Raw genomic sequence first — 57671 nt, forward strand, 5'->3', positions numbered from 1 at the left:
TCCGCGAAATCTATTGAGGTAGAGCGTCGGATGATTGCCGTTGGGGGTAGAGCACTGGATGGTTGCGGGGGTCGCGAGATCTACCAATACTAACCAAACTCCGAATACCAACGAGTCTAGTCCGGCAGACAGACGGCGGGTGCTAAGGTCCGTCGTCAAAAGGGAAACAGCCCTAACCTACAGCTAAGGTCCCCAAGTCACGTCTAAGTGGGAAAGCATGTGGGATTTCCAAAACAACCAGGAGGTTGGCTTAGAAGCAGCCATCCTTTAAAGAAAGCGTAACAGCTCACTGGTCTAAATAAGAGATCCTGCGGCGAAGATGTAACGGGGCTCAAGACGTGCACCGAAGCTTAGGGTGTGATCGTTTACGATCACGCGGTAGCGGAGCGTTCCGTAGGCCGTTGAAGCGATCTGGTAATGGGTCGTGGAGGTATCGGAAGTGCGAATGCAGACATGAGTAGCGATTAACAGTGTGAGATGCACTGTCGCCGAAATTCCAAGGGTTCCTGCTTAAAGCTAATCTGAGCAGGGTAAGCCGGCCCCTAAGACGAGCCCGAAGGGGGTAGTCGATGGGAACCACGTTAATATTCGTGGGCCTGGAGGTGTGTGACGGATGGCGTAAATTGTTCGGCCTTATTGGATTGGTCCGGGCAGTGAAGTTGTCCCAGGAAATAGCCCCTCCGTATAGACCGTACCCTAAACCGACACAGGTGGAATGGTAGAGTATACCAAGGCGTTTGAGAGAAGTATCCTGAAGGAACTCGGCAAATTGCCTCCGTACCTTCGGAAGAAGGAGGCCCCACATTAAGGCAACTTTTTGTGGGGGGCACAGGCCAGGGGGTAGCGACTGTTTAGCAAAAACACAGGGCTCTGCTAAGTCGGCTTCAAGACGACGTATAGGGCCTGACGCCTGCCCGGTGCCTGAAGGTTAAGAGGAGGAGTGCAAGCTCTGAATTGAAGCCCAGGTAAACGGCGGCCGTAACTATAACGGTCCTAAGGTAGCGAAATTCCTTGTCGGGTAAGTTCCGACCTGCACGAATGGCGTAACGACTTCCCCACTGTCTCCAGGATATGCTCAGCGAAATTGAATTCTCCGTGAAGATGCGGAGTACCCGCGGTTAGACGGAAAGACCCCGTGCACCTTTACTGCAGCTTCAGAGTGGCATTAGGAAAGAACTGTGTAGCATAGGTGGGAGGCTTTGAAGCGATGACGCCAGTTGTCGTGGAGCCATAGGTGAAATACCACCCTGTTGTTTTCTGATGTCTAACCTCGCACCGTTATCCGGTGCAGGGACCCTCTGTGGCGGGTAGTTTGACTGGGGCGGTCGCCTCCTAAAGAGTAACGGAGGCGCGCGATGGTGGGCTCAGGACGGTTGGAAACCGTCTGTTAGAGTGCAATGGCATAAGCCCGCCTGACTGCGAGACTGACAAGTCGAGCAGAGACGAAAGTCGGTCATAGTGATCCGGTGGTCCCTCGTGGAAGGGCCATCGCTCAACGGATAAAAGGTACGCCGGGGATAACAGGCTGATGATTCCCAAGAGCTCATATCGACGGAATCGTTTGGCACCTCGATGTCGGCTCATCACATCCTGGGGCTGGAGCAGGTCCCAAGGGTTTGGCTGTTCGCCAATTAAAGTGGTACGTGAGCTGGGTTCAGAACGTCGCGAGACAGTTTGGTCCCTATCTGCCGTGGGCGTCGAAATTTGAGAGGAGTTGACCCTAGTACGAGAGGACCGGGTTGAACATACCTCTGGTGTACCTGTCGTCGTGCCAACGGCGCAGCAGGGTAGCTATGTATGGACGGGATAACCGCTGAAAGCATCTAAGCGGGAAGCCTCCCTCAAGATAAGATTTCTTCGAGCGGTCGTAGACCACGACCTTGATAGGCCGGATGTAGAAGTGTGGTAACATATGGAGCTAACCGGTCCTAATTGCTCTGATCGCGCCTGAGAGTCCCACCATCAATGACAACACTGGACACAAACCAGCGTCAGCCATTGAATGTGGTGATCAACCTCATGCCAGATATATCTACCGTAAAATGCACGGCACCGATTAAAACCCAAAGCGCAAGCTCTATTGCTTGGTGACCATAGCGTCTGTGACCCACCCGATCCCATCCCGAACTCGGCCGTGAAACCAGTCTGCGCCGATGGTACTGTGGCTCAAGCCCCGGAAGAGTAGGGCGTCGCCAGGCATTACAGCTCGCGCTTTGATAAAAACCCATTCACTTTGTTTGTTGGCCTCAGGCGCCGGCGGTCCCATCCGGGACCTTGGCTACCACGCCATAAGGCGTGACGGCCGTTCGGCCTTGCGGAGGCTGAAGCCTCCGTTATCCCTGAGCCAACATCTATGGTGTCGCGGGATGGAGCAGCCCGGTAGCTCGTCAGGCTCATAACCTGAAGGTCGTAGGTTCAAATCCTACTCCCGCAACCAAACTTTGGTCCAGATGGACCAACAACGTCCCAAATGGATGTCATAAAATCCGCTTCTTTCATGCGGTTACCTCATGCAATATGGTCTCATATCGGATCATAACCGCCCAGGGTGGTTTGCATGGGATTTGTTGGTAAATGTGTTGGTTCGAAAGGCAGGATTTTAAGTCCTGCGCACGGTTTTCAGGAGTCCTGATCCGTGCTGACCGGCACCCTTATCCAGTCGATTCTTCCCTCCGATCGTCCCATCAAAAAAGCCGATGGCGGAGGCCTCAATATCTGCGTCTTGCCCAATGGGCGACGTGAATGGCGACTCTCCTGTTGAGTTGTTTTGGAGGTCGACGAGCCGGATGCGCTGGGATCCGACCTTGGCCAACCGCCCCTTCATCCGGCCGCGCCGGACCCAGCGTAAACGGTTTGTCGGTGCGCTCAGATTTGATCGGCATATTCCTGAAGAGTCATTTGGCTCTTGTGCCGCCGGGGGATATTATTCGACCAGATAGGACATGTCGTGCCAAGCCCACGCCGCTGGAGCAGGCGATGGATCATGCGGCCAGCGGCATAGCTGGAGCCAATGCCGACCGTGCGCCAGCGGCGCATATCGCGTAACAACAATCTCCTCTTCCCGGGCCGATTCAATGGCGGCTTTGGGGCCGAAGGCTGGGACGTTGCCGAGAGTCCGGTTCGCGGAATCGATCTGGAAATTACGACGGTCCTAACTTTAGGTTGAAAGGGCCGATCATAGCACGCTCGCTGCGACGCCCAAAGGTGTATGCCGATCCCGAATTATCGCTTGCAAACGCTGAATTAGTCCGGACAAATACTCAAGGTCGGAGGGGTTGGGATACTGGCGACAGCCCGCTGCGATCAGGTGAGGGCGAGAACAGGAAATGGAAATCAGGCAGTTGCGCCATTTTCTGGCGCTCATGGAGACGGCAAGCTACTGGCGCGCGGCCGAGCAGTGCAATTTGACTCCCCAGGCGCTGAGCAAAAGTATCCGGCGCTTTGAGGAAAGCTTGGGCGTCCGCCTGTTCGATCGGGACAGCAGATCGGTCAAGCCGACGCTCTTTGCCGATCGCATCGCGCCGTGGGCCGCCAATATCGACGCGGAAGCGCGAAGCCTTCGCCGGGAACTCGATCAATTGCTCGGCACGGGCACGAACCAGCTTGCGATAGGGGCGGGGGCTGCGGCCGCGATGGAAATCGCCGCAGCCGCCATTCTCGCCGTGCGCGAGCATAATCCCAAACTTTCGGTCACCGTCATGGAAGGCACGATCGAATCCCTGATACCGCAGCTTTGCAGCGGCAAACTCGATGTCGTGGTCGGCATTCTGACGACCGATACAATCGAGCCGATTGTCGGCCATCAGATCTTGAAGGTGGAGCGCTATCATGTGTTCGGGCGCGCGGATCATCCGCTTGCCGGTCGCGCTGCGGTTCCCTTGTCCGAGCTTGCGGCTTATCCTTGGATCACCGGCGCGGACGATGACAGGGCCATGGACGAGGTTCGTGAAAGCTTCGACAGGCATGGTCTCAATCTGCCCGCCGCGCAGTTCAGGACCGATTCCGTGACGTTCGCGGTAAGCCTCGTCCAGCAATCCGATGCCTTGTTCCTTTTGCCACTCGAGATGGTTCGCCGGGACGTGGAAGCCGGAAAGCTTGCTGTCCTCGATGTTGATGCCGAGCCCTGGACACGCCCCACTGCAGTTTTCTATCGCAAGAACAGCACGCGTTCGCCGGATTCGGTCCGCTTCCTGCAGAAAGTGCGCGCGCTGGTTGAGGCGCGCGGGCTCGCCCCTACGCCGGAGGCAACCGCCGGTTGCCTATAAAGACAAACAGTTGATGGCATTCAACACTTCACCCGCCGCAACATCATCCCCTGGCCGAAGCATTCGAAAACCGGGCCGGCCGGCGCTAAACAATGCGAAAGGGTGGAAACATGGGGGCCAAATTTCGTAGTTTGACTTTGCTCAGCCTGTCTGCGGGGTCCGCGCTTGCAGCCTATGCGCCTGCATGTGCCCAGACTCTGGACAGCCAGAATTCCACGCTGGGCGACATCGTCGTCACCGCGCAGCGGCGCGAGGAGAAGCTTCAGGAAGTGCCGATCGCGGTAACGGCTTTCGATGCGGCGAGCATCGATCGCAACCAGATCGCCACTGTGCAGAATATCGCCAGCCAAGTACCCAATCTCTGGATGGAGAGCAACACCGGCCTGCAAAACGGCGCCCGGGCGGCGCTGCGCGGTATCGGCGAGGATGAGAGCTTCTTCACGGCGGATGCGCCGGTCGGCATCTATGTCGATGACATCTATATTCCGCGCCAGAACGGCGCTTTGTTCGACCTGTACGATATCGAGCGCATCGAGGTTCTGCGTGGCCCGCAGGGCACGCTTTACGGCCGCAACACCTCCGCGGGTGCGATCAAGCTCGTCAGCCGCAAGCCGGACGCCGATACGCGGGCGATGCTCGAAGTGACCGGTGGCAATTATGACCGGATCGACGTGAAGGCCAGCCTTTCGGGTGAGATCGCATCCGGGCTGAGCGGCCAGGTCGCGTTTCTTTCGCGCAATCGCGACGGTGTCGATCTCAACCTCGTCAACAACAAGCGCGTGAATGATCAGGATGTCCTTGCGGGTCGCGCAAGCCTGAGATGGCAACCGTCGGATTCAACCGACATCCTTCTCTCCTATGATCAGCTGCGCGATCGCTCGACGCCTGGCTATGCAGTCGGCGTATCGCTGCAGCCGCCAAATGACCTCGGCCCGTGGGACAAGAAGGATCAGTATGACGGGGATACCAATGTCCATACGTTGCGTTCCGACCTCACCGATCCTATCAGCAAGCTCGATCAGCGCGGTGTTTCGCTGACGGCGAGTTTCGATCTCGGTGGTGCGACGCTCAAATCGATCAGCGCATGGCGTGAGATGACTTATGAAATCTCGCTTGACGCCGATGGTCAGGACACTTGCTTCGGGGCGAACCTCCCCTGCCTTCATCTCTATCAGGATCAGAAGCAGGATCAGCTGAGCCAGGAGCTTCAACTGAGCGGCCGTACGCTCGGCAGCATGCTCGATTATGTGGTCGGCGGCTACTGGTTCAAGGAAAAGAACAGTCAGATCACCGAAAACGCCATCTTCGTGCCGCTCGGCCAGAACCCGTACAGCGACGTTTCGCTCGATGCCCACAGTATTGCCCTCTACGGATCGGGAAGCTGGCATTTCAGCGATCGGCTGACCGTCACCACGGGCCTGCGCTGGACGCGCGACACGAAGGATTTCGATGCGGCGGTGTTCAGTGCCTCGGGCATCCAGCAGCAGGTCTGCGTCGCGCCGACTGGTCGCACCGTCTATTCCTCGGGCGCTTGCACGGTCGCATCGCCCGCGGGCGCGATCACCGCACCGCTGGAGCGGCAGATCAAGAAGAGCTGGTCGTCCTTCACCCCGCGCATTGCGGTCGATTATACGCTTGCTCCCGGGGTGATGCTCTACGGCTCGGTCTCGAAGGGCTTCAAATCGGGCGGCTTCGACGGGCGTGAATCCAGCTCGCAACTCTACGCGCTGGAAGCGATCGCGCCGGAGAAGGTGCTGGCCTACGAGGCCGGCGTAAAGGCCGATTGGTTCGACCGCCGCCTGCGTACCAACCTCGCCTTGTTCACCAATAAGATCGATGATCTTCAGGGCACGGGTACGAACCAGCAGACTGGTGCGCTGACCCGCTTCTCGGTCGGTGACGTTCGGACGAAGGGCGCCGAACTTGAGGTGACGGCGGTTCCCGCACCCGGCGTTGAGCTGTTCGGCTCGCTCGGCCTGCTCGACACCAAATATACCAAGATCAACTTCGATCAGGTCGCGGATTGCGGCCCCGTCGGCACCGGAACCAAGAGCCTGAAGCAGAAGTTCGCGCCGAAATTCTCCAGCAATGTCGGCATAAACTACAATATCCGCTCGGTTTTAGGCGGCGCCGTGACAATGGGCGGCAACTGGACACACAAGAGCAGCTTCTATCATAGCTCCTGTAACGCGATTGCCGCGATGGAGAATGGCTACGATATGGTCGATGCCCAGATAGCCTGGGAGACCGACGATACCCGTTGGCGCCTGGCATTCGCAGTGAAGAACCTGACCAACGAATCCTATGCGACCGGTAACTTTTTCATCCCGTCGCTCGGGTTCAACGCGATGTACTTCAACGCGCCGCGCACATGGACGCTTTCCGCGCGCTATTCTTTCAACTGACGCAAGGAATGAGAAGACAAGGCCCATTCACGACATCCGAGAGGGAGAAACCATAAGATGACTTCATCAGATGCAGCGCAGGGGCGGCGGTACTATTCCGGTATTGTCGAATCTATCAGCGACACCGTCGGGCTTCGCGGGGTCGAGCGATTTTCCGTCAGCGTTGCACCGGATGGCAGCAGGACCCTCCACGCAACCTGCGAGATTTTCGACCGCTCGGTTTCGAAGGACGTGGTCTACTCGGTCGACAAGGATTTCAATCCGATCGATTCCTATGTCCGGCTGATCAAGAATGGATCGCTGCTCGGAACCGGCTGGTTTCGGTTCGATGGCTCGGACGGCGAGGTGCAGGCATGGAATCGCGATCTCGGGCGGGTCGAGCAGCGGATCACGCTCGATGCGCCGATCGAAACCTTCGGTCCGCACCCCTTATCCTGCGATTGCTGGCATCTGGCCGCCTACGATCATCAGAGCGGCGAAAAGATGCAGCCGATGGGGCGCAGCTTCCTCAGCTCGCTGGAGCATGATGGCTGCTCCGGCCCGATGCTGCATCCGATTGCATTTGGTATTGAATATGTCGGCCGAACGACCATCACGGTCCGGGCCGGTACGTTCGAGGTCGATCATTATCTCTTCCGGCTGGAAGGCTCGCTGCCCGTGGAGCATCCCACCGAAGAGTTGTGGGTCATGCCCGACGATTTCATCATCGTGAAGATCCGCGTCGGTGGCTATCTGGCCACCACGTATGAACTTGTCGAGTTTAATCAATGAGGAAGTGGCGATGACGGTCCAGACCGCGCTGATCATCATTCATCTGCTGCTTTTCGCCTATTGGCTGGGCGCGGACTGGGGCGTGTTCGTGACCTCGCGCTATGTCGCGAACCCGGAACTGTCGCTGGATGAGCGCCGCCGCTTCCTGATGGCGGCATTCGGCATCGATCTGATGCCGCGCATCGCCTTTACGCTACTTCTGCCGGTTGGCCTTCAGCTTGCGTCCTTTTACGGAACTGCCTGGTTGCAGGATGGCCCCTTCATGATCGCAGTCTGGATTGGGTCGGTTGCGTGGCTTGCCCTGAACATTCAGGGCTATCGCCTGACGGGCACAGCGAAAGGTGATCTGCTCCGGATCATCGATACGCGCATCCGCTACGTCCTCGCGCCTGCGCTGATCGGCGCAGGTGGACTGTCGCTTTTGACGGGCAATCCCGTCCCGCAGACGTTCATTGCCCTCAAGCTGATCGTGTTCGGAGCGATGGTGATAGTGGGCCTCGTACTACGCCATATCATGCGTGCCTGGGCGATCGGCTTCCGGCGTCTCGCCGCCGAAGGCCGCAGTCCTGAGGTGGACGCCCTGTTCGCAGACTCATTGGCCAAGGCCAAGATCATCGCGCCGTTCATGTGGGGGCTCTCCGGGGTCATGGTTGTGCTCGGTGTCGCCCGTTTCGGCTGAGACCGCACGGCGCGGTCAGCTTTCCTGGGCGCTTGCCGATTTCGCGCGCGAGCCCTTCTTCTCTTTCGTGCTGTCGCTCGCGTTCCCGCCCTTCTTCGTGGGCACCCTGGCGGCGGACCCGATCCAGGGTACGACGTTATGGGGTTACAGTCTTTCGGCGACGAGCTTCGCGCTGATTCTGCTCGCTCCGCTAGCCGGCGCGCTCGCTGACGCGACCGGCACCCGCCGCCCTTGGATCATCGCGATGCTGATAATCGTGCTGGCCGCCGTCGCCAGCCTCTGGTTTGCGACCGCGCGACCGGGATTTATCGTCTGGACCCTGCTCTCCGTCGCGGTCGCGCAACTCGCGATCGAGCTTTCGCGCATCTACACCGACAGTCTGATCCCCTCGGTCGCTCGCCCGGACGAGACGGGCCGCCTGAGCGCGCTTGGAGTCGGGCTCGGCTTTGCGGCCAGCATCCTTTTTCTCGGACTCGGCTATCTCGCCAGCACCTCGGGTTGCGAGGATGCCACCGTCGCGCGGGCGCTGTCGTCGGGGAGCGGCATCTGGCTCGCCCTATTCATGCTGCCGTGCCTCTTCTTCTGTCCGCAGCCTCCCACGCGTTTTCCGTCGATGCGGGTGGCGTTGCGCGAAGGCGCCGGCGAGTTTTCGCGTATCCTGCCACGGCTCATGGATCAGATGCGCCTGCGCCGCTTCCTGATCGCCCGGATGTTTTATTGGGACGGGACAATGTGCCTGTTCTCCTTCATCGCGATCGTCGCGGCGACGCAGTTGAAATGGGGCACGGCGCAGGTTTCCATCTTGGGCCTGGGCGGGCTGTTCATGGGCGCATTGTTCGGGGCGGCGGCGGGTCGGATCGAAGCCCGGCTTGGTACCTATCGGACGCTCTTCATAGCGCTGCTCGCGATGCTGCTGCTAACGATCATGATCGCGATGGTGCTGGTTCTGGAGCCGCCGCCGCCGATCGAAGCCCCGGCCGGCTTGCCGAGAGCCGTCGACCGGATATTCCTTGCCCTCGCTGTGACGGCCTGCGGTGCGCTAGCGATCATCATGGCATCGAGTCGATCGCTGCTCGTGGCGGTAGCGGACCCGGCGAAACTCGGTGAGGCGTTTGGCCTTTATGTCATGATCGGCCGCGCATCGAGTTTCGTTGCGCCGTTGCTTGTCGCGGTCTCGACATTCGTGACCCGCGAGCAGAAATTCGGCGTGTTCGGCGTCGCGACCCTGCTGCTTGTCGTCGGGCTGGTCCTGCTGGCGCGGCTCAGGAATGATGCGGTCCGAAGGGAAGCGGCTTTATGACCATCTCATGGCCCTCGGCGCGTCAGGCATGGACGATGACGGCGGTGCTGACCTTTGCTTACACCATCGCCTTTCTTCATCGTATCGGGCTCAGCCTGTTCGTCGAGCCGATCCGCGCCGATTTCCATCTTACCGATACGCAGGTGGGGTTGCTGACCGGCGCGTGCTTCGCGCTCCCCTATACGCTGTTCGCGCCGCTTTCGGGGTGGCTGGTCGATCGTTTCAACCGTTGCTCGCTGCTCGCGGGCGCGGGGTTGATCTGGAGCGCGGCGACCGGCTTCGGCATTTTCTCATACGCCATCCTGATGATCGGCCGTATCGTTACCGGCGCTGTTCAATCGATCGTCCAGCCGGGGTCCGCTTCGCTGATCGCCGACATGTTCCATCCCGACAAGCGCGCGGCGGGCTATGGCGTCTTCGCGGCAGGTACCGCGTTCGGGACGGCCGGGGCCTATTTCGCGGGCGCTCTGGCTGTCTCGCTCAGCGCGCGCTGGGCGGACGGCCTCGGCCTTCACGAATGGCAGGTGGCCATGCTGTTGTTTGGGTCACTCGGCCTCTTCATCCCGCTCGCCTTGCTTTGCGTTCGCGAACCGGTCCGGCAGGAGCTGAGCGAGGAAGCGGTCACGCGCGGAGCGGTGATTCATTTCGTGCGCGGCCGGATCTGGACCTTGGCGACGCTGTTCGGCGGTGTCGCGATCGCCTTTCTGGCGATGTACGGCCAGCTGGCTTTCATGCCTTCGCTGTTCATCCGCAAATATGGCTGGACGGCCGACGATGTCGCCGTGACCTTTGGTGGGATCGCCGCAGTGGTCGGCGCGCTGGGTTCGTTCAGCGTAGGGCCGTTGACGACCTGGCTCGCGGGGCGCGGCAATAACCACGCATCCTGGACCATATGCCTGTTCGGCACCTTCGCCTGCCTGGCGCCCGGCGCGCTTGCTCCCATAATGCCGACCGGGGCGCTCTGCATGACTATGTTCGCCATTTCCGGCGCGTTCGCGAATTTTCCCGCCGTTGCCGTTCTCGCGGTCATATCGGAAATTACGCCCAATGAGCTGCGGGGGCAGCTCACCGCGCTTTATACCGCGCTGGTGGGCCTGTGCTCGGCTGCGCTTGGGCCGTTGGTGGTGGGCCTGCTCAACGACAATCTGCCGGGTTCGTCGCCCATCGATCTGTCGTTGTCGTGGACTTTTGCGGGATGCGCCATCCTGTCGGCCGGCTTGCTGATCGCGGGAATGCCCGGCTTCCGCAGGCTGAAGCTAGGGGTGCTGGCAGGATGATCGGCGGACAATCGGTTGTTGATAAAGACCGGAAGTTGATGGCCTCGTTGCCTTCGAACTTCCGATAAGGGCGGCATTGATCGCAGCCCATGGCGTGTTCTGCCTGCGGCTTCCAGAGGGGCTTGTTTGATGACGGATGGTGTAGGCGTAGCGCGGCCGGGAGCGGATAGACTGACGGCCAAAGGCCCCGAAGTGATCCTGACCGATGCGATGGTGCTTACCATGGACGATCAGCGCCGTGCCTTCAGGAACGGGTATGTCTGGATGAAGGACGGCCGCATCCAGGCCGTTGGCCCGGCGTCGGAACTGGCGAGCATTGCGGCCGAAATCTCCCGGCGATCATGCCAGGGCCGTATCGTCATGCCCGGCCTCGTCAATTGCCATACCCATCTGGGCAACGGACTGATGCGCGGCATCTATGACGAGATGCCGCTTGAGGTCTGGTTCGCCAAGGGAATGTGGTCGGTCCTGAACGCCATGAGCGCGGGGGCGGGTGAAGCGGGCGCTTATCTTTCGGCACTCGAACTGCTCTCCACCGGCGTTACCACCACGGCCAGCGGCGAGATTTGCACCCCGCATCGAGAATCGATGGACGGCGTGATTACCGCTGTCCGGGAGGTCGGCATCCGCTCGATCATATCGCGGATCGTCATGGACAATCCCGACGAGAGTAGTGCGTCACAATCCATCCCCGCGCTTTTTCGGGAAACACCGGCGCAGGCCGCCGATGAAATCCATCGTCTACAAAAGGCCTATAATTCGGATCGGATTTCGATTGTGCCCGAGGCGCTGGGTGTCCTGCGCTGCACGCCCGAGATGGTTCAGGCGATGCACAGGCTTGCGATCGACACCAATTCGCACTTCACCATGCATGTGGCGAGCTCACAGGACGAACGGGACGAAAGCCGCCAGCGATTCGGCCATGGCAGCGTCGCGGAACTGGAGCATCTGGGAGTCCTTGGCCCGCGCACGCTGATCGCCCACGCGGTCTGGCTCGACGATTACGAAATCGATTGCGTGGCCGCCCGTCAAACGGGCATCTCGCACAATCCAGTGGCGAATGCTTATTACGCCGCCGGTGTGGCGCGTCTGGCGGACATGATGGCCAAGGGCGTGCGCGTCGGTCTCGGCGTCGATGGCGCATCGACCAACAACAGCCAGAACGTCTGGGAAACCATGAAGATGGCCATGCTGTTCCAGAAGCAGAAGCTGGAAAGCGCTAATTTCGGCGGTGCCGAAACAGCGCTTGAACTGATGACGCGCGGTGGTGCTGCGGCGCTGCACATGGAAGATGAGATCGGATCGCTTGAGGCCGGAAAAAGGGCCGACGTGATCGTTATTGATCCGCGCAGCCTGCCCCTGGCGCCTATCCAGACCGCACTGTCCAACCTGATCTATTCGAACGATCCCAACGCCGTGAGGGACGTTTACGTCGACGGGGAACTGCTTGTTTCAAACGGTGTGCATCGTTCGATCGAAACCGGCCGCGTCCTCGACAATGCCGAGCGGGAACTAGGCGGCATATTGAAGGTGACAGGACTGGATGAGTATATCGAGACACGCAGCAAATGGAGTTGGCAGTAAATCGGCGGAAACTAGGGTCAAGCTGTGCCACTTCACTGATGGCGTATCATATCCCACATTGAGTTTGCTGGATGGATGATGTTTATATTCGTTCGCATTGTTGGCCAGGTGCCACCATTCTTCCTCGGTGAACGGCGGCACTTTGCAATATAGCCGAAACCTGCGGCGCTGTTGAGGGGCTGAGAGCCCGATTCATAATTATTCGATGAGAATTCATAGCCTTGCGATGCGACAGGCAAATAGCTGGATGGAAGCTATGAACAGCCATGCGGTTGCCGATACGCCGGAGTGCTTCCCTTCATTGTCACGGCAGGCCAGGTGGGCAACATCACCGATGACACCATCCTGCGTTATCTCGATAGGTATGGCCACAAGAACGGCTTCAAGCCCCCCGCCATGATCCTACCGGCGTCAGCCGGTCAGTCATTCAGTCAGCAAATGCCGTGGATTTCGCGACTTGGCGGGCGGATTCAAACTGATGCTGCTCAACCCCTGAAAGCGGGATCATTTCATCCGTACGATCCGCGATCTCGTCCAGCCTGACAAGAATGTCGTTCGCCACATCATCGCTTTCTGCAAGGAAGAGGCCTTGAGTCATGGTGATGTTGGCCTGTTCGAAACTGCCGCCACCTGCCAGCAAGATGCGACGGTTAGGCGCGTTCTCCGCAACCAGGGCTACGACCGCAGGGCTGACGATTTCTGCCCCCAGGGTGGACAAGACTTCCTGCGAATACAGCCCGTTCGTCATCTGGGTGGCCGCGCTTGGGGCAAGGCAGTTGACCTTAATATTGCTGCGCTCCCCTTCAATCGAGAGCGTTTGCATCAGGCCGACAAGCGCCATTTTGGCCGCGCCATAATTGGCCTGCCCGAAATTGCCGTAGAGGCCCGACGAAGAGGTCGTGAAAACGATCCTGCCATAGCCGTGATCACGCATATGGTTCCAGACCGCCTTGGTGCAATTGACCGAGCCCATCAGATGGACATCCAGCACCAGCCGGAAATCGTCCAGATTCATTTTTGCGAAACTCTTGTCGCGCAGAATGCCTGCATTATTCACCAATATGTCGACTTTGCTCCAACGGGCGATGACTGCTTCAACCATCGCGGTCACCGCCGCCAGATCGGTGACGCTTGCCGCGAAAGCGATAGCTTCCCCGCCAGAGGCTTTGATTTCCTCTGCAACAGCATCCGCCTGATCGGCATTCATGTCATTGACTACAACACGGGCGCCGTGTTTCGCCAGCGCAAGCGCGTGCGTGCGGCCAGCGATGCGCCGGAGGCGGAGGAAGCCATCAATCTGTTCATCTGGCGCGCCGCACGCGAAGCCGGCGCCCTCGCTGCGTCCCTGGGCGGTCTCGACGGCTTCGTTTTCACGGCGGGCATCGGGGAGAATAACGCCGATGTCCGAAGCCGGATCTGCCGACGGCTCGAATGGCTTGGGCTGGAAATCGACGAGCTTGCCAATGCAGGCAATGGCCCCGTCATCAATCTGCCGGACAGCCGGGTGAAAATTCTGGTCGTCCCCACCGATGAGGAACGGATGATTGCCCTGCACAGCCTGAACATCGTAGGAACCAGCACATGACCCCCCGGATCGACGATACCCAGCATCTTCTTGCGCGAGTGCGTATATGAACTTCTGGATGTTCGCGGCGGTCATGGGCATTCCCATGGCCGCGTCCCATGCCGTATCATCGGTCGATTAGAGCGGATTCCGTCTGATTGAATCAGATCGGCCGCTATAAGTCTTTTATTTGCCGCGATTCCTTAACCGTCAGATGATGCCATCTGACTGGAAATCGCTCTATAACCGGCGGATGACTCGATTCAGGTTCGGGCTCGCGTTCGTGCGATGAAAGGAGGCCGACTGCTTGATCGCGCGGAATCCTGGATTTTTTCGCTCAGCTAAACGGCCGCTTTGTCAATTTACCAATGGGCTACCGGTCGGGCCTCAGTCGGCCAGTTTCGGAGTGCGTGGTCTGAATAGCGGACCAGACCGACATCGGAATATAAATTTGAGTTCTGGATGGCCACATAGGGTCGGGCATGCCCATCAGTTGAAATCGGGAACCAACCATTTTGCCGCGCCTTTGAACGGCATGGATTCACTGTCAAGTCCTCTTCCGATCCGCGGCGAGCAGCGCAAAGATCTGTCTGCCCATGCTGGCAACGGCCTTATCCGACTGCCCACAGGTGCAGGCCTGACGATCCAGTTCCGCCATAAGGATCTAAGGATGATTTCGATGAGCGAGGGGCCAGCCACAGAAAGGGCCGGTAAACCCCTTGCGTTATGTATCACGAAATGATACGTATCAGTTCATGATACAGAGCGCCAAAGGGAAGTTGGTTGAACAGGTGTTGGTGGGCAAGCCGGGCAAGGGCTTCCCGAACGACATCTTCCGGGCTGCTGTGCGGAAGTTCGCTATGCTTGAGGCGGCGATGAATCTGGAAGACTTGCGGTCGCCTCCGGGTAACAGGCTGGAAGCCCTGTCCGATGACCGTGAGGGCCAGCATTCGATCCGGATCAACGACCAATGGCGTATCTGTTTCGTCTGGACCGACAAAGGCCCGGAAGGCGTAGAGATCGTGGATTATCATTGAAGGGAGTCGTCATGACCATGTTGAAAACCCCGGTTCATCCCGGCGAAATCCTCAAGCATGAGTTCCTTGAGGAGATGGGCATTTCCGCTGGCAAGCTGGCGAAGCATATCCATGTCCCTCGCACCCGCATCGAGCGGCTGTGCGAGGAGAGGACTTCGGTCACGCCGGACACGGCCAAGCGCCTGTCCAAGGCACTTGGTACGACGCCGGAGTTCTGGCTCAACCTCCAGACGCATTATGATTTGCTGGTGGATCAGGCCGCCGACATCGAAGAAATCAAGCCGCTGCTGGCGGCTTGATTCTCCCCGTGCGGTCGCAACGCCAGCCTTTTCCTGCAAAGCATCGCGGAACCAGTCGGCGTCGTAGCCACGATCGGTGAGCAGCCATTGGGCTTTGGGAAATTCGTCCAACAGAGCGGCGGCACCGATGCCGTGCGGTGCGCCTTGAGATAGGTCGCGTCGATCATCACCGTCTTACGCTCGGAAGACTGGGGCGCAGCCAGACCTTCCATCATCCGCAGGAACACGCCCCTTATCGCCCCACCGCTTCCAGCGGTTGTACAGCGTCTTGTGCGGCCCATAGCCCTTCGGCGCGGCCCGCCAGCGCGGCCCGTTGCGATTGACGAAGATGATCCCGCTCAACACTCGCCGGTCGTGGCCGCCCTCTTTCACCATTACGTGGTCAGGGACGATACGCTGCGCCGGATGCTGCCGGGCCGGGGTAGAGCAGCGGAATTCCCGGAAGCATGACGGAAGATCGGGAAATATACTTATGGGCCCTCTCCAACGCGCCGACTATTCCCTGTCGTGTAACCACAAACGGAGCGAGACATGTCGAACACCCCGCACACCTTGGGCGAAGAGTTTCCGGGCCAGATGGACAAGATTCATGCGCTGAAGGTTTCGAACCCGGTTTTTGCGCAGTTGCTCGCCTCCTATGATGCAGTCAACGACGAGATCCATGTGGCCGAAACGAATGTTCAGCCAACATCGCAGGATCACGAAACCGAACTCCGCAAGCGCCGCTTGGCGATCAAGGACCAGATCACCCACGCGCTCTCGCAGCTGGCCTGATCTTCCGAAAAAGGGCCGGATGCCATGCGTTCGGTCCGCCGGGTGCTGCGAGCATAAGGGGACAGGTGGAGAGCCCAGCTGGGCTGTCGACTGGATTGGACAGCGGCCGACTTCGGATTTATTCAGACTTCCTGTCGTCGGGGTGAAAGAACCATGTGGAAGGCCGCCATTGCAATCAGCCTCTCGCTGGCGGGTGTCGCAACCATGACCGCGGCCGGGAATGCTGGAGATGTATCTCGAGGGCGCGAACTGGCGGAGCGGTGTTGCGCGAGTTGCCATGCCATCGGCGAAGCCGACAAAAGCCCCGACCCGCTCGCGCCGCCCTTCCGAAATCTTTATCGGCAATATCCGGTCGACGCCTTGCAGCCGGCATTCCTCAAAGGGCTTGAGGTCGGTCACCGGAATATGCCCCGTTTTGTCCTGTCGCCCCAGGAAGTGACGGACATCATCGCATTCCTCCATGACCTCAACCCATGCGGCAAGCCGTCGTCGGATGACGAAGCCATGGCGCGATGTTTCGCGCCCGTAAAGTGAAGGGAAGCGTGGATAAACGCGCCATCGGGACGGGAGCCGCATGCGCGGCACGGCCGATGAAGGCGGCGTGCGGTGCTGTTCCGGGTTGCGGGATCAGGACCTGATATTTTTCTGCAAGCCTTTCACGCCTTCACACAGCAGAAGCAGCAGGACAGGCAGCAAGATCAGGAACGGAAAATCTGCCGGTTCTGGCTGAGCGAAGTGGAGTATGCGGCGCAGCGGCTCCACGGTGAGGATCAATCCACATGCTGTCAGCACGGCGGCCGCCACATAGCGCAGCGACGCGTTGTTGCGCCAGAGCGCCCGCGTCAGCGATGTGCTGAAGGATCGGTTCACCAGCGCCAGCGCCATGATGGAAGCGACCAGTGCGAAGAACAGGACCGCCCTCACGCGATCGGGCGCGAGGCCCCAATATGTCGTCGCGATATGAAGGCCGATGAGCAGCGCCAGGGCGATGCCGCCGTACAGGATGCTGGGGACCACCAGCGCCGCGGAAAACAGGCGTTCGGCAGGGCTGCGGGGCGGTCTGTGCATGATGCGGCTTTCCTCCCGTTCGGCTTCGAAGACGAGCGCGCAGACGGGATCGATGATCATTTCCAGCAATGCGATCTGGATCGGCCCCAACACCAGCGGCAGGCCCAGCAGCAGGGGCGATAGGGCAAGGCCCGCGATCGGGACGTGCACGGCGAAGATGAAGCCGATGGCCTTGCGGATATTGTCGTAGATGCGGCGGCCGAGGCGAATGGCGACGACGATGGCGCCGAAATCATCCTCCACCAGCACGATGGCCGACGCCTCGCGCGCCACATCGGTGCCCCGCTTGCCCATGGCGATGCCGATATGCGCCGCCTTGAGCGCGGGCGCGTCGTTCACCCCGTCGCCGGTCATCGCGACGACCTCTCCCGCGGCCTTGAGCGCGGAGACGATGCGCAGCTTCTGTTCGGGCATGGTGCGGGCGAAGACGGTCACATCCTTCACTCGCGCGGCGAGGTCAGCGTCCGAAAGCGCGCCGACCTGATCGCCGGTCATGACCTCGCCCGAAGCGATCCCTGCCTGCGCCGCGATCGCCTGGGCCGTGGCCGGATAGTCTCCGGTGATCATCACCACCCGGATTCCGGCCGAGCCGCATTGGGCGATCGCTTCGGGAACCCCCGCACGCAGCGGATCGGACAGGCCAATCAGCCCGAGCAGCGAGAAGTCGTGCGCCTCGTGCCCCTTGTCCCGATCGTCCGGCGCGATGGTCGCAGTGGCCACTCCCAGCACGCGAATGCCCCGCGCCGCCATGGCACGGACGGCCCGATCGAGCGCCCGATGGGCTTCCCCATCCAGCCGGCAAAGCCGCGCTATCGCTTCCGGCGCGCCCTTGGCGGCCACGGTCAGCCCTTCCCCCATCAGCTCTGTCTGCCACACATTGGACATCGCCAGCAGATCGGGGCGAAGGCCGTTAGTGTGGGTCAGTTGCCAGCCCTTCCGCGCAGGAAGCCGTACATCCTTCACTATATTGTGAAAGGCGACCTCCATCGGATCGACCGGCACCGGGGCGCTCGCCAGCGCAGCGGTTTCGATCAGCGCATGAAATTCAGGTCCGGGCGATCCGTCACCCGGCACCGCCATGTCGCCTGTCGGAAGCCACAACTCCGTCACCGTCATGCGGTTCTGGGTCAGCGTCCCGGTCTTGTCCGTGCACAGCACCGTCGCGGCGCCCAGCGCCTCTATGGCGGAGGCACGCCGGGTCAGCACCCCGACCTGCGCGATGCGCCATGCGCCCATGGCGAGGAAGATGGTGAGGACCACCGGAAACTCCTCGGGCAGCAGGGACATGGCTGTCGCGATGCCCGCGAGGAAGGCTGCCATCCAGTCGCCGCGCAGCCAGCCATCGAGAAGGACCACCAGCAGCGCGATCGTCACCCCGCCGACGGCGCACAGGCTGACCATGCGGGCGGTTTCCTTCTGGAGATGGGGGACTTCCGTTTCCAACGTCTCCAGAAAACGGCCGATCTGCCCGATGCGGCTGCGCAGGCCGGTGGCGCTGACCCGCGCAATGCCGCCCCCATGGGTGATGACGGCGCCTGAAAAGAGATAGGGCGTGTCGTCGCCGCCCGGTTCCGCCCGATCCGGGTCGCCGGCCTGCGCGGCGCGCTTGCGGACCGGAACCGCTTCCCCGGTCAGCAGGGATTCGTCCGCTTCCAGTTCCCGCGCCTCGATCAGCAGCGCATCGGCCGCGACGCGGTCGCCCGCCTCCAGCACCAGCATGTCGCCATGCACGACCTCCCGACCGGGGATGCGTACGGTCTCGCCGTCGCGGATGACCAGCGCGCGGGGCGCCGACAGGTCGCGCAGCGCCTCCAGCGTCCGTTCCGTGCGCGCCTCCTGCACGATCGTGATGAGGATGGAGAGGCCGGCAAAGCCCAGCAGGACCAGCGCCTCCGTCCCGTCGCCGAGCAGCAGATAGATGAGGCCCGCCGCCAGCAGCATGGCGAACATGGGTTCTTTCAGCACTTCCGCCGCGATCCGCAGCGGTGTCCGCCGGGTCGGGCGGGGCAGTTCGTTGGGCCCCTGTTCGGCCAGCCGGTCCCGCGCCTGCGAAGCGGAAAGGCCGAGATGATCAGCCTGTTTCCCTATTGTCGCCACGCCTTGTCTTCCCCCCGCAAATTGTCTCCCCCCGCAAATATGGCCCGTCAACGACACGGGCGCCGGAAAATCGATGAGACCCCCATTGTCGTCCATCAGGATATCTACGGACTGTTCCTGCCGTGTTATCATCTAATGAGCTTGGAGAGGCTGCAAGAGGGGAGGAGTTCCGATGGACAGGTCATCGCTCACACTGACATTCCATGGTGCGGCAGGCACGGTCACGGGATCCTGCATGGAATTGCGGCTGAATGATCGCAGCCTGTTGGTGGATTGCGGCCTGTTCCAGGGATCGCGCAGCCTGGAAACGCTGAACCATGGCGGTTTCGGCTTCGAGCCGGGAAAGATCGACGCGGTCGTGCTGACCCATGCGCATATCGACCATTGCGGCCTGCTGCCGAAACTGTCGGCGGAAGGGTTCGACCGGCCGATCTGGTGCACGCCCGCAACATCGGACCTGCTGGAATATATGCTGGCGGACGCCGGGCGCATCCAGGAAAGCGAGGCGGACCGCCGCAACCGGCGGCGCGACCGTGCGGGCGAGAGCCAATTCGTGCCCCTCTATACCGAGGAGGATGCCCTGCGCGCATGGCGGCTGAGCCGCCCCGTGCCGCTGTCGGACTGGTTCGATCCCGCTCCCGGCTTCCGGGCCCGTTTCTGGAATGCCGGTCACATATTGGGCGCGGCGTCGGTGGAGATCGAGGCGGCAGGCACGCGGCTGCTCTTCTCCGGCGATCTTGGTCCCGACAACAAGGCGTTCCATCCCGATCCGCAGGCGCCGTCGGGCATCGACCATGTCGTCTGCGAATCGACCTATGGCGACCGCGCGCGAGAGAAGTTCACGATCGAGCAGCGCCGCAGCCAACTGGAGCATGAGATCAAGGACGCGCTGGTGCGCGGCGGCAACCTCATCATCCCCAGTTTCGCGCTGGAAAGGACGCAGGAACTGCTGCTCGACCTGGCGCGGCTCGCGGACGCCAACCGCATCCCCAATGTCCCGATCTTCGTCGACTCCCCGCTCGCCAGCCGCGCGACCAAGGTTTTTGCCGCCCATGCCGCGGAGATGGAGGATATGGACGGGCAGGACATCTTCCGCCATCCGTCCATCCATTATGTCGAGGATGTCGCGGAATCGATCCGGCTCAACACCATGTCGGGTGCGATCATCATGGCCGCTTCGGGCATGTGCGAAGCGGGACGCATCCGGCATCATCTGAAGCATAATCTCTTCCGGCGGGACTCCACCGTGCTGTTCGTGGGCTTCCAGGCCAGGGGCACGCTGGGCCGGGTGTTGCTGGACGGGGCGCAGCGCGTGCGCATTTCGGGAGAGGATGTGAACGTCCGCGCGCGCATCCGGCGCATCGACAGCTATTCCGCCCATGCCGACCGTGACGAACTGCATCGCTGGATCGCCGCCCGCCGCCCCATAGCGGGCAGCCTTTTCCTCGACCATGGGGAGGTCGAAGCGGTCGCGGCGCTGCGCGCGCTCGTCCAGGCCGACGATCCGGCCGCCAGCATCATCGCGCCGCAGATCGGCGAAAGCTACGCGTTGGAACCGGGCGTGCCCGCGCGCCGAATCCAGACGGGCCGCGTCGACATGGACCTGCTGGCCGGGCCGGACTGGCAGAATGACTATGCCGATTTCGTCACCCATCTGAAACAGCATCTGGGCCGGATCAGGAGCGAGCGCGCCCGCCGCGAGGCGCTCGCCCAGATGCGCCGGGTGCTCGACGCCTATGAGGAAGCACGGCAACGCCGCTCAACCGCAAAATGATGGAGGTTCCCATGAACAACCCCTCGCCTTCAGCCATCCGTCATATCGTGGTGCTTGCTCATCCGGATGCCAGCAGTTTCAATGCCGCGATCGCCGCGACCTATTGCGAGGCCGTTCGCGAGGCCGGTCAGAAAGCCGTGCTGCGCGACCTCTATCGCATGCAATTCGATCCTGTCCTCAGGAATGAGGAGCGGCCTGACAGGAAGGGATACCGCATGGCGCCCGATGTGAGCGAGGAATGGGAGCTGCTGGCGGGCGCACGGGTCTTCACCTTCATCTTCCCGATCTGGTTCGGCATGCCGCCGGCCATGATGACGGGCTATGTCGATCGCGTCCTGGGGGCCGGCGTCACGTCCCGGGAGATTCAGCAGAGGTCGAGCGGAAACCTCCTAGGTGACGGCCATCTCTGTACCATCACCACCTCCGGCGCTTCGGAGGACTGGCTCGACGCGCAGGGGCAGAGCCAGGCATTGCGGGAACTGACCGGCACCTATCTGTTCCGCGGTTTTGCCATGCGCTCGAACGCGGCCCTGCACATCGGCGATGTCGTCGAAGGCGTGGACGCCGCGTTCATCCGGGACAATCTCGACCGGGTTCGCAGCCGGGTGCAAAGCCTCTGCGCGCGGGTGGCGCAGGACATCCAGGGAACGCCCGCTCCTTCGCCAGCCGGCAACGACAGTTGATGCAAGCATTTCGAGGAAGCCCGCAGAAAGCCATGCTGACGATCAAGCGCCTCGCCATCGACACCTACCCGGAAAACACGGCTTTCCTCCTGCGCCGCAGCAACGGCTATTCGGCCGAGCAATTCCAGGCGCTGCGCAAGATCAGGGTGAGCGGCGAGGGAGCCGAAATCCTGGCATCTCTGGCGCTGGTCGATGAATCTCTGCTGCTCAAGCCCGGTGAAATCGGTCTGGGCGAGCAGGCTTTCAGGCGGCTGGGACTGCCCGAGGGTGCACAAGTGGCGATCGAGCAGGCAAGGCCGCCCGCCAGCCTGGAATATGTCCGCCGCAAGATCGACGGCGACACGCTGGAGGATGACGAGATCGCCGCCATCATCCGCGACATCGCCGCGCATCGTTATTCGCCCATGGAGATCGGCGCCTTTCTGGTCGCCTGCGCGGGTTTCATGACCACGCAGGAAACGCTGGCGATGACCCGTGCCATGGCGGGCCTTGGCAACCGCTTCGACTGGAAGGCGCCTCTGGTCGTGGACAAGCATTGCATCGGCGGCATTCCGGGCAACCGCACGTCGATGATCGTCGTGCCCATCGTCGCGGCGCACGGCCTTATCATGCCCAAGACATCGTCGCGGGCCATCACCTCGCCCTCCGGCACGGCAGACACGATGGAAGTGCTGGCCAATGTCGACCTGTCCGAGGACAATATGCGGGCCATCGTCGCACGGGAAAAGGCCGTGCTGGCATGGGGCGGCCGGGTCAACCTGTCGCCCGCCGACGATGTGCTGATCTCCGTCGAGCGGCCGCTGCGCATCGACACGTTCGACCAGATGGTGGCCTCCATCCTGTCCAAGAAGCTGGCGGCGGGCTCCACCCATCTGGTGCTCGACATTCCGGTGGGCCCCACGGCCAAGGTTCGCTCTCAGGAGGAGGCGGTGCGGCTGCGCAAGCTGTTCGAGCATATCGCCGACAAGCTGGGCCTCGTCACCGACATCGTGATCACGGACGGGTCGCAGCCGGTCGGCAACGGCATCGGACCGGTGCTGGAGGCCCGCGACGTCATGGCCGTGCTGCGCAACGACGCCGACGCGCCGCAGGATCTGCGCGACCATGCGCTGTTTCTGGCAGGGCGGGTGCTCGACTTCGATCCGGCCCTGCGTGGCGGCAGGGGCTATGCACGGGCCATGGAACTGCTGGCGTCGGGCGAGGCGCTGGCCGCGATGGAGCGGCTGATCGAGGCGCAGGGACGGCAGGAAATCCGCCATGATCCCGGCGCGCATGTGCATGAGGTCCGCGCCGGGGAGGACGGGCGCGTGACCGCCATCAATTGCCAGCGCGTCGCGCGCATTGCCCGGCTGGCCGGGGCGCCCATGGACAAGGGGGCGGGTATCGACCTGCTGCACAAGGTCGGGGCGCAGGTGCGCAAGGGCCAGTCACTCTACCGCATCCATGCCCAGTCCGCGACGGGCCTTGGCTTTGCCCGCGATCTGGCCGCGGAAGATTCAGGCTATGAGGTGACGCGGTGAGCGCGGTTGTCTTCGGCTTCGGCGAAAGCATGGGAGCGGCGAAGAGGCTGGGGGCGCTGCTCGACCTGCCCGTCCTTCAGGTCGCGACCCGCCGCTTTCCCGATCGGGAATCACTGGTCAGGATGCCTGCCCCGGCTCGCACGGCTATTCTCTATCGCTCCCTCGATGACCCGGACGGGAAGATCGTCGAACTGCTGCTGGCGGCTTCCGCCGCGCGGGATCTGGGGGCTGAGCGCGTCGTGCTGGTTGCGCCCTATCTTGCCTATATGCGTCAGGACATGGCCTTCCATCCGGGGGAGGCGGTCAGCCAGCGGGTGATCGGCCGGCTCATCGCGGATCATTTCGACGCCTTGCTGACCATTGATCCGCATCTGCATCGCATCGCCAGTCTGGGTGAGGCGGTGCCCGGCATCCCGGCGATCAGCCTTTCGGCCGCGCCCTTGCTCGCCAGCCTGATCGATCCTGCGGGCCATCCCGTCATTATCGGGCCGGACGGCGAATCCCGGCAATGGACGCAGAGCATCGCCGCCCCGCTCGGCCTCGACATGCTGGTGGCGTCGAAGGAACGGAGCGGCGACCGCGATGTCCGCCTGACCCTGCCGGAGGTCGAGCGGGTGCGCGGGCGTCCGGCCATATTGGTGGACGACATGATTTCCAGCGGCCGGACATTGATCGAGGCGGCAAGACTGCTGCGCGCGGCCGGGGCGGCATCGGTCGAGGCCCATGTGACCCATTGCCTCGCCCGGCCCGACGATCTCGCGCTGATGCAGGCGGAAGGGATAGGGCGGATATCCAGCAGCGACAGCGTCGAGGGGCCCACCAACCGGGCCTATGCCGCGCCGTTGCTCGCCTCCTGCCTCAAGGAAGCGGGCCTGGTTTGACCGACCCTGGGGAGGAAGCCCATGAAACAGATGATCGCCATGCAGATCAAGGCTCCGGGCATGCCCCTGGAGAGGATCGAACGCCCTGTCCCGACGCCGGGAACGGGCGAATTGCTGGTCGAAGTCAGCGCCTGCGGTGTGTGCCGCACGGACCTTCATGTGCTGGACGGCGAAATTCCGGCCCATTATCCCATCATACCCGGCCATGAGATCGTCGGCCATGTCGCCGCCATCGGGCCGGATGTGACGGGCTTCCTCATCGGGCAAAGGGTCGGCGTGCCCTGGCTGGGGCATACGTGCGGGCAGTGCCCCTATTGCCGGAGCGATCGGGAAAATCTCTGCGACGCGCCGCTGTTTACCGGCGCGACGCGCGATGGCGGCTATGCCAGCCACGCGATAGCCGATGCACGCTATTGTTTCGCGCTGCCGGATCGCTTTTCGGATGTGGAGGCCGCGCCGTTGCTGTGCGCCGGGCTGATCGGGTGGCGGGCGTTGCGGCTGGCAGGCCCGGCACCGGCGATCGGCCTGTACGGCTTTGGCGCGGCGGCCCATATCCTCACGCAGATCGCGGCGGCGCAGGGACGCAGCGTCCATGCCTTCACCAAGGATGGGGACGAGGAAGGTCAGGCGTTCGCCCGCTCGCTTGGATGCGTCTGGGCGGGCGGTTCATCGCAGGCGCCGCCCGCGATGCTCGATGCCGCCCTGATTTTCGCGCCGGTGGGAGACCTCGTTCCCCGTGCCCTGCAAGCTGTGCGAAAGGGAGGTCGGGTCGTCTGCGCGGGCATTTACATGAGCGATATTCCCTCTTTCCCCTATGCGCATCTGTGGGAGGAAAGGGAATTGCTCTCTGTCGCCAACCTGACCAGGGAGGATGGCACGTCCTTCTTCCAGCTTCTGGATCAGATTCCGGTTCGGACCGTCACGGAAAGCTTTCGCCTGGAGGATTGCAATGAGGCTCTTGCCAGGTTGAGAAACGGCCAGGTCAAGGGCGCGGCGGTGATCTTGCCCTAATTGCGGGAGTCTCTTTCTTCTATCCATCCGGAAGTAGGAGAATGGATCGACCATCGGTTGGGACGGATCAGCTATCGCCGACAATGGCATTTGCAAGACAGGGGGATCGCGGTCGCCCGCCCAGCGCATCGGACGATGCGACGAAAACCGTCACTGCATCCGATCAGTCATCGGTGCAGTCGCAGCGTCACGCCGATGGTCCGGGGATCGCTGGGCGTGCCGACGATCAGGCCGCTATTTCCGGCCTGGACGGTGAGGTTCTGCATATAGTCCTTGTCGAACAGATTGCGGGCAAAGGCCGCGACTTCCCAATGCGGCGTGCGATAGCCAATGCTGGCATTGACCAGCGTATAGCCCCGAATGATCGTATAAGCGGAACCAGTGGCGTCGCCGAGTATCCTGGTCTTGGCATTGGCGTCGGCGCGGAGGAACAGGCTGCCGTCCAGCGACCCGATCGGCATGGGCAGAACATATTCGCCGCCCGCGCTGCCCGACCATTTCGGCAGGCCCGGCAGGCCGTTGCCCGACAGGTTGCAGCTGGTGGTGGCGCTGCCGGTCAGCTCGATGGGGCAGGGACCGTTGGGATAGCTGGCATATCGGCCATCGGCATAGGCGCCCGCCGCGCGCAGCGTCAGATGGTTGCCGATGACGAGGGCCGCATCGAACTCCACCCCCTTGACCGTAACCTTCGGAATATTGGCGAGATAGCTGCGCAGAGCGATCACCGCCGCATTGTCGACGACATTGGCCTGGAAATCAGTGACGCGGGTGTAATAGGCGTCGATGGTGAAGGTCAGGCGCTTCTCGAACCAGCGGGTCTTGAGGCCCGCTTCCCATGTGCTGTTCTTCTCCGGACGGACCGTCACCGTGCTCAGGATCGGATCGTTGGCGGCGTGGCCCGGCACGCCGGCCGGATAGACCGGCAGGCCGGACATATTGATGCCGCCCGATTTCTGTCCCCGCGCGAAGCTGGCATAGGCCATCAGATCATCGTTCAGGCTATAGGAGATGTTGGCCCGGCCCGACGCGCTGCCGTCGCCCAGATGGGCGCTGTAGGATTGGGCGCGCAATATACCCTGCGCTTGGGCAGAGGCCGGTGCGCTGCCGCCGAAGGTGCGCAGATCATAGGCGCCGTCCTTCTCCTCATAGGTATAGCGGATGCCGCCGGTGATCGCGAGGCGCGGCAGCGGATGCCAGGTCACTTCGCCGAACACGCCATAGCTTTCGGTGCGGAAATCGGTGGTGCCATTGCTCTGATAACCGTTCAACAGCGCGGCATTGGTCGAATTGAGCAGCCAATAACTGGCCAACGGACCATAGATGCTGATCGGATGGCCGACGATCTCCTGGTTGAAATAATAAAGCCCGGCCACATAGTCGATCGGCCCCGGCGCGTTGGAGGCGATGCGGAATTCCTGGCTATACTGGTCCTGACGAGAGGGGATATGCTGCGTCGTCTGGATGTGCAGGCCGGTATAGTCGCGGTCGTTCGCCGCATCCCATTTCCAGAAGCGCCAGGCGCTGACCGAGGTGATGGTCGCGCTGCCCACCGTCCAGTCGGCGATGGCCGACGCGCCGCCCTCGCTGGTGTCGACGCCCAGCGGCGCATCATTGTCGGTCACGCGGTCATAGGGATGGGTGCTGGGCGGCGCATAGGCGCCGCCGGGTGCGTTGGTGGCGAGCGCCGCATATTGCTGGGCGGCGGGCTTCAGCGTCGGCGCGACGCGCACATGGACCTGCGCGCAGCAATCATTCCTGAACCGAGCCCAGTCCCCGATCAGTCTCAGCGAGAAGTCGGGCGAGGGCTGGAACAGCAATTGCCCCCGGAGCGCATCGTTGTGGACATCATTCTGCATCTCGTTGCGGCGTATATTTTCGATATAGCCGTCCTGCCGGGTGATCGATCCGGACAGGCGGAAGGCCAGCACATCGCCCACCAGCGGCCCCGTGACCGCGGCTTTAGCCTGAAGGAAATCACGGCTGCCATAGGAAAGCTCGGCATTCGCACCGAAATCGAAGCTGGGCTGCCTTGTCGTGATGTTGATGGCGCCGGCGGTCGTGTTCTTCCCGAAAAGCGTTCCCTGCGGCCCGCGCAGCACTTCGACCTGGTCGATGTCGGTAAAGTCGAACGCCGCCGTCGCGGGACGGGCGTGATAGACCTGATCGACATAGACGCCGACGCCCGGTTCCAGCCCGTCATTGGCCTGGCTGACCGCGACGACACTCGACCCCAGGCCACGAATGGTGAAGGCGGTGTTACGCGGATTGGCGGAGGAATAGTTGAGCGAGGGGACGAGTTGGCTCAACTGGTTGGTGTTGACGGTATAGGTTCGATCCAAAAGATCTTTGCCCACTACGGTAAGGGACACTGGAACGGACTGGGCATCCTCGGTTCGGCGGCGGGCAGTGACGACGATGCGGTTCGGGCCGGAATCCCGCGATTCAACCGAAGCTTCGGCCGGCTCCTGATTGGCATAAGCCGGCAATGCGGCCGCCAATGCAGCCGGCAGTGCAGCCGCCAATGCCGAGATCAGCGACGTTGCGCGGACCATATTGGACTTCCCCATTCGATTCCCCCTCTGATTTTTCTGAAATGCGGCTTTGCGTGAGGCCAGGTGCCATCCATCAACCCATGATCGGGCAACCGACCTCTTCGCCAGTGTCCAAAGGCTTCCGCGTCGAAGCCGACCGTTGCGGCACATTTCGTGGGAGATCGTTCCCACGAGTGCCTCAGGATCGCCGCCACCTATATACAGCGGAATATAGCGTCAACCAAAAAAAAGCGGCGGCGTTCGAGCGCAGCGTTTCGGTGGCTGTTCTGCCTGGAACGGGAAAGCCATCGGCCCGCAGGCGAGAGGGAGAAAATCAGGCGTTGGCCGGCCGGGATTGGTCGCAACCCATATGGCGGCAAGAACCAGAGCCAACCAGAACAATATATTTCTGGAATCACTATGTCTTTTCAGGCATGTCAGCAGTAGTAATGGAGGGGGTCATGCAACTGAAATATCTTGTGTTCGTCTCAGTCGCTGCTCTGATCTCGCAACAACCACTTTTCGCTCAAACATCATCAACGCCGACCGCGCAGGGTGATGTTTCGGTCACCATCTACTATAATGATCTGGCGTTGGTGCAGGACGTCCGCCGGATCAGCTTGCCTTCGGGCCGGTCGCGGCAGGAATTCCCCGATGTGTCGGCACAAATCCGGCCGGAGACGGTGACGTTGTCGGGCGATGGGATCGGCATTGTCGAGCAGAATTTCGATTATGACCTGCTCTCGCCGGCATCGCTGATGGAAAAGGCGGTGGGTCAGACCATCACCCTGCTGCGTACCAATCCCGCCACGGGCGCGGAGACGCGGGAGCAGGCGACGGTGCTGGCCGCCAACGGTGGCGTCGTGCTGAAGATCGGCGAGCGGATCGAGGTGCTGCGCGACGACGGACTGCCTGTGCGGGTCATCTTCTCCTCCATTCCACCCAATCTGCGCGCGCGGCCGACGTTGAGCGTCACGATGGACGCGGCGCAGGCGGGGCCCCGGCCGGTGACGCTCAGCTATCTGACGCCGGCTATGGGATGGAAATCCGACTATGTCGCGCTGTTCGACGAGAAGGCGAGCAAGCTCGACATGCAGGGATGGATCACGCTCAACAACAGCACCGGCACGACCTTCACCAATGTGCGAGCCTTGCTGGTGGCGGGAGAAGTGGGGCAGGTGCAGCAGCGTTATAACGGTTATGACGGCGGCCGGCCTCAGCCGCTGGGCAACATCGCGGGGACGGAAAGCGGCGGTGGCGAGCAATTGGGCGACTTCCACGCCTATCCGATCGAGGGGCGGACCACGATCGCCAACGCCCAGACCAAGCAGGTGAGCTTCCTTGATGCGTCGGGCGTTCCGGCCATGCGCGGTTATGAATATCGCAACGATTGGATGGAGAGCAAGAATCAGGCCGAAAGCGCCGCGTCCGTGCTCAAATTCTCCAACGCGAAGGCAGCCGGCATCGGCGAGGCGCTGCCCGCGGGTACGGTTCGCGTCTATATGCGCGACACGCGCGGACAGGCGCAGTTCGTGGGCGAAAGCGCCATCCCCCACACGCCGGGCGGATCGACGCTGGCACTGCGCACCGGCGACGCGTTCGACGTGAAGGTGCAGCCGGTTGTGGAGAAGCGTGACGTCATCACCGCCGATGAATGGACGAAGACGGATCGCTGGCGTGTCACCTATTCCGACGGTCGCAAGCTGGAAGGCTATAGCGAGCGGCCCGTCAAATATTATCGCACCCAGATGCGCTACATCGTCACCAATGCAAAGCCGACGCCCGTGAATGTCGATGTGGTCCAGTCCGGCCTCGCTCGCTGGTGGTGGTGGCGCGACCTGCGCATACCGGAAGAGAGCATCAAGGGCGTGCAGGAAACGGCGGACATGCGGCGCTGGGTCGTGCCGGTTCCCGCCAATGGCAAGGTCGAGCTGACCGCCACTTTCCTGACCCCCTGGTAAGCGCGCGGTGATCCGCCTTCCGCGATTGCTGTCGGTCCTCCTGCTGGGGGTGTGCGGCGGCGCGCGGGCGCAATTGCCGGTGGTGATCTCTGCCGCGCCGGACAAGCTGGCGGTGACGCTCTATCGCGATCCCGAACGGAGCGGGCATGCGATCGATCGCGAGAGCCCCGGCTCCTTCGCGCTGGTGGCCGAGACGCGCACGGTGATATTGCCGCCCGGCCCGGCGGTGATCCGGTTCGAGGGGGTGGCGAGCGGCATCGTGCCGCAATCCGCGATCCTGTTCGGCGCGCCCCCGCGCGAGCGCAACCGTGATGCCGCCCTGCTGTCGCAAAAAGGGCTGGTGGATGCCTTCACCGGCCAAAGGGTGATATTGCGCCGCACCGATCCGGCGACTGGCAGGACGGTGGAGGAGAGTGCGACCGTCCGCTCCGCTGCCGATCGGCTGGTGGTGACGACGCCGCGCGGCGTGGAAGCGCTCTATTGCTCCGGCCTGCGCCAGACGCTGCTTTATCCCGAGGCGCCGCCGACCCTTTCCGCCAAGCCGGTGCTGACGATGACGACCAAGGACCAGCCGGGCGGTCGTGCAACGATCACGCTGGCCTATATCGCCACCGGCTTCGACTGGAACGCCACCTATGTGGGTACGTTGGCGCCGGACGGGCAGTCGCTGGGCCTGCTCGGCTGGCTGACGATGGCGAGCGCGGACGATACGAGCTTTCCGGACGCGGCGGCCTCTGCCGTGGCGGGGCGGGTGAACCGGTCGGACGACAGCCGCGACGATACGGGTGCGCAGGCGTTGGAGGAGGCGCGCAGCCTCGATAAGGTCAGCGACTGCTGGCCCGCCGGCACGACCAGCGATGTCGGCTATCGGCCGCTTGTGCCGCTTGCGGTTCCCGCGCCGATGGCGATGATGATGGGAGGCCAGGATATTGTCGTAACGGCCCAGAAGCGGGAAGAGCGTGTGCAGTCGGCGCCCATGGCCCTTTCCGTGGTGGCGAAGGCGGAAAATCTGGGCGATCTCAAACTCTATCGCATACCTGTTCCCGTCACGATCGCTGCGCGGTCGCAGAAGCAGGTGGCTTTCCTGGTCAAGGACAAGGTGAAGGGCAGTCTCCTCTACCGCGCGCAGATGGATTGGGATGAGCCGGGCGAGGTCCGCATGCTGTTCCGTTTCCGTAATCGCAGGGAGGATGGGCTTGGCGATCCGTTGCCGGCGGGGCCGGCGGTGCTGTATCAGGAGAGCCGCTGGGGCCGTATGTATGTCGGGGAAAGCGTGGCGGGCGACAAGGCGGTGGACGAAGAGGTCGAATGGCCCTTCGGCAAGGCGAGTAACCTGACGCTGGAACAGGATCAGGCGGAGGACGACAAGGGCGCGCTGCGCCACACGGTGATCGTGCGCAACGCCAATCCCTTTCCGGTGCGGTTCGAACTGGATTTTCCTTCGACGAGCGGCCGGGTCTTCAGCGGTTTTGCCGGCCGGGTGACGGACAAGCCTGGCAAAAGGGTCTGGGCGACGACCGTGCCTGGCAATGGGGAAGTGCGGCTGCGCTTCGCATCCGACGAGCGGAAGGAGTAGGCTGTCCGAACGGCAGCTCAGGGCACCACTTTGCGCTCATGCTCGGCTTTGCCGGGTTGCTCTGGCGGGTCTTGCCGGGCCTGAGCCGCATTGTGAAAGCGGGATTGTTCCCATCCGGATTTCGGAAAGAAACCGTCCCAGGGCACCCGAAGCGAGCGATCGAATGCCCTGGGGACTTTTTGCATCCCATCCCCTGAAACAGGATCAGGCCGCTCGAACGGGAATCCCGGTTCGGGCGCGGACGAACGCGATATCGAGATCCGACGCCAGTTCCTGTACAATCAATTCGCCACGATCCCGGTCCAGGATGAACCGGCCATAGTCGGAAATGACCGCGTCGACGACGCCCGTACCGGTAAGGGGCAGGGTGCAGCGCTCGACGATCTTGGGATTGCCTTCCTTGTCGCTGTGGCTCATGACCACGACGACGCGCTTCACGCCCGCGACAAGGTCCATGGCGCCGCCCATGCCCTTGATCATCTTGCCCGGCACGGTCCAGTTGGCAAGGTCGCCATTGCCGGCAATCTCCATCGCGCCCAGAATGGCCAGGTCGATATGGCCGCCGCGTATCATGGCGAAGCTATCGGCCGAGCTGAAGAAGCTTGATGTCGGCAAGGTGGTCACGGTCTGTTTGCCGGCATTGATGAGGTCCGGATCGACTTCATCGTCGTAGGGGAAGGGGCCGATGCCCAGCAGCCCGTTTTCGGATTGCAGGACGACCTCGATATCGTCGGGCACATGATTGGCGACCAGCGTCGGGATGCCGATTCCCAGGTTCACGTAAAAGCCGTCCTGAAGCTCGCCGGCGGCGCGGGCCGCCATTTCCTCGCGTGTCCAGGGCATCAGGCGTTCTCCTCTTTGCGCGGCCGCGTGGTTCGAAACTCGATCCGCTTTTCATAAGACGGCCCCTGGATCACGCGGTCGACATAGATGCCGGGGGTGTGGACCTGATCGGGATCGAGCATGCCCGCAGGGACGATCTCCTCGACTTCGGCGATCGTGATCTTGCCCGCGGTCGCCATGTTCGGATTGAAATTCCGGGCCGTCTTCCGATAGACGAGATTGCCTTCCGGATCGGCCTTCCAGGCCTTGACGATGGCGACGTCGGCCCGCAGCCATGTCTCGCGCACATAAAGTGCGCCCTCGAATTCCTCGACCGGCTTGCCCTGGGCCACGACCGTTCCGACGCCGGTTCTCGTATAGAAAGCCGGAATGCCGGCGCCGCCCGCACGGATGCGTTCCGCCAGCGTACCCTGCGGATTGAGCTCCAGTTCCAGTTTTCCAGACAGGTAAAGCTCGGCGAACAATTTATTCTCCCCGATATAAGAGGAGACCATCTTCCGGATCTGGCCATTGTTGAGCAGAGTCCACAGGCCGAAGCCGTCCGCGCCGCAATTGTTCGAAATGACGGTCAGATCTTTGACGCCGTTGCGGAGCAGCCCGGCGATGAGGTGTTCCGGATTGCCTGAAAGCCCGAATCCGCCCGACATAATCGTCATGCCGTCAAAGAGGATTCCCTCCAGCGCTGCGTCTGCGTCGGGAAATATCTTGCGCTTTGCCATAAAAACCTCTATCCGTCCGATTATCGGACAAAAGAATCAATAATCGTTTAGTTGCGAAAGGTCAATGCCAATGCCCGCCGCGAGCGAAGCTGCCGATCCGAATTTCATGCTTTCGCTTGCGCGAGGGCTGGGTGTGCTGCGCGTATTCGAGGGGCGGTCCTCACTCAGCATAGCGGAGGCGGCCCGCTTCAGCGGACTGAACCGGCCGAGTGCGAGCCGTTGCCTGCACACGCTCATGCGTCTCGGCTATGTCCGGGAACATGGCGGACGCTATTCGCTGACGCCCAAGCTGCTTCCGCTGGCGGCGGGGTTCCTGACCTCCACGCCTCTGGCCAGCGTCAGCCAGGCGGTCGCCAACGGCTTGCGCGATCGCCTTCAGGAGACTGTTTCCGTGGGCGCGCTCGATCCCTCCGACCCCGGCCGGATCATCTACATCGCCCGCGCCGAGCGCAATCAGGTGATCGCCGCGCCGCTCATGGTGGGCAGCACGCTTCCCAGCCATTGCACCTCGATGGGGCGTGTCCTCCTGGCTTCGATGACGAATGGCGCACGCGAGCAATGGTTGTCGGGGGCCGTCCTCGAATCACGGACGGAGCGCACGATCACATCCCCCGACGCCTTGCGCGGAGAGTTGTGCGCGGTCGCAGAACAGCGCTGGAGTCTCGTCGAGGAGGAATTGGAGATCGGGCTGCGTTCGCTTGCGGTCCCGATCCGCGACCGGGACGGCACCACCCTTGCGGCGCTCAACGTCGCGACATTTTCCGACGCGCACAGCCGCGAACATCTGATCGACCGGTATCTTCCCGATCTCAGGGCGGCGGCCGGCCAACTCGAGCGGGCCATCTAAAGCCATCGACCAATTTACAGAACTTTAGGAGCTGACATCATGACACTGCGCCGCGCCGCGATCGTTTCCCCACTTCGGACTGCCGTCGGGAAGTTCGGGGGAGGGCTGTCTTCCTTCTCGGCAGGCCAGCTTGGCGCCACCATCATCAAGGCGCTCGTCGAACGGAGCGGAATCGATCCCGCACGGGTGGACGACGTCGTCTTCGGACATGGTTATCCCAGCGGCGAGGCCCCCAGCATCGGCCGCTGGTCGTGGCTGGCGGCGGGCCTGCCGCAGAATGTGCCCGGCTTCCAACTCGATCGCCGCTGTGGCTCGGGTCTTCAGGCGATCATCGAGGCGGCCATGATGGTCCAGACCGGCGCTGCCGACGTGGTGGTCGCGGGAGGCGCGGAAAGCATGTCGAACGTCGAACATTATTCAACCGCGCTGCGCAAGGGCACGAAGATGGGCAGCGTCGAACTGCACGATCGCCTCACCCGGGCGCGCCTGATGTCGCAGCCTATCGAGCGGTACGGCGTGATCACGGGCATGATCGAGACCGCGGAAAACCTTGCCCGCGATTATGCGATCACGCGGGAGCAGTCGGATGCCTATGCCGTCCGTTCCCACCAACGCGCCGCGGCGGCCTGGCGGGAGGGCAAATTCGCCGACGAGATCGTCCCGGTCGCCGTGCCGCAAAAGCGCGGTGAGCCATTGATCTTCGACCGGGACGAAGGTTTCCGTGAAGATGCCTCGCTCGAGACGCTTTCGGCGTTGAAGCCCATCGAGGGCGGGGTGGTGACCGCCGGCAATGCGAGCCAGCAGAATGACGCGGCCGCCGCCTGCCTGGTCGTCGCAGAAGACCAACTCGCCAAGCTGGGCCTGGAACCGAGCGGCTGGTTCGTCGGCTGGGCCGCCGCGGGCTGCGATCCCTCGCGTATGGGAATCGGCCCGGTTGGCGCGGTGGATCGGCTCTTTGCGCGCACGGGCCTTGGTTGGGACGATATGGACCTCATAGAGCTTAACGAGGCGTTCGCGGCGCAGGTGCTCGCTGTTCTGAGGGCATGGGGCTGGAGTGAGGACGACAGCCGCCTCGACAAGCTCAACGTCAATGGCTCCGGCATTTCCCTGGGCCATCCGATCGGCGTCACCGGCGCGCGCATCGCAGCGACGATGCTGAACGAGATGCGCCGTCGTGATGCGCGATATGGGCTGGAAACCATGTGCATCGGCGGCGGTCAGGGGCTCGCCGCCATTTTCGAACGCTGACGGCGATGAGCGCGCGACGCGGCCATCACCGCCGCGACCGCCGGAGCGGTCGTCCCGGGATGGCCCGTGGCGACCCTTCTCTCGATACGCGGCGCCGGTCATCAGCTTTCAGGACCGTGCCGCCGCATTCCGCCGCGTGAGACATGCGACCGATGCGGGCGACCCCGCTTCAGATTATCGCGTTGAGCTGACGCATGATTTCCCGGCGTCGCCGTTGGGCCTCGAATCGCGCTCGCTCCGGATCGCCGTCAAGAATAGCCGAAATGATCGCTCGCTTATCGCGTTTCCAGCGTAGTTTACCTTTACTTCCGCCATAGACAGGGCCGTGTGGATATTCGGCATAGTGATGGACCGCCACTCGAGATAGCAGCTCCATGAGCGGCCGATCGACCATCTGATATAATATGTCCAGCATGCTTTGATCGAATTCACTGCGTTGCTGCGCGGTATTCCGATTATCGATCGAACCGACGAGCGCCGCCAATTCGGATCGGAAGGTTGCGTTGGTCGACAGCGCTGCCGCCGCCATGAGTTCGCAATCGAGCAAGGTGATAATGTCGATTGCCTCTGGATGCGCCGAATGATGCAGCGCGAGGAAACCGGAAATGGCCTGGCTCAGCCCGTCGGCGTCGGGTCGCGTTCCATAATAGCCGCCGCCCGGCCCACGCCGAACCTTCAGAAAACCTTCATGCTCCAGCACGCGCGCAGCCTGTTGCACGGTGACGATGCCCACGCCCAGCGCCTTTGCCAGGTCGGGCAACGAGCCGATTTGTGTTTCGGGCGGTTGCGCGATGATCATATCGCGCAGCTTCGCCACTGCGGCCGTCACCAGTCCTTCACGCGAATTTTGCTTGCGGGTGCTCATCTTACTCCTCGTCCGGGCGTCCGGTGGCCATAGCGAATTTGAGCGCCAAAGGCACTCCCGCTGGAATTTTCATATAATGTGCATATTAATGGTTTGATTCTTTCGAATTTGCCATTATTCGAACGAATCATAGTCGATAATAGGCACATTTAGGCAAGGGTTGGGCAGCAGGCTGTTTGGGCCGAACCGGCACCTTGCCCGCGCATGACGAGGGTGGATGGAGTGAAGATCGGCATATTGAGAGAATTGGCGCCCGGTGAGCGGCGCGTTTCGGGTACGCCTGAAACGGTCAAGAAATTCTTGGGCCTGGGGGCGCAGGTCGCGGTAGAGGCGGGCGCGGGCCTGGCCGCTGCGATAGCGGATGCCGATTATGCCGCCATGGGCGCCGTCGTGGGTGATCGTGCCTCAACCGTGGCGGGCGCCGACATCATCCTGGGCGTGCAGGGGCCGGATGTGACCAGCATTTCGGGCGCCAAGCCCGGCGCATGGATCGTCGCGGGCCTCAATCCCTTTGTCGAGAGGGCGCGGATCGACGCCTATGCGGCGGCGGGCTATGAGGCGCTGGCGATGGAATTCATGCCCCGCATCACGCGGGCGCAGTCGATGGATATCCTTTCGTCCCAGTCGAATCTGTCCGGTTACAAGGCGGTGTTGGACGCCGCGTCGGAATATGGCCGGTCCTTCCCGATGATGATGACGGCGGCAGGCACGGTTTCGCCGTCCAAGGTCTTCATCATGGGCGTCGGCGTTGCCGGCTTGCAGGCGATCGCCACCGCCCGGCGGCTGGGTGCGCAGGTGTCCGCGACCGACGTGCGTTCCGCCACCAAGGAGCAGATCGAGAGCCTGGGAGCCAAGGCGATCTTCGTGGAAAGCGTCGCGGGGATCGAGGGTGAGGGCAAGGGCGGCTATGCCACCGAAATGTCCGAGGATTATCAAAGGGCGCAGGCCGAACTGGTGTCCGGCCATATCGCCAAGCAGGACATCGTCATCACCACCGCGCTGATCCCCGGCAGGCCCGCGCCGCGCCTGATTTCGGACGCGCAGATCGCGTCGATGAAGCCGGGCAGCGTGATCGTCGACCTGGCCGTCGAACAAGGCGGCAATGTCGAGGGCGCGGTGCCGGGCGAAGTGGTCGAGCGGCACGGCGTCAGGATCGTCGGGCACAGGAATGTGCCGTCGCGTCTGGCGGCGGATGCGTCGGCGCTGTTTGCGCGCAACCTCTATAATTTCCTCTCGGCCTTCTGGAACAAGGACCAGAATGCGCCGGTGCTGGACGAGGAAATCGGCAACGCCATCCGCGTGACGCAGGGCGGCAGGGTCGTGAACGACCGGTTGCAATCGACGGGGGCAATGCAATGAGTGCACTTAATCCTGATTATCTGTTCGTCTTCATCCTGGCGGCCTTTGTGGGTTTCCAGTTGATCAAGAAGGTATCGCCGCTGCTGCATTCGCCGCTGATGTCGCTGACCAATGCGATCGCGGCGGTGGTGATCGTGGGCGCGATCACGATCACGGGGGAGGAGGGCGCGACGCCGCTCGCCAAGACGCTGGGCTTCATCGCCGTGTTCTGCGCGACGGTGAACCTGGTTTCGGGCTTCATGATCACCGACCGCATGCTCAAGATGTTCAAGCCGCGGGGGAAGTAAGAGATGCACGCTTTCGTACCTTTCGCGGCGATCATCTCCTCGTCGCTGTTCATCCTTGCGCTCATGTGGATGAGCCACCCTTCGACCGCGCGCCGGGGCGTGCGTGCGGGCGAGATCGGCATGCTGATCGCCATCATCGGCGCGCTGGTCCAGCATGAGGTTGTCGATTACAACCTCATCCTCATTGCCATGATCGCCGGCGCGGCTGTCGGTATTCCGATGGCGCTGCTGATGCCGATGACCGCCATACCGCAGCGGACGGCGATTTCGCACGCCTTCGGCGCGCTCGCCGTGGGCCTGATCGGCGCGGCGGAATATTACAAGCATGCCCATGCCGAATATGCGGGCAGCTTCGTCCTGTGGGCGCTGATGTTCGAGATGCTGCTGGGCTTCCTGACCTGCACCGCTTCGGTCATCGCCTTTGCCAAGTTGCAGGAACTGATGGGCAGCCGTCCGGTGTCCTTCGCCGGGCAGCGGGTGGTGAATGGCGGCGTGGCGCTGGCGACGGTGGTGATCGGCGCGATGCTGGCGATCGATCCGACGCAGACCTACCTGTTTCCGGTCTTCGTCGGGCTGGCCCTGCTCTTCGGTATCCTGCTGGTGATCCCGATCGGCGGCGCCGACATGCCGACCGTCATCGCGCTGCTCAACAGCTATGCGGGTCTGGCGGCGAGCGCCATGGGCTTCGCGCTGGGCAACAAGCTGTTGATCGTGGCTGGCGCATTGGACGGCGCGTCGGGCTTCATCCTGGCGGTCATCATGTGCAAGGCGATGAACCGCAGCTTCGCCAACGTCATGTTCGGCGGCTTCGGCGCCGTCGTGGCGGGCGCGGCGGGCGGCAAGGACGACCGGGTGGTGCGTTCGGCTTCGGCGGAGGAAGCGGCGATGCAGCTCGAAAATGCCAGCAGCGTCGTCATCATCCCGGGCTATGGCATGGCCGTGGCGCAGGCGCAGCACAAGGTCAGCGAACTGTATCAGGCGCTCACCAAGAAGGGCGTCGACGTCAAGTTCGCGATCCATCCGGTGGCGGGCCGCATGCCCGGCCATATGAACGTGCTGCTGGCCGAAGCCAATGTGCCCTATGAGCAACTGGTCGAGCTGGATGACATCAACCCCGAACTGCCGCAGGCCGACGTGGCGCTGATCATCGGTGCGAACGATACGATCAACCCGTCGGCGCGCGACGATCCGCAGAGCGCGATCGCGGGCATGCCGATCATCGAGGCGGATCGGGCCAAGTCGGTGTTCGTGATCAAGCGCAGCATGAACGCGGGCTTCGCCGGGATCGACAATCCGATCTATTATAACAGCAACACCCAGATGCTGTTCGGCGACGCCAAGGACATGGTCGGCACCATCGCCAAGGAATTGGCAGGGGGCGGGTCAGGTCTGCATTGATCCTGCCGGCGGGACGGTTACATTCCTCATTTGGGCGGCGTCCAGGTTGGCGCCGCCCCCTTTCGCTGCCATACTCCAGTCCGCGCCTTGATGAAGGAGGTGCCGGCCAGGCATGGCGTGCGTCTCCAGAACCATTGCAATGTGCCAACCCTGCCCCTGCGAGAAGGGACCGATAACGCTGCGCAGCCGGTATCGGGCGACGCCGCGGGCCAGGTCGAAATCGCGCATACCGAATAATATCCGATATACTGGAACCGGTGCGGCGGAGAAGAATTGAGAGCAAACATGCATTGCCGGAGAGGATGCAAGCCATGGAGATTGCCGTGCCTGCGCTTCCTCTCGCTTTCGCCCTGATGCTGGCGGCATCATCAACGGCCCAAAGCGTCGAGCATCATGAAGCGTTCCATGTCGCGTGCGCGCAGGGACGTAGTTTCGGCCTGAGGATCGAAGGGCGGCAAGCACGCGTGCAACTGGCCGACAGGGAATTGCTGCTTGCCCGCAAGCCTTCCTCGCTGGGCCAGCATTTTCGCAGCGCGGAAGCGACGCTGATCATTGACGATGCTTTCGTCGCCTTTGTCCAGCGTGGCGACTGGGATTGGCAAGATTGTCGTATCGACCAGCCTTAAAGTCCAAAATGGTGACGAATCCATCTTGAATTGCTACGCAAAAGGCCTAGCTTGCTGTTACCGCTCTCTTCCCCTTCGAGCGGCACCTCCCTGAACTGGCCCCGCCGTGGAGCATAGCTCCGGCGGGGGTCCTTTTACCTTCGACACAAACGGCCGTCAGGCCGCTGCCGGGAGCGGTAGCATGGCGCTCAACTGGGGGACATGGCCGCTGCGTGCCTGTATCTTGTCCAGATAGGCAAAGATGCTGACCACGGCTTGATCGCCATCGGCGAAATCCTGCCGTTTGGTGTCGAGCACACCGCCCTCCATCAGCGCTTCCAGCGCGGCCCGGCCGCGAGCCACCCGGCTTTTGACGGTACCGATGGCCGTGCCCATGATGTCGGCCGCCTCCTCATAGGAAAGGCCGCCCGCCCCGACGAGGATCAGCGCCTCGCGCTGCGGGTCGGGAAGCTGCGTCAGGGCGCGCATCATGTCGCGCAGTTCCACGCTCATATCCTGGCCTGCGGGCGCTGCGAGCTTGCGTTCTGCCACCAGATCGTCCCACTCGCCCACAAATCGCTTGCGCCGCATCTGGCTGAAATGATGATTGCGCAGGATCGTGAAGGTCCAGGCGCGGAAGCTGGTGCCGGCGGCAAAACGGTTGCGCGCCGCCCAGGCCTTGAGCATCGTTTCCTGCACGAGATCGTCGGCGGTATCGGGATTGCCGCAAAGCCCCCGCGCGAAGGCTCGTAAATGCGGGATGGTCTTGCCCAGCTTGTCCTTGAATTCCGCGTCCGGGAGAATGGCCGCCTGTGCTACAACGCTGTTGCGATCTGTCACGCTTTTCTCTCCGTCTTATCGATCGTTGATGGAAAGAACATTTCGGCTTGGTATCGGTTCCCATGCGCGAGGCGCAATAAGGAGAAGACCCCGACAGCAAGGCGCTGACGGGGTCCTTTTTTCTCGAATCGCCCTGCGGGGGAGGAGTGCGACCCGATAAAATGGTTAACGCCCGATCAAGCGAGCGGTTCCGACCCGACGCGCTTCGCCAATGCCACGGCGCCGCCAGCGATCGCGGCGAGCAGGCCGAGCTTGGCGACTGTCTTGATGGCGCCGGATGCGACATAGCCCATTATTGCGCCCTTGACGCCGCTGTCGCCATCCTTTCGGTCGATCGCTGTGCCAATGATGGGGCCGATGATATGCTTCATGATAATGCGCTCCTTGCAAAGAAGGGATAGGGCGGAAAGCCCGCACCGAACCAGCAAACAACGCATGTTGTCCCGAATGGATGCGGATCGGCCGTCCGCTCTCCACCGTTGGCGCCGCGCCATGTTTTTTCGTGCGGCATCGATCCGCGATGGCGGATGGCGCTATCTTGCGAACCGGCCCATCTGCGCGAGGTCATTTCGGATGGTTGTCGCTGCGACTCCCGCCTCGCCCATTGCGTGGCTGATCTGATCGAGTCCTCGCACGACGTCGCCCGCCGCATAGAGGCCCGGGACGCTGGTTCGTTGATGCGCGTCTACTATTATGCACCCGTCCTGGGAAAGATTTGCGGAGAGCTGGTCCGCCAGATCGGATCGGATTCTCGATCCCAAGGCGGGATAAACGCTGTCGAAGGCCAACTCCGCATCGGGGAGGGGAACTATGATCCGGTTACCCCCGATCCGAAGTTGACCGCACGGGCCAACCTCCATCCGGATACCAAGCTGCTCAAGATGCCCTCGTTCTTCAGGAGAAAGCGCTAGATTTCCCTCAGGCGCGATCAATGTGACGTCCGCCGAGTAGATTCTCAGAAATATCGCCTCGTTATAGCCATGACTTCCCGCCCCGATCACGCCAATCCGGCGGTCGGTGACCTCAAAGCCATCGCAAATCGGACAATAGCGCAAAAGACCTTGTCGCAGTGCCTCCTGATGGAGTTCGTCTTTGATCGGCGGTCGATTATTGATGACGCCGGTGGCGAGCAGAACCGATCTGGCTTCAAAAGAATGCGCTTTCCCATCGGCCGCGAAAATCCCGTTGTCGCGTCGAACATTCTCCACAATATCCTGATGGATTTCAGCGCCAAACTGGACAGCCTGCCGACGCATCCGTGACAGAAGTTCGACGCCGGTGATGCCGTCGGGAAAGCCGGCGTGGTTCCGTGTCATGGGAATGAGGGCGGCTCGGCTCTCGCCGCCGTCGATCACCCCCACGGTGAGGTGAAAACGAGCCAGATAAATTGCGGCCGTCAATCCGGCAGGTCCTGCACCGATGATCAGGCAATCCAATGGCTCCATCCCGCCCAAAAGCGTCGATTCATCGCTTGGTTCCATTGAGCGGGCGGACAGGCTGCCAATCATCGCGTGTCGCAGCGATCATGAGGCATCCTTGTTCAGGGGAACAGACCACGCAGTTCGTTGGCGGCGCCCACCCGGCTCAATGCCTCGATCATCGCGGCCGTACGCATGTCGACCTTCTCCGCCTGGGAGCGGCGAAGGGTGCGAGCGAGAGCATCGGTCAAAACGCCCTGCATGCGGCTGTTGATCTCCTCCAGCGGCCAGGTCAGGTTCTGGAGGCCCTGCACCCATTCGAAATAGGAAACGACGACACCACCCGCATTGGTCAATATATCGGGCAGCACGATGATGCCGCGTGCGTCCAGCATATCGTCGGCTTCCAGCGTCGTCGGGCCATTGGCGCCTTCCGCCAATATGCGGCAATTGATGCGTGAGGAATTTGCCGCCGTGATCTGGTTCTGTAGGGCGCAGGGGGCAAGGATGTCGCAATGCAGTTCCAGAAGGTCGCGGCTGGGAATGATCTCCCCATGGGGACAGCCGAAAAGCTGGCGATGCTGGCGCACATAGTCCTTGAGCTTGTCGATCGGCAGGCCGTTGGGATTGTGCAGCGCGACGCTGACGTCGCTGACGCCGATGATCTTGGCCCCTGCTTCGGCGAGGAAGGTGGCGGCATGCATGCCGACATTGCCGAAGCCCTGCACCACGGCGGTGGCGCCGTTCATGTTCAGGCCGATGTGGCGGCAGGCTTCGCCGACGAGATAGGCCAGGCCCCGGCCCGTCGCCTCGTTGCGGCCCAGCGATCCGCCCAGCACCACGGGCTTGCCGGTCACGACCGAGGGCACGGAATAGCCGACATGCTCGCTATAGGTGTCCATGATCCAGGCCATGACCTGCGCATCGGTGCCCATATCGGGCGCGGGAATATCCTTGTCCGGGCCGATCAGGCTGATGAATTCGGAGGTATAGCGGCGGGTGAGCCGTTCCAGTTCATCCTTGCTGAGCGTCGCCGGGTCCACCCGGACGCCGCCCTTCGCGCCGCCGAAGGGCAATTTCATCAGCGCGCATTTCCAGGTCATCCACATCGAAAGGGCGGCGACCTCGCCTAAACTCACGTCCGGATGGTAGCGCAGCCCGCCCTTGGTCGGTCCCATGGTCAGCACATGCTGCACCCGATAGGCGAAGACGGTTTCGACCTGGTCCTTGCCATCCCGCTTGAAGGGTAGGGCGGCGATCTGGGCGCGTTCGGGGAAGAGCAGCCTTTGCCGGATATTGTCGTCCAGGCCGGAGATATAGGCGGCCTTCAGAAACTGCTGCTGGGCCAGGTGCAGCATGGAGGAGGACCATTCCGCGCCGCGTGCGTGGGTGCGTTCTATCGCATAATGGATGGAACGGAGCAGCGTGGCGCCATTGATCTTGTCCTTGAGCAGATAATCCTCCGCGCCGTTTTCCACTGCCTTGCTGGCAAGGCCGATATCGTCGAGCGCGCTCTGGACGATGATCGGGGTCCGCATGTCATGGGCACGGACGCGGTAGAAGGTGTCCAGCGCCGTGCTGTCGGGCAATATCAGGTCGAGCAGGACGACATCGATACCGCCATGCGACAGCCGGTCGAGCGCGCCTTCCAGCGTGCCGACCTGGATCACCTCGAACAGGGGATAGTCCGAACGGCTGAGCAGCTTCTGGATGAGGCGCGAATAGACCGGATTATCTTCCACCAGAAGAACGGTGATGCGCTTGTTCGCCATGACATTCTACTCCATCGCCGAAGCCGGGTTCATGAATTATGGGCGTTGCTGGCTTCGTTCGAACCTTGTCCCTGCACCTTGGCGGTCAGGGCGCGGACCAGCCCGTCGATCTCGAAGCGCAGGATCGCCCATGCGTCGTCCGCATGGCGCAGATCGCCGTCCGCACCCATCGCCTCCAGCCGGAAGGCGGCGTCGGTCGCGGCCGGAGCGGCGAAGATGCGCGCCGACCCTTTGAGGCTGTGGGCCGTGCGCTGCAATTCGCGCATATCCCGTCCGTCGATCGCGGCGCGGAGCTGCCGCATCATTTCCGGGCATTCCGCGATAAAGACTTCGGCAAGTTCGAGCAGAAGCTCCTCGCTGCCATCGGCGTTCTGGAGCGCCCTGGCCCAGTCCATCAGCGTGCTCATGTCTCTCGCCTTTCCTTCTCCTGCTGTCCGGCGCGGGCGATCCGCCCTTCGACAACCTCGTAGAAATCCTCGACCTTGAGAGGTTTGGAGATATAGTCGTCCATCCCCGCCTCCAGGCAGCGCTCGCGGTCGCCGCGCATCGCATGGGCGGTCATCGCGACGATCGGGATATGATCGCCTGTCGACCGCTCGCGCGCACGAATGGCGGCGGTGGCCTGGAAGCCGTCCATCTCCGGCATCTGCACGTCCATGAGTACCACGTCGAAGCGGTTCCGGTTCACGGCCTCCACCGCTTGCGCGCCGTCGCCGACGATCTGCACCCTATGTCCACGCTTTTCCAGCAACCGCTGCGCGAGGCGCTGGTTCACGGCATTGTCCTCCGCCACCAATATGTGGAGCGAGGGCCTGTCCTCCGGCACCGGTTCGGCCTCGCCGCTTTCCTCGACCACCGTGACTTTCAGCACGGCCAGAATGGCCTCCAGCAGTTCGGACTGGCGCACGGGTTTCAGCAGGAAGGCGGAAATGCCAGTTGCCTCGGTACGGCGGGCCATTTCGTCCTTTTGTGCCGAAGAGAGCATGATGACGGCCGGCTGCTCTGCGCCATTGCGGCGCACGATCGCCCGCGCGACCGCAAAGCCGTCCATGTTCGGCATCATCATGTCCAGCAGCACGAGCCGGAAGGGGCGGCCGATGCCGACCGCATTCTTAAGCGCCGCGAGCGCTTTTGGGCCGCTGTCGACCGCCAGCGGCTTCATGCCCCAGCCTCGGATCATCTCGTCCAGGATGCGGCGGTTGGTGTCGTTATCGTCGACCACCAGCACCGCCAGATCGCGCAGCGATGGCTGTTCGATAGACCGGCCGGCCGGTTCGACCCGCGACAGGACGAAGGGGATGGTGAAATGGAAGATGCTGCCGCGTCCGACTTCGCTCGACAGTTCCAGCCGCCCGCCCATCAACTGCACCAATTGCGAGGCGATGGTGAGCCCAAGCCCCGTGCCGCCGAAGCGGCGGGTGAAGGATGCGTCGGCCTGCGAGAAAGCCTCGAAGATCAGCCTTTGCTTTGCCGGCGCGATGCCTGGGCCGGTATCGCTGACCGCGATGCGCAGGCGCGCCCGGTCCGGTGCTCCCTGACCTTCGACCGGCGCGTCGACGCTGACGTCCAGCACTACCTCACCCTTGTCGGTGAAGCGCAGCGCATTGCCGACAAGATTGATGATGACCTGGCGCAGCCGGTGCGGATCGCCCTCCAGCCCATCGGGCACATCGAGCGCGACATGGCAAGCCAGCTCGATCCCCTTTTCGGTCGCGCGCCCGGCAAAGGCCTGCAACGTGTCGGCCAGCTCCTCGCGAATGCTGAAGGCGACATGTTCCAGTTCCAGACGGCCCGCCTCGATCTTCGAGAAATCGAGAATGTCGTCGATGAGGTGGAGCAGCGCGTCGGCCGATTGCGTCACCATATAGAGATATTCGCGCTGCGAAGCGGTGAGCGGCGTGTCGCTCAGCAATTCGGCGGCGCCGATCACGCCGTTCATCGGCGTGCGGATCTCATGGCTCATATTGGCGAGAAACTGGCTCTTGGCGCGGGTCGCTTCCTCCGCCTTGTCCTTTGCGGCGCGCAGTTCGATCTCGGAGGATTCGAGCTGCATCGTCCGTTCCTCCAGCCGGACATTGAGGCCGCGCAGTTCGGCGGTGCGTTGGGCCACCACCTGCTCGATGCGGGTGCGCTGGTTGGCGAGGGAGATGAGATAGATGAGCAGGATCAGGCTGATGCCCATCCCGCCTGCCAGCGCGATCAGGGGCGTGGCGATGCCCCGCTTGCGGCCGTAAGCGGGCGTGGCTGCGCTGTAGATCGTGAGGACGCTGTTGCCGATCACGAGCGAGCTGCTGTGGAAAATCTCCGCCGTCATGGTCGGGGGGGCGGCGGACCTGGTCCGTTCGCCCGATGCGAGGACCGACAGCAGGACGCGCTGCGATGGTGGAGCGGCGGAATCGAGCAGATAAAGGTCGACCCCCTTGCGCGGCATCAGATCGATGGCGTTCTGGATCACGTCGCCGATCCGCAGCACGACGACCACGAAGCCCTTGAGATGCGTGCGCCGCTGGTCGACGGTCATGGCGTCCGCATTGCCATCATAGACCGGCGCGAACACGGCGATGCGGGGATCATCGTCCATCATCTGCGGCAGGCGGACATGGGCCGCCGCGTTGATCTCCCCACTGTCGCGAGCCGCCAACAAAGCGGAACGGGCAAAGGGGTCCGACCCCCAGTCGAAGCCCAATATTCCGCCAGCATCCCCGAGCGAGGATTGCGCATAGAAGATCGGGAAATAGTCCGAACCGGGCGGTGCCGGGACGGCGGCGTCGTGCCGGTCGACCCGGGTGAAGCGGAAATCCTTGCCGAGTTCGGTTGCCCCCCTGGTCTCCCAGGCCCTGCGCTCCATGCCGGAGACATGGGGAACCCATTGGACGGTATCGAGGCTGGACAGACCCGTCAGATAGACACGCGTGAAGGCGTCGAATTCGCTGCGGCTGACGGCATCCGATCCCAAATAATAGCCCAGTAGCGCCTTTATCACGCTGGTTTCGGAGGAAAATTGCCGTTTTATCCCTTCCGCGCGCTGCTCCGCTTCCAAAGTGAATTCCGTCTCGATCGATCGGCCCTGCTCGGCCGAAAGCCAGCGCCAGGCCCCCACCGTCAGGCACATGCTGACGATCCCGACAAGGATGGCGAACCAATAGGGGCGACTGCGGGCGAGCCAGCCTTTGGCGTCGGGGGGGAGGTTCGGTCTCGTCATGGCTGGCCGGTCCTTGCGGGAACGGGTTGCCATTCGCGGGCAAGGCGTTGGCCCTCCGCGACCTGTGCCGGCGACATGCCGCGCGACAGGCGGTCCAGCAATTGGGTCGCCTTTGTGCGCACGCGCTCGGTCCGGCCGTTGGTCTGGGCAAGCTGTAGCCATTTATAGGCAGTCACCTTGTCCTGGCTGACGCCTCGGCCCGTCGCGTAGATATCGCCCAACTCGACTTGCGCGTCCGGATTGCCCTGCGCGGCGGCGCGTTCGAACCAGTAGGCGGCTTTGGGCTTGCTCTCACGAAGGCCCCGACCGATCATGTACAGGACCGCCAGAGTGAATTGCGCGCCGACATGGCCCTGCTCGGCGGCGCGAGTGTACCATCGCGCCGCTTCCACCAGATCCTGGTCCACGCCCCATTCGCGCAAATAGATTTCGCCGAGATTATATTGGGCGTCCGCGAAACCCAGGGCGGCGGCGCGGCGTAGCAGCTTCAGCGCTTCGGGATAGTTTTTGCCGGTGCCGCGGCCGGTAAGATACATGCGGCCGAGATTGGTCTGCGCGCGCGGGTCGCCCTGATCGGCGAGGCTTTGATAGAGGCGCAGCGCGGTTGTATAGTCGCCCCGTCGATAGGCGGCGGTGGCATCCTCGAACGGGCCAGCGTGGCAGGGGGCGGACAGAAGGAAAATACCCGCCAACAGGGTTTTCCGGACACAAAGGAGGAGCGTTGCGGTTGATATGCCCGCAGCACCTGACCCCTGCACGAAGGGCCTAGATGAAATGCCCAAGCCCCGCATGGCGGCACCTCTCCGGCATATTATGCCGGGCCGAACACTGTGTTTGACGGCCAGGGACCATGGTAACTCAGCCCGCCGCGAAAAGCGCGCTGTTTTTCGGGGGAAAACGCCTTCTGAACGAGATGGGCATGCACATCAAAACGGGACGCTGGGGGGCGGGCGGGAAAGGCCGGCGGGACAGCGTGCCGGGCATGATGTATGGGCGGGCAGCGCGACGATTGCGAAGCCTTATATGTCGGATATCTCCGGAAACGACAGTGCCTCCCGGCGCGTTCAGAGGGGCAGGGCGGTCCGATACACGACCGGCCGCAACGCAAAACTGGTGGTGACCTGGGCGACACCGCGGATTTTGGTGAGCTTGTGACGGAGGAAGTCCTCAAACAGATTGAGGGACTCGACGAGTATCCTCAGCTGATAGTCGGCGTCGCCGGTCATCAGATAACATTCCATGACCTCCGGAAAGCCGTCGACGGCTTTTTCGAACGCAGCCAGATGGCGGTCATCCTGTTGATCGAGTCGGACGCGAACGAAGGCGGTCACCGTTAAGCCGACCGCCGCCGGATCAACGAGCGCGGCATAATGCGAGATGACGCCGGCACTTTCGAGTTGACGCAAGCGCCTGAGGCAGGGGGAGGGCGACAAGCCGACAAGGTCCGACAGGTCCTGATTGGTGATGCGGCCATTGGCCTGCAAAGCCCGAAGCAGCTTCCGGTCGATTTCATCCAAACTCGGCATCATTGAAACATCCTGCGATCAAATCATCTGGATATGAAAGAATCTGCCAATCCTGTCGCATTCATCGGCTGATTTCGCAAGGACCTGCGTGGAGGATTCCGGTTAAGCTGACCTCCAGCTGAAAGGAACCACCCATGACCATCGCCCTGTCGAACGATCGACAAGATATCGTTGATGCGCTGGAAGCGATCGATCGACGCTTGCTGTGGCTGGCTTCCTGGACAGTGCATAATGCGAACCATATTCGTCCCAAGCGCGATGGCCTGAAGGTGGGCGGCCATCAGGCAAGTTGCGCGTCCATGACGGCCATCATGGCGGCGCTTTATTTTTACGCCCTTGGCCCGAATGACAAAGTGGCCGTGAAGCCCCATGCCGGCCCGGTGCTCCACGCCATTCATTATCTGTTGGGAAACCAGAGCCTGGATCATCTCCAGCGCTTTCGCGGCCTGGGCGGCGTGCAAAGCTATCCCAGTCGCACAAAGGACAGGATTCCGGTCGATTTTTCGACGGGATCGGTTGGGTTGGGCGTCGCCATCACCGCCTTCTCCTCGCTGGTCCAGGATTATCTTGTCGCCCATGGCCAGGTCCGCGAGGAAGATGCTGGCCGCATGATCGCCTTGATGGGCGATGCGGAGCTTGACGAAGGCAATATCTACGAGTGCCTGATCGAAGGCTATAAGCACGACCTTCGTAACTGCTGGTGGATCGTGGACTATAACCGCCAGTCGCTCGATGCCACGACGGCGGATCGGATGTTCCGCCGGTTTGACGATATTTTCGAGACATGTGGATGGCGTGTCCTCACGCTCAAATATGGCAAGCTGCAACGTGCGGCATTTCAGAGGCCGGGCGGAAAGTCGCTTCAGGAATGGATCGACAACTGCCCGAATGCGGAATTCGCCGCTCTGACATATCAGGGCGGCGCCGCCTGGCGTCAGCGCCTTGTGGACGACATCGGCAGCAAGCCGCATGTCGCGAAGCTGCTCGACAGCTTCGACGATCAGGGGCTGGCGGCTCTGATGACCAATCTTGGCGGGCATTGCATCGAGACGCTGATGGACGCGTTCGACAGCGCCACCGACGATCGGCCGACCCTGTTCATAGCCTATACGGTCAAAGGTTATGGCACGCCTCTCGCCGGTCATAAGGACAATCATTCCGGCATGATGAACAATGCCCAAATGGACATGTTTCGATCGTCCATGGGCATTGCAGAGGGTGAGGAATGGGAGCCTTGGGCTGGCCAGGGCGATAATGTGGCAGCGCAGCTCAAGGCGTTCATCGCCCGATCGCGCTTCGTTTCCAAGCCGCCGGAGCCGACCGCGGGGGCCGTGCCCGTTCCTGCCATCCCTGTTCCCGAAGGCGCGGACCAGTCGACGCAGGCTGCTTTCGGCCGGATATTGCTCGATCTCGCCAAATCGGGCGAGCAACTGGCCGACCGCATTGTCACGACGGCTCCGGACGTGACCCAGACGACCAATCTGGGCGCATTCGTCAATCAGCGCGGGATCTTTCGCCGGCAAGAACTGGCCGACGTTTTCCAGAAGGCCAAAATCCCGTCCGCGCAAAAATGGGCGCAGCATGCGGCTGGTCAGCATATCGAGCTGGGCATCGCGGAGAATAATTTCTTCCTCCTGCTCGCCTCGCTTGGATTGGCGGCGCCTCATTTCGGTACGCGCCTCATTCCCGTGGGCACCGTCTATGATCCGTTCGTTTCGCGTGGTCTCGATGCGCTGAACTATGGTTGCTATCAGGACTCACGCTTCCTGCTTGTCGGGACGCCGTCGGGCATGACGCTGGCGGCCGAGGGCGGCGCGCATCAGTCGATCAATACGCCGCTGATCGGCATGGGACAGCCCAATCTCGCTTATTTCGATCCGGCATTTGCCGACGAACTCGCCCTGATGATGCGTTGGGCCTTCGAGCATATGCAGCGCCCTGACGGCTCCTCCGTATACCTTCGGCTTTCGACGCGTTCGATCCAGCAGGTCGAGCGCGAGGACGATGCGTGGCAGGCAGACGCGCTGCAAGGTGGCTATTGGCTTCGCAAGCCGGCGGCGGGCGCCGAGGCCGCCATCGTCTTCAGCGGGGTGGTCGCACCCGAGGCACTGGCCGCTTGGGAACAATTGGCCGACGACATTCCGGGGATCGGCCTGCTCAACGTGACGTCGCCCGATCTGCTGCATCGTGGCTGGTCGGCGCGATGCGCAGCCCGCTGGTCGGGTGGCGCAAGCCAGCCCTGCCATGCCGAGAAGCTGTTGTCCGCGCTGGCGCCGGGTGCGGGCCTGATCACCGTTCTGGATGGCTCGCCTTCTGCGCTTTCCTGGCTCGGCGGTGTACTTGGCATGCGGGTCAGTCCGCTGGGAACCGACCGTTTTGGTCAGACCGGAGATCTACCTGACCTGTACCGTACATACAGGCTGGATGCCGACGCGATCGTGGAGGCTGCCGCCGAACTCTTTTTGAGGAACTCAGATGGCAATTGAACTCAGGATGCCGGCGCTGTCGCCGACGATGGAGAAAGGCAATCTGGCGAAGTGGCTGGTGTCTGAGGGCGATAGCATCAAGCCGGGCGATCTCATTGCCGAGATCGAGACCGACAAGGCGACGATGGAGTTGGAAGCCGTCGATGAGGGCCGCATAACCACTCTCGTCATTGCGGCGGGGACGGATGATGTCGCCGTCGGAACGGTGATTGCTCTGCTCGCCGCCGCCGATGAACGCGCCGATACGGCGACCGTTGTCCAAGCGATGGACGAGGACGCGGCGCCCGTTGATCCCGAACCGATCCCGGTGCCGATGGGGGAGGGCGTCTTGCTCGTCGACGCGCCGCCGTCCGTGAGCGCGTCCCCCAGGCGTCCGTCGCCATCGGGCCGCCTCAAGGTCAGTCCATTGGCACAACGCATCGCTGATGCGAAGGGTATGGATCTTGAAGGCATCGTCGGATCGGGCCCCAACGGCAGGATCGTCCGGGCCGACCTTCCTGTTGCGCCGCTGGTCGTCCCTGCCCCCTCATCGCTGCGCCCGGGCGGCGCTGCGGACGCAGGGACGGGCATCGTGCCGCCCCCTGCGGGCGTGCCCGTCGAAACCGTCAAGCTGAGCGCGATGCGGCGGACGATCGCGCGCCGGCTGACCGAGGCGAAGCGGACGATCCCTCATTTCTATCTCACCGTCCGATGCAACATCGATCCACTCCTCAGGCTGCGTGAGGAACTCAACGCCGGCCTTGCAGCCCGGGGGATCAAATTGAGCGTCAACGATTTGCTCATGAAGGCGATGGCGTTGGCGCTCGTCGAGGTGCCCGACGCGAATGTGCAATATGGGGGCGACGACCTCCATCGCTTCGGCCGGGTCGACATTGCGATGGCGGTCGCGATCGACGGCGGCCTCATCACCCCGGTCATTCGAGATGTGTCCGCATTGTCGCTGTCCGCGATCGCCCAGGCGAGCAAGGGGCTCGCGGTCAAGGCGCGTGCGGGCCATCTCCAACCCGAGGACTATCAGGGAGGAACCGCTTCAATCTCCAATCTCGGCATGTTCGGCATCGATGAGATGTTTCCTGTGATCAATCCACCCCAGGCGCTGATTCTGGGGATCGGCGCCGCTGTCGAACAACCATGGAAGGTCGATGGGGAACTGGCGCTCGCGACCGTCGTCGCGGCCACGGGCAGCTTCGATCATCGCGCCATCGACGGTGCCATCGCAGCCCGGTTCATAGCCGCGTTTCGAACCTTCGTCGAAACCCCGATGCTTGTCATGAGCTGAGAGGCGAAGGGAAGAAGCTGAATCCATCGCCATTTCTGGCTCCGTCGACTGATGCGGGTGGATGATCCGGCCCACCGGGGGGGCAAAAGCAGGATCAGCCCAACGCCATCCAACCGGCCAGACTGGCGGCGGCTGCGGTCACCGCGGCGACAAGCGGCATGGCGGCCCTGCCGCCGCCGTGACGCCATCCGATGACCACGGTCATCACCGCCTTGGCCAGCGTATTGGCCAGGACAGCGCTCCCCAGAATGAGGCCTGCGCTACGATTGTCCAGCAGGTCGGGCGGCAGTCCAGCCATGGTCATGACCGCGGCATCGACGTCGGATATGCCGGTCAGGGTCAGAATGACGGCCATGCCTTGCTCGCCGAAACGCGCCAGCGCCCATCGTGCGGCAAGCGACAATCCTGCTACCAGAGCCGCCAGCATGAGCGCAGGCGCAAAGCCGAGCGGATTGGAAATCTCCATGCCGTCGCCACCTTTGCCATGGCGTCGCCAGGCGATCAGGGCGAATATCACGGCAACCAGCGTCGCAGGAGCCATGGTCAGCGCCAGCGTGGGAACGGCGCGTGGGATGAGGGCGAGTGCAACGAGCTGAACCCGCACGAACATGACGATGGACGCGACCGCGATGCCCGCCGACAATATTTCCCGGGCCTCCGGTTCGTCGCGCAGGCGACGGGCATAATCCGCCGTCACGGCCGTGGAGGAGACGATGGCGCCCGTCAGGGCCACCACCAATATTCCCCGGTCGCGGCCGAAGCGTCTGGAAATGGCATAGCCTGAAAAGGACAGGCCGGTCACGAATACGACCACCATCCATATCTTGCGAGGGTTCCACGCATCAAAGGGGCCGTAGGCGGCGTCCGGCAGCAGTGGCAGGATGACGAGTGCGACCAGCAGGAAGCGGGACACGCCCTCGATTTCGCTTTCGTCCATGCCCCTGAGCAGGGCGTGCATCGATTGCCGCGCGCTCAGGATCGCAAAGGTCGCCGCGCCCGTTGCAAGACCCAGCGCGGGCGACACCCTCGTGGCACAGAAACTCGCGCCGAAGGTCAGCAGGCCGGCGAGCGTCGTTGTGGCGGACAGATTCTCCGGATGGGCGCTGCGCGCATAGCCGATCGCCAGGACAGCCACGACTCCCAGGCAGAGAGAGGCAGCGACGGTGTCGGGCGCCAATCCGCCGATACCGCCCAGCAATCCGATCAGGCCGAAGGTTCGAAAACCCGCGACCCTGTGGCCCTTGCCCAGATCCCGCTGTGTCCAGCCGCGCTCCAGCCCCACGAGCAATCCGACCGCGATGGAGGCGATCATGGACAGATAGGGTTGGGCAATGTCGGTCATGGGCTTTGCATGCCTATGCCTGCTGTCGTGACGACGGCATAGGTATAAACCACAATCAACCTTCTTGGGTGGGCACTCTTTTGCGGTCTGTCCTGTCGGCACATTTCATGCCTGCCGCTGTGCCCCGTTCCATCGGACGCCCCCGATCGACCAGTGGCCGGCGTTGCTCTTGCGCGGCACTTGCCCCATAAGAGCATATGACAAATCCATTACATCCCGCTCCGGCCCAACTGGATAGAATCCAGCAAAATTATCTCGCCAAGGCCGAACGGAGGCTCCTGACCTGGTTTTGCGGCCGGATGCCCGCATGGGTGACACCGGACTTGCTGACCCTGTTGGGTGTGATCGGCGCCTTCATGACCTTTGCGGGCTATGCGGCGAGCAATTACGGCTCCGCATGGCTCCTCCTCGCGATCATGGGCTATACCGTGCAATGGTTCGGTGACTCGATGGACGGGAGCCTCGCTCGCTATCGCCATATAGAGCGGCCTTCCTATGGCTATTTCATCGATCATAGCTGCGACGGTCTGGTCGTTCTGCTGATCCTGGCGGGGATGGGTCTCAGTCCGTTCGTGACGATGGACGTCGCCATGATCGCGCTGGCGGGCTATCTGCTGCTGTCGATCCACGCCTATCTTTCCGCCCGGGTCCTTGGGGAATTCAAGCTTTCCTATCTTTCCGCCGGTCCGACCGAGCTTCGCCTGATGCTGATGACCTTGACCGCCATGATGATGCAACTGGGTTCCGGCCCCGGCCTGTTCGGGGCCTGGTCGGGATTCGACATATTCGTGGGAACGGTCGGCGCCATTCTCATCATCCTGTTCATCATCCAGACGCTGGTCACCGGACGGCGCCTGGCCAGGATAGAGGCGGGGCAACGATAGGGGCGACGTGCCGCCGGCTGCATGCAAGCGCGAAGCGGGCTAGCCGAACATGATCCGGAACGGTTATGAACGGCCTTCCGAACTTCAGGAGCCCGACAATGCCGAACCCCAGCCCATGGCAGCATCATCGTCAGCCCGGCATCGCGGATGACATCGATTTCGAGATCAAGGGGCAGGAACTGCAATTCCTCGAAATCGAACTCGATCCGGGTGAAAGCGCGGTTGCGGAGGCAGGGGCATTGGTCTGGAAGGATGCGGTGGTCGGCATGACCACCGTTTTCGGTGACGGCAGCGGCGGCAGCGACGGCGGCTTCATGGGCAAGCTGCTGGGCGCGGGCAAGCGTCTGGTCACCGGCGAGAGCCTGTTCACGACCGTGTTCACGCATAATGGCCATGGCAAGGCGCGGGTCGCCTTCGCCTCGCCCACGCCCGGCGCGATCCTGCCCATCCGTCTCGACCAATATGGCGGCCGGCTGATCTGCCAGAAGGACAGTTTTCTGGCCGCCGCGAAGGGCGTCTCGATCGGCGTCCATTTTCAGCAGCGGATCATGACCGGACTGTTCGGCGGCGAAGGCTTCATCATGCAGAAGCTGGAAGGCGATGGCTGGGTCTTCGTCCAGATGGGCGGAACGATCGTCGAACGCGAACTGGCGCCGGGGGAGCAATTGCATGTCGATACGGGCTGCGTCGCCGCCTACACCGATACGGTCGATTTCGATCTGGAGCGGGCGGGGGGTGTGCGAAGCATCCTGTTCGGCGGTGAAGGTCTGTTTTTCGCGCGCCTGACCGGGCCCGGCAAAGTGTGGATCCAGTCTTGCCCTTCTCCCGGCTTGCGGGTCGGATGCTGGCGGCTGCCGGAAGCCGGGGCGGACAGAATCGCGGCGAAGGCTCCGTCCTGGGCGGTTTGGGAGATCTGATTGGCGGTAACAATTAGGTCGAGAGTCCCGTTGCTCTGGGGATTTCATCGGAATTAACGCGCTTTACAGGATCGTGTTGTGGCATCGGGCGCCAGACGGCGTTCGAGGGCATGGCCGATGGGCGGACGGGATATGTGCGATGATCCTGCTGAACCCCCGCACTGGAAGACGCCAAGCCGGCAAGCGGGCAAAGTGCCCAATCCTATTTTGATGGAGATTGTTGCTCCGTGGCCAGGCGGCAACATCGGAATAGTCCAGCTTGGAAATATAGGTTGGCCTCGCCGTGAAGACATGGCTGATTATGCCTGTGCAAAAATGCAACATATCGATTGATTGATCGCTCATACCCTAATCGGGGGATGCGAACGACTGCTCGACCCGACTAACCCTGCCGCATATTTGTCGGGAGGGAATATCATGATCGGGCGGAAGTCTACGCGTTCACCTATTCGTCTGGGGCTTGGTATTGGCGTGAGCGTGCTGGCGCTCGGCGCCGGCAGTTCCTTCGCGCAGCAGGCCCCGACAACGACCTGTCCGGATGGGAGTGCGGGTCCGCTCTGTATCATCAGCAATACCGGCTCGATCGGGCCGATCACCGGAACGCTGGGCACCGCCACCGTGGTGAACAACAGCGGAACCATTGCGGGGGACCCGGCCATCCGCGCCGGTCTGGCAGTCATATTGTCGGTGAACAACGCAGCGGGCGGCGTGATCGATGGGGGGACGAGCGCCATCATCGCACCCGCAAGGACCGGTATTCCCTTGCTCAGCTTCAACGTGACAAATGCCGGCACGATCAATGGCGATGTTTCCTATGTCGAGCCCACCCCTGTATCGCCCCAGTCGCCGCTGGCGGGCGCGCTCTATTATTATATTTCGGACGGCGGCACGCTGAACGGCAACCTGCAACTCGGCACCGCATTCAGCACCGCCAATTTCATCCAGCGGGGCGAGGATGACGGCGTCACCGGAACCCTATCGGCCGGCGGCGGCATCGACATCTATACCCGCAGCTACAGCCAGTCGCAGTCGCTGGAATTGGGTGCTCGGGCCTTGCCGGCCACGTTCGAGATCGAGGGTTTCGAGGCGCGGGGCGATGCGACCACGCTGACATTGACCGGGCAGGGCACGACGATCACCCTCATGGGCAACGGCAATGTCGTGAACGGCGGCACGATCAACCTCCTCAACACTGCGGGCCTGTATCCGCCCGGCGTGACCGTCGTCCCGGCTGCGATCAGCTACTACCAACAACGTTTCGCGACTTTCCAGCGCGCCAATGTGCAGCCCGGCACCGTTCCGCTTTATACGCCGACCTATGGCGATGCCCTGACCAGCTTCACCAATGAAGGGACGATCAACGGCGACATAAGGATCGCGGCCGCGACCTTCGTCAACAATGACGAGATCAACCTGGCGACGAGCGGAATGGGATCGGTCATCACGACCTCCGCGGGCGAGGATTTCGTCTTCCGCAACGCCGGCACCATCGAGATGGACTTCAACGGCGCGCGTCCAGCCTTCGCCAATATCGAACGCGAATTCGACGAGGGCGTGAACGCGGCCATCCGTATCCGCCAGGCGTTGGAAACCACTGAACTGGCGGATGCGAAAATCGAGAATAGCGGCAGCATCATCGGCGGCCTGGATGCCAACGTGGCGGCGCGGGTCTTCTCCTTCACCAACAGCGGTTCGATCGCCGGGATTGATGCCAACGGACATTTCCAGCGCGGCCTGACGCTGAAGGTGGGCGAGCTGGACCTCGTGCTGCCCAACGCCAATGACGAATTCAACGCCGATGCCGCGACGATCGTCAACAGCGCGAGCGGCGAAATCCTGGACGGCTTCTACGCCGGCGTCGCGGCACAGAATCTGAGCTTCGCCAATCATGGCCGCATCGCGGCTTCGGCGCGGGAAGGCGGCACTGCGCTGTACATCGAAACCGGCCTTTTGCAGGATGACGGGCCGGAGGACGAGGATATCATCCGTATCCCCGCTGAAAATTTCGCGTTCACCAACACAGGCGCGATCGACGGCGCCGCCGAGGTGGAAATCGGGAACCGGGTGGCGACATTCGACAATAGCGGCACCGTGACACGAACCGAGCTTCCCATCGAGCCGGGCAATGTTCCATTCTTCGGCGGCGTTGCCGCGTTCGACATCGAATCGGATACGGACGTCAGCCAAAGCCTGACCTTCAACAATAGCGGCAGCATCATCGGCCAGGACCGGGGCGGATCGGGCCTTCTCATCGAGATCGAAGCGGGCGACGGCGATGAGCCGGGTACTCCGTTGGCGGACTCGACTGTGCGCCTGGTCAACAGTGGCACGATCAAGGCGACCGGAGGCGCCACCGGCTTCCCGATGGGAATATTGAACCCCGGCAGCACCGAATTCTTCGTCAACCAGATCGCCGCCGTCGGGATCGACCAGGAAAGCAGCGGCGCAGGTACGGTCACCATCGAAAACCGCGAAGGCGGCCTGATAGAGGTATCGGGCTTCGCCAGCATGATCATCCCTACGCCTCCCACGGGACTGTTGGCATATAATGCCATTCCCAACGCCGTCGACGGCGGCATGGCGACCGCGATCGGCGTGTCCGCGAAGACCGTCAATATCGTCAACGCGGGCACCATCCGGGGCGGCGCGGGCAGCGATTATTCGGCCAATCCCGGCATCGTCGTCGACAATGCGATCGGCCAGCCCAACCGCTATCTTGCCGGCGCGATCCATACGAGCGGTGATCAGCTTGATGACGACAGCGGCTTCCTGCCCTC

45 protein-coding genes, 1 tRNA gene, 2 rRNA genes and 4 pseudogenes (2 of these 52 cut by a window edge) are annotated in these 57671 nt (G+C 62.3%); 36 read left to right on the forward strand and 16 right to left on the reverse strand.

The window, feature by feature from the left end:
- The 12 genes and pseudogenes from YP76_RS11365 to YP76_RS29370 form a co-directional block, all read left to right on the forward strand.
- Positions 1-1952: ribosomal RNA gene (locus YP76_RS11365) — 23S ribosomal RNA — on the forward strand (it extends 859 nt beyond the left edge of the window).
- 131 nt (positions 1953-2083) lie between these two features.
- Positions 2084-2198 (forward strand): 5S ribosomal RNA (rrf, locus tag YP76_RS11370).
- 162 nt (positions 2199-2360) lie between these two features.
- Positions 2361-2437 (forward strand) — tRNA-Met (locus tag YP76_RS11375).
- Between the two features lie 925 nt (positions 2438-3362).
- Positions 3363-3443: pseudogene (locus YP76_RS29255) on the forward strand (hypothetical protein); the annotation flags it as partial.
- A 135-nt stretch (positions 3444-3578) separates the two neighbouring features.
- Complete coding sequence (locus YP76_RS11385; RefSeq protein ID WP_232307518.1) at positions 3579-4265, forward strand: LysR substrate-binding domain-containing protein; 687 nt, start codon at positions 3579-3581, stop codon at positions 4263-4265.
- Positions 4266-4375: 110 nt separating this feature from the next.
- The gene (locus YP76_RS11390; RefSeq protein WP_198147469.1) at positions 4376-6670 is read left to right on the forward strand and encodes a TonB-dependent receptor; all 2295 of its coding nucleotides are present in this window, start codon (positions 4376-4378) and stop codon (positions 6668-6670) included.
- 57 nt (positions 6671-6727) lie between these two features.
- Positions 6728-7441 carry a hypothetical protein gene (locus YP76_RS11395; protein WP_046763741.1) on the forward strand — a complete coding sequence of 238 codons (714 nt, stop codon included), beginning with the start codon at positions 6728-6730 and terminating at the stop codon, positions 7439-7441.
- Positions 7442-7451: 10 nt separating this feature from the next.
- The gene (locus YP76_RS28255; RefSeq protein WP_046763742.1) at positions 7452-8120 is read left to right on the forward strand and encodes a hypothetical protein; all 669 of its coding nucleotides are present in this window, start codon (positions 7452-7454) and stop codon (positions 8118-8120) included.
- Positions 8101-9420 (forward strand): MFS transporter, encoded by a 1320-nt coding sequence (locus tag YP76_RS11405; protein ID WP_046763743.1) that lies wholly within the window; start codon positions 8101-8103, stop codon positions 9418-9420. Before YP76_RS28255 ends, YP76_RS11405 begins: the two co-directional genes overlap by 20 nt.
- A complete protein-coding gene (locus YP76_RS11410) occupies positions 9417-10697 on the forward strand; it encodes an MFS transporter (protein WP_046763744.1) in 1281 nt (426 codons plus the stop codon). Before YP76_RS11405 ends, YP76_RS11410 begins: the two co-directional genes overlap by 4 nt.
- A 129-nt stretch (positions 10698-10826) precedes the next feature.
- Entirely contained in the window at positions 10827-12281 is a 1455-nt protein-coding gene (locus YP76_RS11415; RefSeq protein ID WP_084733117.1) for an amidohydrolase family protein, read from the forward strand.
- A 321-nt stretch (positions 12282-12602) separates the two neighbouring features.
- Positions 12603-12671: pseudogene (locus tag YP76_RS29370) on the forward strand (IS200/IS605 family transposase); the annotation flags it as partial.
- 37 nt (positions 12672-12708) lie between these two features.
- Here YP76_RS29370 and YP76_RS11420 read toward each other — a convergent pair.
- Positions 12709-13578 (reverse strand): SDR family NAD(P)-dependent oxidoreductase, encoded by an 870-nt coding sequence (locus tag YP76_RS11420; protein ID WP_046764072.1) that lies wholly within the window; start codon positions 13576-13578, stop codon positions 12709-12711.
- Between YP76_RS11420 and YP76_RS28680 the strand changes: the two genes are divergently transcribed.
- The 3 genes from YP76_RS28680 (at position 13534) to YP76_RS11435 (ending at position 15181) form a co-directional block, all read left to right on the forward strand.
- Positions 13534-13866 carry a hypothetical protein gene (locus tag YP76_RS28680; protein WP_232307537.1) on the forward strand — a complete coding sequence of 111 codons (333 nt, stop codon included), beginning with the start codon at positions 13534-13536 and terminating at the stop codon, positions 13864-13866. The genes YP76_RS11420 and YP76_RS28680 overlap by 45 nt on opposite strands.
- A gap of 698 nt (positions 13867-14564) precedes the next feature.
- On the forward strand, positions 14565-14882 hold the full coding sequence (locus YP76_RS11430; protein WP_332307414.1) for a type II toxin-antitoxin system RelE/ParE family toxin: 318 nt from the start codon (positions 14565-14567) through the stop codon (positions 14880-14882).
- An 11-nt stretch (positions 14883-14893) separates the two neighbouring features.
- On the forward strand, positions 14894-15181 hold the full coding sequence (locus YP76_RS11435; protein WP_039286522.1) for a HigA family addiction module antitoxin: 288 nt from the start codon (positions 14894-14896) through the stop codon (positions 15179-15181).
- Here YP76_RS11435 and YP76_RS27005 read toward each other — a convergent pair.
- Positions 15167-15535: pseudogene (locus YP76_RS27005) on the reverse strand (transposase); the annotation flags it as partial. The gene YP76_RS11435 and the pseudogene YP76_RS27005 sit on opposite strands and share 15 nt — an antisense overlap.
- A gap of 177 nt (positions 15536-15712) precedes the next feature.
- On the opposite strand from YP76_RS27005, the gene YP76_RS11440 reads away from it, so the two are divergent.
- A complete protein-coding gene (locus YP76_RS11440) occupies positions 15713-15955 on the forward strand; it encodes a YdcH family protein (protein WP_046763747.1) in 243 nt (80 codons plus the stop codon).
- Between the two features lie 153 nt (positions 15956-16108).
- Positions 16109-16489 (forward strand): c-type cytochrome, encoded by a 381-nt coding sequence (locus tag YP76_RS11445; RefSeq protein WP_046763748.1) that lies wholly within the window; start codon positions 16109-16111, stop codon positions 16487-16489.
- 93 nt (positions 16490-16582) lie between these two features.
- Here YP76_RS11445 and YP76_RS11450 read toward each other — a convergent pair whose 3' ends face one another.
- Entirely contained in the window at positions 16583-19120 is a 2538-nt protein-coding gene (locus YP76_RS11450) for a cation-translocating P-type ATPase (protein ID WP_046763749.1), read from the reverse strand.
- 172 nt (positions 19121-19292) lie between these two features.
- Here YP76_RS11450 and YP76_RS11455 point away from each other — a divergent pair, with 172 nt between their 5' ends.
- Genes YP76_RS11455 through YP76_RS11475 form a run of 5 tightly spaced genes read left to right on the forward strand, consistent with a single transcriptional unit; the run spans position 19293 to position 24989 of the window.
- A complete protein-coding gene (locus YP76_RS11455; RefSeq protein WP_046763750.1) occupies positions 19293-20894 on the forward strand; it encodes an MBL fold metallo-hydrolase in 1602 nt (533 codons plus the stop codon).
- Positions 20895-20905: 11 nt separating this feature from the next.
- Positions 20906-21577, forward strand: a complete 672-nt coding sequence (locus YP76_RS11460) for an NAD(P)H-dependent oxidoreductase (protein WP_046764074.1) — start codon at positions 20906-20908, stop codon at positions 21575-21577.
- A gap of 32 nt (positions 21578-21609) precedes the next feature.
- Positions 21610-23097, forward strand: a complete 1488-nt coding sequence (locus YP76_RS11465; RefSeq protein ID WP_046763751.1) for a thymidine phosphorylase family protein — start codon at positions 21610-21612, stop codon at positions 23095-23097.
- Positions 23094-23978 carry a ribose-phosphate diphosphokinase gene (locus tag YP76_RS11470; protein ID WP_052757384.1) on the forward strand — a complete coding sequence of 295 codons (885 nt, stop codon included), beginning with the start codon at positions 23094-23096 and terminating at the stop codon, positions 23976-23978. The genes YP76_RS11465 and YP76_RS11470 overlap by 4 nt, the downstream gene beginning before the upstream one ends.
- A 21-nt stretch (positions 23979-23999) precedes the next feature.
- The gene (locus tag YP76_RS11475) at positions 24000-24989 is read left to right on the forward strand and encodes a zinc-dependent alcohol dehydrogenase family protein (RefSeq protein ID WP_046763752.1); all 990 of its coding nucleotides are present in this window, start codon (positions 24000-24002) and stop codon (positions 24987-24989) included.
- 167 nt (positions 24990-25156) lie between these two features.
- On the opposite strand, the gene YP76_RS11480 is transcribed toward YP76_RS11475, so the two are convergent.
- Complete coding sequence (locus YP76_RS11480) at positions 25157-27556, reverse strand: TonB-dependent receptor (RefSeq protein ID WP_232307519.1); 2400 nt, start codon at positions 27554-27556, stop codon at positions 25157-25159.
- A 425-nt stretch (positions 27557-27981) separates the two neighbouring features.
- On the opposite strand from YP76_RS11480, the gene YP76_RS11485 reads away from it, so the two are divergent.
- Both YP76_RS11485 and YP76_RS11490 read left to right on the forward strand, forming a co-directional pair.
- Positions 27982-29481, forward strand: a complete 1500-nt coding sequence (locus YP76_RS11485) for a DUF4139 domain-containing protein (RefSeq protein ID WP_046763753.1) — start codon at positions 27982-27984, stop codon at positions 29479-29481.
- A gap of 7 nt (positions 29482-29488) precedes the next feature.
- Entirely contained in the window at positions 29489-31057 is a 1569-nt protein-coding gene (locus tag YP76_RS11490; protein ID WP_052757386.1) for a DUF4139 domain-containing protein, read from the forward strand.
- 204 nt (positions 31058-31261) lie between these two features.
- Here the strand turns inward: YP76_RS11490 and YP76_RS11495 are convergent, their stop codons facing one another.
- Together YP76_RS11495 and YP76_RS11500 are read right to left on the reverse strand one after the other, a co-directional pair.
- On the reverse strand, positions 31262-31900 hold the full coding sequence (locus YP76_RS11495) for a 3-oxoacid CoA-transferase subunit B (RefSeq protein ID WP_046763754.1): 639 nt from the start codon (positions 31898-31900) through the stop codon (positions 31262-31264).
- A complete protein-coding gene (locus YP76_RS11500; protein WP_198147470.1) occupies positions 31900-32619 on the reverse strand; it encodes a CoA transferase subunit A in 720 nt (239 codons plus the stop codon). Before YP76_RS11500 ends, YP76_RS11495 begins: the two co-directional genes overlap by 1 nt.
- Positions 32620-32689: 70 nt before the next feature.
- On the opposite strand from YP76_RS11500, the gene YP76_RS11505 reads away from it, so the two are divergent.
- Both YP76_RS11505 and YP76_RS11510 read left to right on the forward strand, forming a co-directional pair.
- Entirely contained in the window at positions 32690-33466 is a 777-nt protein-coding gene (locus YP76_RS11505; RefSeq protein ID WP_052757387.1) for an IclR family transcriptional regulator domain-containing protein, read from the forward strand.
- Between the two features lie 39 nt (positions 33467-33505).
- On the forward strand, positions 33506-34714 hold the full coding sequence (locus YP76_RS11510) for an acetyl-CoA C-acetyltransferase (RefSeq protein ID WP_046763756.1): 1209 nt from the start codon (positions 33506-33508) through the stop codon (positions 34712-34714).
- Between the two features lie 169 nt (positions 34715-34883).
- On the opposite strand, the gene YP76_RS11515 is transcribed toward YP76_RS11510, so the two are convergent.
- A complete protein-coding gene (locus YP76_RS11515; protein ID WP_046763757.1) occupies positions 34884-35579 on the reverse strand; it encodes a FadR/GntR family transcriptional regulator in 696 nt (231 codons plus the stop codon).
- Between the two features lie 222 nt (positions 35580-35801).
- Between YP76_RS11515 and YP76_RS11520 the strand changes: the two genes are divergently transcribed.
- From YP76_RS11520 to YP76_RS11540, 4 genes are all read left to right on the forward strand, one after another.
- Positions 35802-36938, forward strand: coding sequence for an NAD(P) transhydrogenase subunit alpha (locus YP76_RS11520; RefSeq protein ID WP_046763758.1), 1137 nt, complete (start codon positions 35802-35804; stop codon positions 36936-36938).
- Positions 36935-37225, forward strand: coding sequence for an NAD(P) transhydrogenase subunit alpha (locus tag YP76_RS11525; RefSeq protein WP_046763759.1), 291 nt, complete (start codon positions 36935-36937; stop codon positions 37223-37225). Before YP76_RS11520 ends, YP76_RS11525 begins: the two co-directional genes overlap by 4 nt.
- Positions 37226-37228: 3 nt before the next feature.
- Positions 37229-38623 (forward strand): NAD(P)(+) transhydrogenase (Re/Si-specific) subunit beta, encoded by a 1395-nt coding sequence (locus YP76_RS11530; RefSeq protein ID WP_046763760.1) that lies wholly within the window; start codon positions 37229-37231, stop codon positions 38621-38623.
- A gap of 323 nt (positions 38624-38946) precedes the next feature.
- Entirely contained in the window at positions 38947-39249 is a 303-nt protein-coding gene (locus YP76_RS11540; protein ID WP_157035760.1) for a hypothetical protein, read from the forward strand.
- 156 nt (positions 39250-39405) lie between these two features.
- Here the strand turns inward: YP76_RS11540 and YP76_RS11545 are convergent, their stop codons facing one another.
- The 8 genes from YP76_RS11545 to YP76_RS11580 form a co-directional block, all read right to left on the reverse strand.
- Entirely contained in the window at positions 39406-40068 is a 663-nt protein-coding gene (locus YP76_RS11545; protein ID WP_046763763.1) for a sigma-70 family RNA polymerase sigma factor, read from the reverse strand.
- Between the two features lie 176 nt (positions 40069-40244).
- Positions 40245-40439, reverse strand: a complete 195-nt coding sequence (locus YP76_RS11550) for a hypothetical protein (RefSeq protein ID WP_046763764.1) — start codon at positions 40437-40439, stop codon at positions 40245-40247.
- A 162-nt stretch (positions 40440-40601) separates the two neighbouring features.
- Positions 40602-41513 carry an NAD(P)/FAD-dependent oxidoreductase gene (locus YP76_RS11555; RefSeq protein ID WP_046764079.1) on the reverse strand — a complete coding sequence of 304 codons (912 nt, stop codon included), beginning with the start codon at positions 41511-41513 and terminating at the stop codon, positions 40602-40604.
- 95 nt (positions 41514-41608) lie between these two features.
- Complete coding sequence (locus YP76_RS11560; RefSeq protein ID WP_046763765.1) at positions 41609-43258, reverse strand: Glu/Leu/Phe/Val dehydrogenase dimerization domain-containing protein; 1650 nt, start codon at positions 43256-43258, stop codon at positions 41609-41611.
- A gap of 29 nt (positions 43259-43287) precedes the next feature.
- Positions 43288-43665 (reverse strand): Hpt domain-containing protein, encoded by a 378-nt coding sequence (locus YP76_RS11565; protein WP_046763766.1) that lies wholly within the window; start codon positions 43663-43665, stop codon positions 43288-43290.
- A complete protein-coding gene (locus YP76_RS26620) occupies positions 43662-46460 on the reverse strand; it encodes a response regulator (protein ID WP_198147471.1) in 2799 nt (932 codons plus the stop codon). Before YP76_RS26620 ends, YP76_RS11565 begins: the two co-directional genes overlap by 4 nt.
- Complete coding sequence (locus tag YP76_RS11575; protein WP_052757389.1) at positions 46457-47152, reverse strand: tetratricopeptide repeat protein; 696 nt, start codon at positions 47150-47152, stop codon at positions 46457-46459. Before YP76_RS11575 ends, YP76_RS26620 begins: the two co-directional genes overlap by 4 nt.
- 372 nt (positions 47153-47524) lie before the next feature.
- Positions 47525-47986: an Lrp/AsnC family transcriptional regulator gene (locus YP76_RS11580; protein ID WP_046764082.1), complete on the reverse strand. Its 462-nt coding sequence runs from the start codon at positions 47984-47986 to the stop codon at positions 47525-47527.
- A 134-nt stretch (positions 47987-48120) separates the two neighbouring features.
- Here YP76_RS11580 and YP76_RS11585 point away from each other — a divergent pair, with 134 nt between their 5' ends.
- Together YP76_RS11585 and YP76_RS11590 are read left to right on the forward strand one after the other, a co-directional pair.
- Positions 48121-50472: a transketolase gene (locus YP76_RS11585; RefSeq protein ID WP_046763767.1), complete on the forward strand. Its 2352-nt coding sequence runs from the start codon at positions 48121-48123 to the stop codon at positions 50470-50472.
- Positions 50462-51751 carry a dihydrolipoamide acetyltransferase family protein gene (locus tag YP76_RS11590; protein WP_046763768.1) on the forward strand — a complete coding sequence of 430 codons (1290 nt, stop codon included), beginning with the start codon at positions 50462-50464 and terminating at the stop codon, positions 51749-51751. Before YP76_RS11585 ends, YP76_RS11590 begins: the two co-directional genes overlap by 11 nt.
- 94 nt (positions 51752-51845) lie before the next feature.
- Here the strand turns inward: YP76_RS11590 and YP76_RS11595 are convergent, their stop codons facing one another.
- On the reverse strand, positions 51846-53093 hold the full coding sequence (locus YP76_RS11595; RefSeq protein WP_046763769.1) for an MgtC/SapB family protein: 1248 nt from the start codon (positions 53091-53093) through the stop codon (positions 51846-51848).
- A gap of 197 nt (positions 53094-53290) precedes the next feature.
- On the opposite strand from YP76_RS11595, the gene YP76_RS11600 reads away from it, so the two are divergent.
- The 4 genes and pseudogenes from YP76_RS11600 to YP76_RS11610 all read left to right on the forward strand — a co-directional run.
- Complete coding sequence (locus tag YP76_RS11600) at positions 53291-53977, forward strand: CDP-alcohol phosphatidyltransferase family protein (RefSeq protein ID WP_046763770.1); 687 nt, start codon at positions 53291-53293, stop codon at positions 53975-53977.
- A 98-nt stretch (positions 53978-54075) separates the two neighbouring features.
- Positions 54076-54911 (forward strand): annotated as a pseudogene (locus tag YP76_RS11605) (TIGR00266 family protein).
- A 100-nt stretch (positions 54912-55011) separates the two neighbouring features.
- On the forward strand, positions 55012-55227 hold the full coding sequence (locus YP76_RS27785; RefSeq protein WP_157035761.1) for a hypothetical protein: 216 nt from the start codon (positions 55012-55014) through the stop codon (positions 55225-55227).
- An 84-nt stretch (positions 55228-55311) separates the two neighbouring features.
- Positions 55312-57671, forward strand: partial view of an autotransporter domain-containing protein gene (locus YP76_RS11610; RefSeq protein ID WP_084733123.1) — the 5' end (the start) only. It continues 2431 nt past the right edge of the window; the window shows 2360 of its 4791 coding nt (coding positions 1-2360); its start codon is at positions 55312-55314; the stop codon falls past the right edge of the window.

This window comes from Sphingobium chungbukense (assembly GCF_001005725.1).
GTDB classification, from domain to species: domain Bacteria; phylum Pseudomonadota; class Alphaproteobacteria; order Sphingomonadales; family Sphingomonadaceae; genus Sphingobium; species Sphingobium chungbukense.

Coding starts and splice junctions, on each gene's coding strand:
- YP76_RS11510 (WP_046763756.1), top strand. CDS start 33,506: ATGACACTGCGCCGCGCCGCGATCGTTTCCCCACTTCGGACTGCCGTC.
- YP76_RS11445 (WP_046763748.1), top strand. CDS start 16,109: ATGTGGAAGGCCGCCATTGCAATCAGCCTCTCGCTGGCGGGTGTCGCA.
- YP76_RS11505 (WP_052757387.1), top strand. CDS start 32,690: ATGCCCGCCGCGAGCGAAGCTGCCGATCCGAATTTCATGCTTTCGCTT.
- YP76_RS11435 (WP_039286522.1), top strand. CDS start 14,894: ATGACCATGTTGAAAACCCCGGTTCATCCCGGCGAAATCCTCAAGCAT.
- YP76_RS11515 (WP_046763757.1), bottom strand. CDS start 35,579: ATGAGCACCCGCAAGCAAAATTCGCGTGAAGGACTGGTGACGGCCGCA.
- YP76_RS11485 (WP_046763753.1), top strand. CDS start 27,982: ATGCAACTGAAATATCTTGTGTTCGTCTCAGTCGCTGCTCTGATCTCG.
- YP76_RS11475 (WP_046763752.1), top strand. CDS start 24,000: ATGAAACAGATGATCGCCATGCAGATCAAGGCTCCGGGCATGCCCCTG.
- YP76_RS28255 (WP_046763742.1), top strand. CDS start 7,452: ATGACGGTCCAGACCGCGCTGATCATCATTCATCTGCTGCTTTTCGCC.
- YP76_RS11460 (WP_046764074.1), top strand. CDS start 20,906: ATGAACAACCCCTCGCCTTCAGCCATCCGTCATATCGTGGTGCTTGCT.
- YP76_RS11465 (WP_046763751.1), top strand. CDS start 21,610: ATGCTGACGATCAAGCGCCTCGCCATCGACACCTACCCGGAAAACACG.
- YP76_RS11580 (WP_046764082.1), bottom strand. CDS start 47,986: ATGCCGAGTTTGGATGAAATCGACCGGAAGCTGCTTCGGGCTTTGCAG.
- YP76_RS11585 (WP_046763767.1), top strand. CDS start 48,121: ATGACCATCGCCCTGTCGAACGATCGACAAGATATCGTTGATGCGCTG.
- YP76_RS11415 (WP_084733117.1), top strand. CDS start 10,827: ATGACGGATGGTGTAGGCGTAGCGCGGCCGGGAGCGGATAGACTGACG.
- YP76_RS11525 (WP_046763759.1), top strand. CDS start 36,935: ATGAGTGCACTTAATCCTGATTATCTGTTCGTCTTCATCCTGGCGGCC.
- YP76_RS11550 (WP_046763764.1), bottom strand. CDS start 40,439: ATGAAGCATATCATCGGCCCCATCATTGGCACAGCGATCGACCGAAAG.
- YP76_RS11555 (WP_046764079.1), bottom strand. CDS start 41,513: ATGGAGCCATTGGATTGCCTGATCATCGGTGCAGGACCTGCCGGATTG.
- YP76_RS11395 (WP_046763741.1), top strand. CDS start 6,728: ATGACTTCATCAGATGCAGCGCAGGGGCGGCGGTACTATTCCGGTATT.
- YP76_RS11410 (WP_046763744.1), top strand. CDS start 9,417: ATGACCATCTCATGGCCCTCGGCGCGTCAGGCATGGACGATGACGGCG.
- YP76_RS11500 (WP_198147470.1), bottom strand. CDS start 32,619: ATGGCAAAGCGCAAGATATTTCCCGACGCAGACGCAGCGCTGGAGGGA.
- YP76_RS27785 (WP_157035761.1), top strand. CDS start 55,012: ATGGGCGGACGGGATATGTGCGATGATCCTGCTGAACCCCCGCACTGG.
- YP76_RS26620 (WP_198147471.1), bottom strand. CDS start 46,460: ATGACGAGACCGAACCTCCCCCCCGACGCCAAAGGCTGGCTCGCCCGC.
- YP76_RS11590 (WP_046763768.1), top strand. CDS start 50,462: ATGGCAATTGAACTCAGGATGCCGGCGCTGTCGCCGACGATGGAGAAA.
- YP76_RS11495 (WP_046763754.1), bottom strand. CDS start 31,900: ATGCCCTGGACACGCGAGGAAATGGCGGCCCGCGCCGCCGGCGAGCTT.
- YP76_RS11480 (WP_232307519.1), bottom strand. CDS start 27,556: ATGGGGAAGTCCAATATGGTCCGCGCAACGTCGCTGATCTCGGCATTG.
- YP76_RS11595 (WP_046763769.1), bottom strand. CDS start 53,093: ATGACCGACATTGCCCAACCCTATCTGTCCATGATCGCCTCCATCGCG.
- YP76_RS11530 (WP_046763760.1), top strand. CDS start 37,229: ATGCACGCTTTCGTACCTTTCGCGGCGATCATCTCCTCGTCGCTGTTC.
- YP76_RS11565 (WP_046763766.1), bottom strand. CDS start 43,665: ATGAGCACGCTGATGGACTGGGCCAGGGCGCTCCAGAACGCCGATGGC.
- YP76_RS11455 (WP_046763750.1), top strand. CDS start 19,293: ATGGACAGGTCATCGCTCACACTGACATTCCATGGTGCGGCAGGCACG.
- YP76_RS11600 (WP_046763770.1), top strand. CDS start 53,291: ATGACAAATCCATTACATCCCGCTCCGGCCCAACTGGATAGAATCCAG.
- YP76_RS11440 (WP_046763747.1), top strand. CDS start 15,713: ATGTCGAACACCCCGCACACCTTGGGCGAAGAGTTTCCGGGCCAGATG.
- YP76_RS11560 (WP_046763765.1), bottom strand. CDS start 43,258: ATGGCGAACAAGCGCATCACCGTTCTTCTGGTGGAAGATAATCCGGTC.
- YP76_RS11390 (WP_198147469.1), top strand. CDS start 4,376: ATGGGGGCCAAATTTCGTAGTTTGACTTTGCTCAGCCTGTCTGCGGGG.